Source organism: Parasphingorhabdus sp. (assembly GCF_036568145.1).
In the GTDB taxonomy this organism is placed as follows: Bacteria; Pseudomonadota; Alphaproteobacteria; order Sphingomonadales; family Sphingomonadaceae; genus Parasphingorhabdus.
Map to the genome: position 1 here is coordinate 1 of NZ_DATCTC010000022.1, position 57,671 is coordinate 57,671.

The 57,671-nt window shown below is 52.9% G+C and carries 52 protein-coding genes and 3 pseudogenes (1 of these 55 running past the window's edge); 21 read left to right on the forward strand and 34 right to left on the reverse strand.

From position 1 onward, the window contains the following. Positions 1–80 precede the first annotated feature (80 nt). Positions 81–3,008, forward strand: a complete 2,928-nt coding sequence (mobF, locus tag VIN76_RS07530; RefSeq protein WP_332041224.1) for a MobF family relaxase — start codon at positions 81–83, stop codon at positions 3,006–3,008. A gap of 18 nt (positions 3,009–3,026) precedes the next feature. Here mobF and VIN76_RS07535 read toward each other — a convergent pair whose 3' ends face one another. After that, the gene (locus tag VIN76_RS07535; RefSeq protein WP_332041225.1) at positions 3,027–3,662 is read right to left on the reverse strand and encodes a S24 family peptidase; all 636 of its coding nucleotides are present in this window, start codon (positions 3,660–3,662) and stop codon (positions 3,027–3,029) included. A gap of 623 nt (positions 3,663–4,285) precedes the next feature. Between VIN76_RS07535 and VIN76_RS07540 the strand changes: the two genes are divergently transcribed. The 5 genes from VIN76_RS07540 (at position 4,286) to VIN76_RS07560 (ending at position 9,753) form a co-directional block, all read left to right on the forward strand. Beyond that, positions 4,286–4,864 (forward strand): hypothetical protein, encoded by a 579-nt coding sequence (locus VIN76_RS07540; RefSeq protein WP_332041226.1) that lies wholly within the window; start codon positions 4,286–4,288, stop codon positions 4,862–4,864. 14 nt (positions 4,865–4,878) lie between these two features. Then, entirely contained in the window at positions 4,879–5,817 is a 939-nt protein-coding gene (locus tag VIN76_RS07545; RefSeq protein WP_332041227.1) for a nucleotidyl transferase AbiEii/AbiGii toxin family protein, read from the forward strand. Between the two features lie 56 nt (positions 5,818–5,873). Further along, the gene (locus VIN76_RS07550; RefSeq protein WP_332041228.1) at positions 5,874–7,808 is read left to right on the forward strand and encodes a TIR domain-containing protein; all 1,935 of its coding nucleotides are present in this window, start codon (positions 5,874–5,876) and stop codon (positions 7,806–7,808) included. Beyond that, complete coding sequence (locus tag VIN76_RS07555; protein WP_332041229.1) at positions 7,805–9,361, forward strand: hypothetical protein; 1,557 nt, start codon at positions 7,805–7,807, stop codon at positions 9,359–9,361. Before VIN76_RS07550 ends, VIN76_RS07555 begins: the two co-directional genes overlap by 4 nt. A gap of 239 nt (positions 9,362–9,600) precedes the next feature. Then, positions 9,601–9,753, forward strand: coding sequence for a hypothetical protein (locus VIN76_RS07560; protein WP_332041230.1), 153 nt, complete (start codon positions 9,601–9,603; stop codon positions 9,751–9,753). Positions 9,754–9,818: 65 nt separating this feature from the next. Here VIN76_RS07560 and VIN76_RS07565 read toward each other — a convergent pair whose 3' ends face one another. Next, the gene (locus tag VIN76_RS07565; protein ID WP_332041231.1) at positions 9,819–10,499 is read right to left on the reverse strand and encodes an RES family NAD+ phosphorylase; all 681 of its coding nucleotides are present in this window, start codon (positions 10,497–10,499) and stop codon (positions 9,819–9,821) included. Positions 10,500–10,501: 2 nt separating this feature from the next. Next, on the reverse strand, positions 10,502–10,888 hold the full coding sequence (locus VIN76_RS07570) for an antitoxin Xre-like helix-turn-helix domain-containing protein (protein ID WP_332041232.1): 387 nt from the start codon (positions 10,886–10,888) through the stop codon (positions 10,502–10,504). Between the two features lie 558 nt (positions 10,889–11,446). Between VIN76_RS07570 and VIN76_RS07575 the strand changes: the two genes are divergently transcribed. Both VIN76_RS07575 and VIN76_RS07580 read left to right on the forward strand, forming a co-directional pair. Then, positions 11,447–11,770: a HipA N-terminal domain-containing protein gene (locus VIN76_RS07575; protein ID WP_332041233.1), complete on the forward strand. Its 324-nt coding sequence runs from the start codon at positions 11,447–11,449 to the stop codon at positions 11,768–11,770. Positions 11,771–11,967: 197 nt separating this feature from the next. Then, the gene (locus VIN76_RS07580; protein WP_332041234.1) at positions 11,968–12,183 is read left to right on the forward strand and encodes a hypothetical protein; all 216 of its coding nucleotides are present in this window, start codon (positions 11,968–11,970) and stop codon (positions 12,181–12,183) included. A gap of 2 nt (positions 12,184–12,185) precedes the next feature. On the opposite strand, the gene VIN76_RS07585 is transcribed toward VIN76_RS07580, so the two are convergent. The 16 genes and pseudogenes from VIN76_RS07585 to VIN76_RS07660 all read right to left on the reverse strand — a co-directional run bounded on the left by VIN76_RS07585 (position 12,186) and on the right by VIN76_RS07660 (position 26,984). Continuing rightward, complete coding sequence (locus VIN76_RS07585) at positions 12,186–14,888, reverse strand: conjugal transfer protein TraG N-terminal domain-containing protein (RefSeq protein WP_332041235.1); 2,703 nt, start codon at positions 14,886–14,888, stop codon at positions 12,186–12,188. Positions 14,889–14,905: 17 nt separating this feature from the next. Further along, a complete protein-coding gene (locus VIN76_RS07590; protein WP_332041236.1) occupies positions 14,906–16,348 on the reverse strand; it encodes a conjugal transfer protein TraH in 1,443 nt (480 codons plus the stop codon). Beyond that, a pseudogene (locus VIN76_RS07595) lies at positions 16,338–17,027 on the reverse strand (conjugal transfer protein TraF); the annotation flags it as partial. The pseudogene VIN76_RS07595 and the gene VIN76_RS07590, both read right to left, overlap by 11 nt. Then, positions 16,999–17,484: pseudogene (locus VIN76_RS07600) on the reverse strand (TraU family protein); the annotation flags it as partial. The pseudogenes VIN76_RS07595 and VIN76_RS07600, both read right to left, overlap by 29 nt. Before the next feature lie 38 nt (positions 17,485–17,522). Further along, a complete protein-coding gene (gene traW, locus VIN76_RS07605; protein WP_414696307.1) occupies positions 17,523–18,158 on the reverse strand; it encodes a type-F conjugative transfer system protein TraW in 636 nt (211 codons plus the stop codon). Further along, complete coding sequence (locus VIN76_RS07610; protein ID WP_332041237.1) at positions 18,155–18,664, reverse strand: S26 family signal peptidase; 510 nt, start codon at positions 18,662–18,664, stop codon at positions 18,155–18,157. Before VIN76_RS07610 ends, traW begins: the two co-directional genes overlap by 4 nt. Continuing rightward, entirely contained in the window at positions 18,661–19,056 is a 396-nt protein-coding gene (locus VIN76_RS07615) for a TrbI F-type domain-containing protein (RefSeq protein WP_332041238.1), read from the reverse strand. The genes VIN76_RS07610 and VIN76_RS07615 overlap by 4 nt, the downstream gene beginning before the upstream one ends. Next, positions 19,053–19,454, reverse strand: a complete 402-nt coding sequence (locus tag VIN76_RS07620) for a hypothetical protein (protein WP_332041239.1) — start codon at positions 19,452–19,454, stop codon at positions 19,053–19,055. Before VIN76_RS07620 ends, VIN76_RS07615 begins: the two co-directional genes overlap by 4 nt. Beyond that, entirely contained in the window at positions 19,447–22,017 is a 2,571-nt protein-coding gene (traC, locus tag VIN76_RS07625; RefSeq protein WP_332041240.1) for a type IV secretion system protein TraC, read from the reverse strand. Before traC ends, VIN76_RS07620 begins: the two co-directional genes overlap by 8 nt. After that, positions 22,014–22,748, reverse strand: coding sequence for a conjugal transfer protein TraV (locus tag VIN76_RS07630; protein WP_332041241.1), 735 nt, complete (start codon positions 22,746–22,748; stop codon positions 22,014–22,016). The genes traC and VIN76_RS07630 overlap by 4 nt, the downstream gene beginning before the upstream one ends. After that, positions 22,745–23,617, reverse strand: coding sequence for a DsbC family protein (locus VIN76_RS07635; protein ID WP_332041242.1), 873 nt, complete (start codon positions 23,615–23,617; stop codon positions 22,745–22,747). Before VIN76_RS07635 ends, VIN76_RS07630 begins: the two co-directional genes overlap by 4 nt. Beyond that, a complete protein-coding gene (locus tag VIN76_RS07640) occupies positions 23,614–24,927 on the reverse strand; it encodes a TrbI/VirB10 family protein (RefSeq protein WP_332041243.1) in 1,314 nt (437 codons plus the stop codon). Before VIN76_RS07640 ends, VIN76_RS07635 begins: the two co-directional genes overlap by 4 nt. Continuing rightward, complete coding sequence (locus tag VIN76_RS07645; RefSeq protein WP_332041244.1) at positions 24,924–25,748, reverse strand: type-F conjugative transfer system secretin TraK; 825 nt, start codon at positions 25,746–25,748, stop codon at positions 24,924–24,926. Before VIN76_RS07645 ends, VIN76_RS07640 begins: the two co-directional genes overlap by 4 nt. Next, complete coding sequence (locus tag VIN76_RS07650; RefSeq protein ID WP_332041245.1) at positions 25,745–26,344, reverse strand: type IV conjugative transfer system protein TraE; 600 nt, start codon at positions 26,342–26,344, stop codon at positions 25,745–25,747. Before VIN76_RS07650 ends, VIN76_RS07645 begins: the two co-directional genes overlap by 4 nt. An 11-nt stretch (positions 26,345–26,355) precedes the next feature. Further along, positions 26,356–26,643 carry a type IV conjugative transfer system protein TraL gene (gene traL / locus VIN76_RS07655; protein ID WP_332041246.1) on the reverse strand — a complete coding sequence of 96 codons (288 nt, stop codon included), beginning with the start codon at positions 26,641–26,643 and terminating at the stop codon, positions 26,356–26,358. Between the two features lie 29 nt (positions 26,644–26,672). Next, a complete protein-coding gene (locus VIN76_RS07660; RefSeq protein ID WP_332041247.1) occupies positions 26,673–26,984 on the reverse strand; it encodes a hypothetical protein in 312 nt (103 codons plus the stop codon). Between the two features lie 362 nt (positions 26,985–27,346). Here VIN76_RS07660 and VIN76_RS07665 point away from each other — a divergent pair, with 362 nt between their 5' ends. Both VIN76_RS07665 and VIN76_RS07670 read left to right on the forward strand, forming a co-directional pair. Beyond that, positions 27,347–27,838 carry a hypothetical protein gene (locus tag VIN76_RS07665; protein ID WP_332041248.1) on the forward strand — a complete coding sequence of 164 codons (492 nt, stop codon included), beginning with the start codon at positions 27,347–27,349 and terminating at the stop codon, positions 27,836–27,838. Beyond that, entirely contained in the window at positions 27,831–28,043 is a 213-nt protein-coding gene (locus VIN76_RS07670) for an AlpA family transcriptional regulator (RefSeq protein WP_332041249.1), read from the forward strand. The genes VIN76_RS07665 and VIN76_RS07670 overlap by 8 nt, the downstream gene beginning before the upstream one ends. A gap of 258 nt (positions 28,044–28,301) precedes the next feature. On the opposite strand, the gene VIN76_RS07675 is transcribed toward VIN76_RS07670, so the two are convergent. Further along, positions 28,302–28,706 (reverse strand): helix-turn-helix domain-containing protein, encoded by a 405-nt coding sequence (locus VIN76_RS07675; protein WP_332041292.1) that lies wholly within the window; start codon positions 28,704–28,706, stop codon positions 28,302–28,304. An 81-nt stretch (positions 28,707–28,787) separates the two neighbouring features. On the opposite strand from VIN76_RS07675, the gene VIN76_RS07680 reads away from it, so the two are divergent. The 11 genes and pseudogenes from VIN76_RS07680 to VIN76_RS07725 all read left to right on the forward strand — a co-directional run bounded on the left by VIN76_RS07680 (position 28,788) and on the right by VIN76_RS07725 (position 43,428). Next, entirely contained in the window at positions 28,788–29,441 is a 654-nt protein-coding gene (locus VIN76_RS07680) for a cation transporter (RefSeq protein ID WP_332041250.1), read from the forward strand. Next, a complete protein-coding gene (locus tag VIN76_RS07685; RefSeq protein ID WP_332041293.1) occupies positions 29,441–31,387 on the forward strand; it encodes an FTR1 family protein in 1,947 nt (648 codons plus the stop codon). The genes VIN76_RS07680 and VIN76_RS07685 overlap by 1 nt, the downstream gene beginning before the upstream one ends. Positions 31,388–31,429: 42 nt before the next feature. Beyond that, positions 31,430–32,995, forward strand: coding sequence for a multicopper oxidase family protein (locus VIN76_RS07690; protein WP_332041251.1), 1,566 nt, complete (start codon positions 31,430–31,432; stop codon positions 32,993–32,995). A gap of 203 nt (positions 32,996–33,198) precedes the next feature. Then, entirely contained in the window at positions 33,199–33,417 is a 219-nt protein-coding gene (locus VIN76_RS07695) for a hypothetical protein (protein ID WP_332041252.1), read from the forward strand. Positions 33,418–33,631: 214 nt separating this feature from the next. Continuing rightward, on the forward strand, positions 33,632–34,822 hold the full coding sequence (locus tag VIN76_RS07700; protein ID WP_332041294.1) for a TolC family protein: 1,191 nt from the start codon (positions 33,632–33,634) through the stop codon (positions 34,820–34,822). Between the two features lie 211 nt (positions 34,823–35,033). Further along, positions 35,034–36,185: an efflux RND transporter periplasmic adaptor subunit gene (locus VIN76_RS07705; protein WP_332041253.1), complete on the forward strand. Its 1,152-nt coding sequence runs from the start codon at positions 35,034–35,036 to the stop codon at positions 36,183–36,185. Positions 36,186–36,213: 28 nt separating this feature from the next. Continuing rightward, positions 36,214–39,483 (forward strand): CusA/CzcA family heavy metal efflux RND transporter, encoded by a 3,270-nt coding sequence (locus tag VIN76_RS07710; protein ID WP_332041254.1) that lies wholly within the window; start codon positions 36,214–36,216, stop codon positions 39,481–39,483. Between the two features lie 67 nt (positions 39,484–39,550). Continuing rightward, positions 39,551–39,835, forward strand: a complete 285-nt coding sequence (locus VIN76_RS07715) for a DUF190 domain-containing protein (protein ID WP_414696310.1) — start codon at positions 39,551–39,553, stop codon at positions 39,833–39,835. After that, positions 39,781–41,835: pseudogene (locus VIN76_RS07720) on the forward strand (heavy metal translocating P-type ATPase); the annotation flags it as partial. The gene VIN76_RS07715 and the pseudogene VIN76_RS07720, both read left to right, overlap by 55 nt. Before the next feature lie 481 nt (positions 41,836–42,316). Then, complete coding sequence (locus VIN76_RS16250) at positions 42,317–42,574, forward strand: phosphatase PAP2 family protein (RefSeq protein WP_414696308.1); 258 nt, start codon at positions 42,317–42,319, stop codon at positions 42,572–42,574. Positions 42,575–42,618: 44 nt separating this feature from the next. Continuing rightward, on the forward strand, positions 42,619–43,428 hold the full coding sequence (locus VIN76_RS07725; RefSeq protein WP_332041257.1) for a universal stress protein: 810 nt from the start codon (positions 42,619–42,621) through the stop codon (positions 43,426–43,428). Between the two features lie 104 nt (positions 43,429–43,532). Here VIN76_RS07725 and VIN76_RS07730 read toward each other — a convergent pair whose 3' ends face one another. From VIN76_RS07730 to VIN76_RS07790, 14 genes are all read right to left on the reverse strand, one after another. Next, on the reverse strand, positions 43,533–45,155 hold the full coding sequence (locus tag VIN76_RS07730; protein ID WP_332041258.1) for an acyl-CoA dehydrogenase family protein: 1,623 nt from the start codon (positions 45,153–45,155) through the stop codon (positions 43,533–43,535). A gap of 7 nt (positions 45,156–45,162) precedes the next feature. Continuing rightward, a complete protein-coding gene (locus VIN76_RS07735; protein ID WP_332041259.1) occupies positions 45,163–45,384 on the reverse strand; it encodes a hypothetical protein in 222 nt (73 codons plus the stop codon). After that, the gene (locus VIN76_RS07740; RefSeq protein ID WP_332041260.1) at positions 45,374–46,453 is read right to left on the reverse strand and encodes a type II glyceraldehyde-3-phosphate dehydrogenase; all 1,080 of its coding nucleotides are present in this window, start codon (positions 46,451–46,453) and stop codon (positions 45,374–45,376) included. The genes VIN76_RS07735 and VIN76_RS07740 overlap by 11 nt, the downstream gene beginning before the upstream one ends. A gap of 48 nt (positions 46,454–46,501) precedes the next feature. Next, a complete protein-coding gene (locus VIN76_RS07745; RefSeq protein ID WP_332041261.1) occupies positions 46,502–47,359 on the reverse strand; it encodes a ribose-phosphate pyrophosphokinase in 858 nt (285 codons plus the stop codon). A gap of 2 nt (positions 47,360–47,361) precedes the next feature. Further along, a complete protein-coding gene (locus tag VIN76_RS07750) occupies positions 47,362–48,885 on the reverse strand; it encodes a thymidine phosphorylase family protein (RefSeq protein WP_332041262.1) in 1,524 nt (507 codons plus the stop codon). Positions 48,886–48,890: 5 nt separating this feature from the next. Beyond that, a complete protein-coding gene (locus VIN76_RS07755; RefSeq protein WP_332041263.1) occupies positions 48,891–50,258 on the reverse strand; it encodes an MBL fold metallo-hydrolase in 1,368 nt (455 codons plus the stop codon). Next, positions 50,255–52,657: a xylulose 5-phosphate 3-epimerase gene (locus VIN76_RS07760; protein WP_332041264.1), complete on the reverse strand. Its 2,403-nt coding sequence runs from the start codon at positions 52,655–52,657 to the stop codon at positions 50,255–50,257. The genes VIN76_RS07755 and VIN76_RS07760 overlap by 4 nt, the downstream gene beginning before the upstream one ends. A 12-nt stretch (positions 52,658–52,669) precedes the next feature. Further along, positions 52,670–53,518 (reverse strand): slipin family protein, encoded by an 849-nt coding sequence (locus VIN76_RS07765; protein WP_332041265.1) that lies wholly within the window; start codon positions 53,516–53,518, stop codon positions 52,670–52,672. A 295-nt stretch (positions 53,519–53,813) separates the two neighbouring features. Next, the gene (locus tag VIN76_RS16255) at positions 53,814–53,993 is read right to left on the reverse strand and encodes a YHS domain-containing protein (RefSeq protein WP_414696309.1); all 180 of its coding nucleotides are present in this window, start codon (positions 53,991–53,993) and stop codon (positions 53,814–53,816) included. Between the two features lie 52 nt (positions 53,994–54,045). Further along, positions 54,046–55,314: an acetate/propionate family kinase gene (locus tag VIN76_RS07770; RefSeq protein WP_332041266.1), complete on the reverse strand. Its 1,269-nt coding sequence runs from the start codon at positions 55,312–55,314 to the stop codon at positions 54,046–54,048. Between the two features lie 529 nt (positions 55,315–55,843). Beyond that, positions 55,844–56,320, reverse strand: coding sequence for a hypothetical protein (locus VIN76_RS07775; RefSeq protein ID WP_332041267.1), 477 nt, complete (start codon positions 56,318–56,320; stop codon positions 55,844–55,846). 196 nt (positions 56,321–56,516) lie between these two features. After that, positions 56,517–56,774: a DUF5676 family membrane protein gene (locus VIN76_RS07780; protein WP_332041268.1), complete on the reverse strand. Its 258-nt coding sequence runs from the start codon at positions 56,772–56,774 to the stop codon at positions 56,517–56,519. 160 nt (positions 56,775–56,934) lie between these two features. Then, complete coding sequence (locus tag VIN76_RS07785; RefSeq protein ID WP_332041269.1) at positions 56,935–57,168, reverse strand: hypothetical protein; 234 nt, start codon at positions 57,166–57,168, stop codon at positions 56,935–56,937. 212 nt (positions 57,169–57,380) lie between these two features. Beyond that, a protein-coding gene (locus VIN76_RS07790) for an NADH-quinone oxidoreductase subunit N (RefSeq protein ID WP_332041270.1) crosses the window boundary here: on the reverse strand, positions 57,381–57,671 show its 3' end. 1,083 nt of this gene lie beyond the right edge of the window; only the last 291 of its 1,374 coding nucleotides appear in the window; the start codon falls outside the window, past its right edge; it ends in the stop codon at positions 57,381–57,383.

Genomic DNA, 57,671 nt, shown 5'->3' on the forward strand with positions numbered 1-57,671 from the left:
GAACCAGACCGCGATATCGGCGAATATGACATGTGAAACCTGCGCGGCGGAGGGCACGCGCAATAGAATAGGAATTGACTATGCTCTCCGCGTCAAATGTCCGATCTGCGGGCGGCGCTGCCACCTATTTCGCGGCGGATAACTATTATACCAAATCGGATGCGGACCGGTCCGGTCAGTGGATCGGAGAGGGTGCGCAGCGATTAGGACTCACGCGCCAGGTCGACGCACCAGCATTTGAAGCTTTGCTGCGCGGCGAATTGCCAAATGGGGAGCGCGTCGGGAGCGACGGTCAGTATCACCGCGCCGGAACCGATCTTACTTTCTCGCTACCCAAAAGCTGGTCGCTGCTTGCTTTGGTGGGCGGTGATAAAAGGATCATTGATGCTTACCGGACAGCGGTGAGCGAGACGCTGTACTGGGCCGAGAAAAATGCTGCTGAGACAAGGATTGTTTCTCGGGGCAAGATCAAGGTGGTTGGTACCAGCAATCTGGCGATCGGCCTGTTTCAGCATGATACCAATCGCAATCAGGAGCCCAATGTTCATTTTCACGCCGTTGTCGCCAATGTGACGCAGGGGCCGGACGGCAAATGGCGCGCGCTTCATAACGACAAGCTGTGGTCGCTCAATACTCTGCTGAACAGCATGACGATGGCGCGTTTTCGTCTTGAAATTGAAAAACTGGGCTATGAACCCGCCCGTCAGGGTAAGCATGGCAATTTTGAAGCTGCAGGCATATCACGCGAAGCGGTCATGGCCTTCTCTACGCGCAGGCAAGAAGTTCTTGATGCGCGCCGGGGACCGGGACTGGAAGCAGGTAAGGTCGCGGCCCTTGTTACCCGTGCGCCCAAAGAAGGGGCCAAGGACAGAGACGCACTGGCCGCAACCTGGCGGGAAACTGCAAAGTCAATGGAGCTGGACCTTGGCGGACTGATTGACAAAGCGAATATCCGCGCGGCAGGCCTTGAGATCGACGGAAATCCGAATCTATCACTGGCGCAAAAAGGGATGGTCTTCCTGCATGCGTTCGCCGAAAAACTTTCCGGACTTGGGGCAAAGTCTTTCACCGATCCTTTGGTGCCAGAGCATATACTAACCAAATCCCGGGAAGAGATTGCCGCTGCACAGGCGACCGCTTCTGCCATCCGTCATCTGGGACAGCGCGAAGCAGCATTTCAGATCCATGATGTCTATAAAGCCGCTCTCGATTTTGGCCTTCCCACAACCATTGTCCATGTTGAACGCCGCGTAAGGGCGCTTATCAGAGAAGGTGAACTCGTCCGGGGAAAAGGCCGCGACCGCAATTTTGTAACTACCCGTGATGCTTTGCAGATGGAGCAGCGCATCCTTGGGCAAATTGAGATTGGCCGAGGCGAGACCGAGCCGTTCCTGGCATCGGGCGCTGCAGGAGATCAATTGCAGGCTGTGGCGGGCCTCAATTTTGGGATGACGCTCAATAAGGGTCAGGAAGCGGCAGGGCGGTTGATATTATCTTCAAGCAACCGCATTATCGCAGTTCAGGGTATTGCCGGAGCAGGTAAGAGCAGTCTTCTCAAACCCGTCTCGCAGCTGCTTGGGGAAAACGGCAAGACGGTTTTAGGGCTCGCCGTCCAGAATACGCTGGTGCAGATGCTCGAGCGTGATACCGGAATTGCGTCGATGACTTTGGCGCGATTCATCGGGAAACATAAAAAGCTCCTGGATGAAGGTGCTGATAAAAGGGCTTTGAGGGAAGCCAAAGCGGCCATGAAAAACCATGTGCTGGTTCTCGATGAGGCCTCAATGGTTTCCAATGCCGAAAAGGAAAAACTGGTCCGGCTCGCAAACCTGCTCGAAGTGGACCGTCTGGTCATGATCGGGGACAAGAAGCAGCTTGGCGCTGTCGATGCCGGCAAACCTTTTGCGATGATACAGGCAGCAGGCATTGAGACCGCCAAGATGATTACGAACCTGCGCGCCCGCGACAAGATATTACGCCGCGCACAATATTCAGCGCAGGCCGGCAATATTGGCGAAGCCCTATCCTGTTTGAAGGACCATATCGTCGAAACCGGGGAAAACGGTGCGCTTGTTGCTGCCGAACGCTGGCTTGCGCTGTCGCCCCAGAATCGGCAATCTACCGCAATCTATGCATCCGGACGGGCGCTACGCACAGCTGTCAACGAGGCGGTCCAGATCGGACTTAAGGAAAACCATGAGCTCGGGAAACGCGGGCTGAAATTGCAAACTTTTTCCCGCATTAATAGCACCCGCGAGGAACTGCGCTATGTCCACAGCTACAAACCCGGCATGATGATCGAGTTTAAAAAAGCTTGTCGCAGCCAGCACCTTGGCAAAGGTCAATATGACGTGATTTCGGTCGATGAACGTGTAAAGGAGCTTGTCCTGAAGGATCGCAAAGGCAGGGAGCGAAGCTTTCAGGTGAGCAAACTGCGCGCCAATGCATCTGAAGACCAGATCGCCTTATATGAAAAGAAGCAGCTCGATATTTATGCCGGTGATAAAATCCGCTGGACCGACAGTGATCATAAACGCGGCCTGTTCAATGCTGATTCTTCGAAGATCATGGATATTGACGCCCAATATGTGACCTTGCGAACATCTGCTGGAATGGAGCATCGTCTGATTCATGGCGACCCGATGCTCAAGCGTATCGACCTTGCTTACGCGCTCAATGCCCATATGGCGCAGGGGCTAACTTCTGATCGCGGGATCGCCGTCATGGATAGCCGCGAGCGCAATCTCTCAAACAAACAGACATTTCTGGTCACGATTACCAGATTGCGAGACGGTTTGACGCTCATCGTTGACAACCGCGAGAAACTGGAAGCAGCAGTCGAGAAAAATGACGGCGCAAAAACATCAGCGCTGGAAGTGACCGCGCGTCTTGGCAAAGCCGCCGCTGCCGGTCTCGCGAAAGGCAATGAAATTGCGCCAAAAGGCGCGCAAAAACACCAGCGGGAGCTTACCAAAGAGCATAGCAAGCCGTTGGACATGGGTATTTAGCTTATGATCAATTTCTGGTCAAAGCGACCGGCCGAACCAGAGAACGCGGCCAGCGATATGGATGGTGCTGCGATCAACGTCATCCCAGGTTGGATATGCCGGATTATCACTGGCAATGGTAATGAACGGACTATCGGGTCGCAGCGCAATGCGTTTGACCACAAGCGTGTCATCAACGCGAATAACATAGATACCGTCGCGCAGCCGCGAGCCATGGTCAGAAGCATCGACCAGCACGTCATCGCCGTCAGACAGGGTGGGTTCCATAGAATCGCCCATGACGCGAACAACCGAAAGGCTGGCATCTCTGGCCGGAGTAAGTTTGCGCAGCCAGTTTTCATCAAATGAAAAGCGGGTTTTTCGGTCTTCACTTGTCGCTAACGCTCCGTGCCCTGCAGAAACATTGACATCGAGCACGGGCACTTCGACCATTCCATCCCTGCCGGTTGGCGGCGGGCCGCCCAAAACTGCTTCGTCAATGCCGTAAAAGCTTGCCAGTTTGCGCCTGTCTTCGGGGTCCAGCTTGCGCGGCGTTCCGCGTTTAATGAACTGCTGGATATAGGCAGCATTACGGCCAAGCATTTTTGAGAGACCGGAATAATCATCTCTGTTTTCGCGGATCAGCCGGTCCAGAGTTTCTCGTACATCATCCATATGTCGTGCCTTCTAACCCGCAAATAGGATTTATCCTAGACAATATGCAATCCTCCTAATAAGAACATAGCAAGAACGCAAGTGATTTATGAGTCGAGGAGGCCTCATGTGAAACTGTTGGATCGTATCGAAAAATATCTCAAGCAGACACATATGTCGCCGACGCGCTTTGGCAGGCGAGCGGTGGGTGATCCGCGGTTTGTGCTGGATTTGCGGGCAGGGAGGCGGCCTAGGGCTCAGACGTTGAGGAAGGTTGAGGATTACTTGCAGAAACAAAAAGCGTCTTAAATTGATACCGCCACTTATTTTACTTATACGGAGGAATTGTCAAAACACCCGAAGATATGGCCCGAGCGATCTCGATTACTGATTGTTTGATCTGGCGGAAGGCGCCAGGATTTCGTCTCACAAGTGAGTCGAATTGTTCAAAAATTATCTGAATCGATACGGGATTACGAAAAAGACGTTTGGACGTCAGAGAGGTAATATTATTACTATTTCTCAATGTGATAATTTCCAAAAGCAAGTGCTTATTTGCATTGATTGATCACAGGTTTTGCATGAATATTAAATGAAATTCATTGCATATTAATATATTTGCGTTTATCTAACGATAACAAAAAATGACAGCTTTGAGTAATCTTAAACGCCGCCTGCGCCCAGGTCAGGCCTATCGCCGCAAGGATCTTGCCAAATGGTCCAATGCGGTCGACAGGCATGTGCGCCAACTCATGGAGGAAGGGCGGCTCGAAAAGGTCTCGCCAGGGCTCTATATGACCCCGCGCAAAACCAAATTTGGGGCCGCGGCTGCGAAGCCGGAAAAACTTGTCGAAGCCTTCCTGGGCGATGATCGTTACCTGATGGTCTCGCCGAATGCCTATAATGGTCTCGGTGTAGGCACGACGCAGCTTTACAATGAGCCTGTGGTCTACAATCGCAAGCGCCACGGTCGTTTCAAGCTGGGCGGACGCACGTATGATTTTCGTTTGCGTCCTTCGGTGCCCAAGCATCTGTCCGAAGAGGTGCTGCTCGTCGATTTGCTGCACAATCTTGAGCGCTTGCCGGAAGACGAAGCCGCTGTTCTTCCTAGCGCCCTCAAGACAGCAGAGCGGATGGATCGCCGCCGCCTGTCCCGCGCCGTGGAGGATTTTGGTTCCGCTCGTGCTGAACGCCTTTTGGCACCGGTTCTAGAGCCAGCATAGGCTGGGACACACCAATGTTGCTGCACGAAAGCGAGGATTTTGGCGATCTCATCGATGTCTGTTCTCGCGACCTTGCGATTGATCCGGGCCTGATCGAGAAAGACTATTGGATCATGCATTCGCTATGGGGCCTGCAGCAGCTTGGCTTCCATTTCGAACTCAAAGGCGGTACCTCGCTTTCCAAAGGTTTTGGTGTCATTCACCGTTTTTCAGAAGATATCGATATCCTCATCCATCCGCGCGATGGCGATGTGCTTTGGGGAAAGAACCACAACAAGCCCAAGCATGTCGAAGCTCGCCGAGGCTTTTTCGACGCATTGCCGGACGAGCTAGCGATCCCCGGCATCACATCAGCAGAACGGGACGAACTGTTTGACGATCACAATATGCGCAGCGCCGGGATCCGGTTGTACTACGTGCCGCACAATGATCTTCCTGACGGGGTAAAAAGCGGCATCCTTCTGGAAGCAGGCTTTGACCAGGTGTCGCCCAACCGTCCCTGCTCAATAAGTTCATGGGCCTACGATAAGGCTGTTGCGGCAGGGCTTGAGGATTTGACTGATAACCGTGCAATGGATGTCGCGTGTTATGAACCAGGCTATACGTTCGTCGAAAAGCTGCAAACCATCTCGACAAAGTTCAGGCGTCACCTGGAAGACGGAAGCATGCCCAACAATTTCCTGCGCCATTATTACGATTTGTATTGCCTGCTGGACTGCGCTGAAGTGCAGGCGTTTATCGGAACGGATGAATATTTCGCGCACAAGAAAGATCGTTTCCCGCAAGCCGACGAAATAGACATACGAAAGAACCCGGCATTTGCACTGAGCGATGAGGATATTCGCGCCAAATTCGAAACGGCCTATGCGAATACAGCTGCACTATATTACCGCGAACAGCCGGTTTTGACGGATATCATCGCCCGCGTTCAGAAAGAAGCCGCGAGACTCTAACACGACCAAAGAATCAACTACTTGACTGTTTGTGCGATAGTCTTCCATCTACCGCCATGAATTATGATTTTGCATCGCTGTCGCCAACTGAGTTCGAGGAACTGGCGCGCGAATTGGTGGGTGCTGAACTCGAAATCCGTTTTGAAGCTTTTGCTGAAGGTCCGGATGACGGGATGGATGGCCGCCATTGTGCAGGCGGCACCTCTACCATTTTGCAAGCCAAACACTATCACCGATCCGGTTTCTCGAAATTGAAATCGGCGATGGCCGCCGAACGGGCCGCGATCGACCGGCTGGCCGCCGACAGATATATTCTGGTCACCTCCGCTCCGCTGACCCCTAAAAACAAATCCGATCTGAAAGAGGTTATAGGGCCAAGCCTGCAGACCACCGGCGACATTTTTGGGCCCGACGATCTCAACGCCCTGCTACGAAAACATCCTGAAATTGAGGAAGCTCATTCAAAGCTGTGGTTGTCCTCTACTGGGATATTAAAAAGGGTGGTCGCCGAGGCTTTCACCGAAGCCAATGTTACGAAGGATGCAATTCCCGAAGTTTTCGGGCGCATTTTTCAGCCGAAATCCAGCGATGCCAGCGCCACTGAGAGCGACACTCTCGAGGTCGAGCGGGATATGGTCTTCCTGATCAAGACCACGCCGGGAGACAATGAGTTTGCCCTTTGGCTCGCACCCAAGCTGGAGGCGGCAGGGTATTGCGTTTATGCAGATATCTTGACGCTGGAGCCGGGCGATCGATGGCGCAGGGTCGAGGATTTGATATTGCAACACCGCACTGCCAAGGCGCTACTTTTAGTGACCGATACTGCGCATAATGATCGCCAGGTGCAGGACAATATCGATATTGCTCTCGAAGTTGGAAAAGATCTGGGCGATGACCGTTTCATCATACCGTTGCGTCTTGAAGCGGGCCGGAAAATCAAGGGTATCGGCGACGCCCTCGCAGTCGATTTTGTCCGCGGATGGGGGGAGGGCCTGACAGCGCTGCTCGATTCCTTGCAGCGTCAAAAGGTACCCAAGCAAGCAAGCGACATATCGATCGATCCGAACTGGGATTTATTCCGGCGGCGCGGGAGCATTGCACTGGTCAATGAGCCAGAGCGTCTCACCTCCAACTGGCTGCGTGTGCTAGAAGCGCCAGATTCAATCCATTATTTTGAAAATGTCGGCGCAGGGGGTGAGGATCGGGCAAAGCGTGCGGCGCGGGCATTGCCATTTCCTGCTGTTCCCCATGGTCGAGGTCTGATCACATTTGCAGAGCAATGCGATATCGATGAGTGGCTTGCTGATATTGGCCGATTTGCGCTCGAAGAAGAGCTGGACACATTTGAATTTGCCGAAAACGGCTGGTCGGCTCTCGATCTGGAACGGCAACCAGCGTCGAACATGATCGTCCGCATGATCAGAGAGGCCTGGGAAACCTTCTGCAAAGATAAAGGCTTTGCGCCGCATGCCTATTCAAATGCCATAGGCTTTCATCCCCCTCCTGATCTGGCCCCGAAAGGCAAGCGGATTCCTTGGGGGCGGCAAGGATCGCAGCGCTCTTCCATGCTTCGCAACTCAGCGCGCGGCCATATCTGGCAATATGGCGTGACAGGAATGCCGTTCCTGTGGCCGTTCTGGCATTTCAAACTCAAATCGCGGGTGTTGTTCGCCGTCGATAACGGCACCGAAGACGGGGAGGCCATCGATGATCATAGAAAGATGCACCGTTTGCGCAGATCGAACTGCAAGGGATGGCGCAACAAGCAGTGGCATGGCCGAATGCTGGCCTATCTCGAACTGCTTTCCGGCGATTCCGCGTACCTGAAGCTGGCTGTATCAAGCATCAGCTCGATCATGCTGGATGCCACCCCGATCTTGTTCAATTCTCTGGTTAGCACCGAGCTGCCGGATGAACTGGACGCCGATGCCGAAGAGACCGATGCCAGCACTCTCGGTCGGCCGGAACTTGAGCTGGAGGAAGAGGCGTGAAGTTTCCGGAAACGTCGCTCAATGTCGAGCATATCGATGAGCCCGATCTCGAATTCGCTTTTGCTCAGCGCAGCGCGCATCCGAAAGACGGTCTTTTTCTGTACGGTCCCTATGCGAAAGGCAAAAAGACCCGCGAAATCAGGGTCGGCGTTGTAGGGACCGTCGATGGTATCGCTCATTTCCGGACCTGGGCCAGACGGATTTTAGACAAGGTGGAGGTTCCTCCACCTGGCAAGGGTGAAAAAGCAGATCGTCTTCACCTTGCCAATTTTCCGGGTCTTGAAGAGGCCTATGGCATCACCTTCGAGCCCGATGAGTGCGGCACATTATCCATTCCCTATGATGATATAGACAGAGCCACGCGCATTTTAAATTTACATGAAGCTGTCGACAAAGTCGCGCAGATCTACATCGACAGGGTGCGGAAATATCTCCGCAACGAAGAGTGCGCGGTAGATGTGTGGATGCTGGTGCTTCCTGAAATCATCTATGAGCGTTGCCGCCCGGAATCCCGCAGAACGGGACTGAATTTGGAGAAGGGCGACTTTGGCAAGAAACAAAGGGTCAAGACTGAGATACCGCTGTTGTCGACTGCCGGGATCGTGGATCAAAGCGACGAGAAGATCTTCGAGGATGTGCCTGACTTCCATCGTCGTATCAAAGCAGAGTTTCTGCGTTTAGCGCCGACCCAGATGATCCGGGAGACCACTCTGGCGCCCGAGGCTTTCTTGAACAAAGCTGGCTATCCCGTGCGCAAAACGCAGGATGTGGCAACGACGGCATGGAATCTGGCAACAGGCCTCTATTACAAAACCCAGCCCAAACCGCCTTGGCGACTTGCCGAAGTACGGCCTGGCGTTTGCTATATCGGAATGGTCTTCAAGAGTTTACCGCATGACCCGGATGGGCATTCCTGCTGCGCAGCACAAATGTTCCTGAACGAAGGTGATGGCGTCGTTTTTCGCGGAGCAAACGGTCCCTGGAAAACCGGCGACTATGAATTCCATCTCAAGGCGCGAGCGGCTCGCGATCTCATCGCGCTCGTTCTGGAGACATATATCGAGACGCACGGAGAACCGCCAACCGAACTGTTCATTCACGGCCAGACGACATTTAATGATGAGGAATGGGCAGGTTTCGTTGCAGCAGCTCCAGAGGAAACCAATATTATCGGCGTTCGCATTCGCTCGACCGGCGGCGAGTCAAAGCTGTTCCGCGATGGCGATTATCCGGTACTGCGCGGGACAGCATTGCACCTGGATGATCAAACCGCTTATCTCTGGTCCACGGGATATGTTCCGCAACTCGACACGTATATTGGTCCCGAAACACCGAACCCGCTCCATATCACAGTGCTTCGTAGCAAGGATGAAAAACCGCGCATGTCGACGGTGCTTCGCGACATCATGGGCTTGACCAAAATCAACTACAATTCTTGCAATTTCAACGACGGACTGCCTGTAACCGTCCGGTTTGCAAAGATGGTGGGGGATGTGCTCACAATGGGATCGGCAAAGGGTGAAGAGAAGCAGCCATTCAAATTTTACGTCTAAGCGGCAGCCTCGCGAAGCACAATCTACATTCCGTAGACGAATTATACTGGCCATGCATTATACTTATTTCGCTTTGCGTTTCTATGTCAGAAACAACGCTAAATGACTCCACAATCTTAGACCATCACAATCTGGGACTGAACACCTAATTTCAAAATGACGACGAGTGACGTTTCCGCTATGGTGAGAGAGAAGAGGGGGCTTGGTTTCAGTTGAACTAGGAACTTGGAGAATGACAAATGACCGAGGATAAAAAACCTCAATCTAGCGATGAACAAAACTGGCCCGGATTGTCTGAGGTAGACAAAGCGCTCGCAGAAAATCGCCTGACCACCTATACATGGAAAAAGACGCAGGCGGATCCTTGGGGACGTTTCGGCTTAGTTCATTAGCGATTCAATTCCAGCCTGTGTTTGAAAACTCGAAGGCCGGTCGCCACCTGCAGAAATGGTCTGCTTCATTCGAAATTCTGTTTTTCGTATATATTTGAAATTCTTGCGCCGTTCCAGACATAACAAAGGTGACGTTCTTGTCTGCAGTTTGATAATAGTCTCGGACGAAATATGGCTGCACATTCTCCATTTTCGTAGCGCACGCTCTGATAAACGATGCCGTCCGAGCCGTCTTTTCTTAAACTGTCAGCCAATTCTTGCGCTACCGCGTAGTTATCTGGGTGATAGTACGCTGCGTGGCTTTCTCGCATATCACGAATATTATGCAGTTCAGCATCAAGTTCGACAGCATATACGCGCATATCAAGTTCCTGACGTGGTTCCTGTGTCGCCAGCATGAATTTCGTCCGATGATACCGGGTCTCTGCAATCGCGGTTTCAATGCTGTCGCCAGCGTAGAAGACGCCGTAACTGCCGTTCGTAAAGCGGTCGCCATCCGGGTTGAGATGCGTGAATGCGGCCATAATAGGCGAGGTCCCGGGGCCAGAAACCCGGTCGTCTTTCGGAACAAGGCTTAAATCCCCTGCCTCCTCACGCAAACGATCATTCGTCATCGCCTCGATCTGAAAAACAGCATCCAGATCATCCGGATCGGCGACTTCTTCGAATAGATTGATCGGTGGAAAGCGGCTGGGAACGATACGGTAACAGGGATGCCAGTTTACTGCGCTAATCGGGATGTCCACGACTATCCGCGCTGTGCATCGACATATTGGCGCACGACGAAAAGATCGGCAACATTGCCTGAGGTCAAGCGATCAAGGGCTGGGCGGCCAGCAAACAAGGGAGCGTCATTGGGTTTTCGGATCCATTCATCGGCCGTTTTGGGGAGAAGGATTTTCAGGCCCTTATAAATTCCCATAATATAAGATATCCGCTCGAGGGCATCTTTCGGAATGGATGAAACCGCACCGCGTTTCCATGACTGAAAAGTGGAGCGGCTGTCGAGACCGAGAAGGCGCATCTGCTCCTGCTCTTTCAGACCCCAGGCGTCCGCAATATTGAAAAACGTCCGCAAAGCCGGGCCGGTCAAGTCCTTGCGATTTCTTGCTTTGGCTGTTGATGCGATAGCCATGACGTGTCTCCTTGATCAATATATGTGCGTAATATAATCAAAAGTCAATATTTATCCATATTATGATCAGTCTTTGATCTTTGGAGATTATGCCCATCGTCGGTCTTCTTTTACGGCACGTATCTGATTTTTGGCCCAAACAAATACTCTCACAAGGAACGCCGTCGCCGTCCAAACGGCCTAGACCGCAGTTATTCAGATAATGATAGGCTTCAGTAATAGGGCGGCTGTCAGGTTATTGTATATACGCTTTATCGTATCAAAAGATTTTATACGATAAAGCGTATAAGTCGGCATGAAGGAACACGTTCATGCAGATTATCCGGACATCAAAGATTTTTGGCGCTGCGATAGCACGGCACCGTAAAAAAACAGGGTCTAACGCAGTCTGACCTGGCAGCCAAGGTAAAGCCCGCCAGGCTACAATTTCCGATCTTGAAAACGGTAAGGGTGGAACGCGCATCGAAATCATGTTTGGCATTCTGGCTGTACTCAATCTGGACATCGTCCTGCAAAACTCTGACGTGCCGCAAAAATCGATATCGGATATTTTTTAGGATGGCTCGTACATCCACTCATCCGCCGTTGAATGTCTTTTTAAACAATCGCCTGGTTGGACAATTGCGCCGCGAGAAATCAGGCGTAATCGATTTTCGGTATGATGAGAGCTGGCTGACATGGGAATATGCCATGCCGGTTTCGCTCTCACTTCCCTTGCGCGAGGACAGGTATATTGGCACGCCTGTCATAGCCGTCTTTGACAATCTGCTCCCTGACAATATTGATATCCGAAAACGCGTTTCTGCCAGGATGCAGACAGGAGGAACCGATGCCTATATCCGAAAGAATGCAGAATCTGCTTTGGAAAAAAACAATTGCTGATCTTCTGTCAGGTTTCCCGGAAGAATTTGTCGAGCCGGTAGCAAAAGCATTTCAAAAGCGCTTGGCATTGACCGAAAATATCTAGAATGAAACAACTCAGTTTGGCAATTCAAAATGACTATACTCTCATTTTCGGCTATGATCGAGGAGAAGAGGGGGCTTGGTTCTTGTTGAACCAGGAACTTGGAGAATGACAAATGACCGAGGATAAAAAATCTCAATCTGGCGATGAACAAAACTGGTCCGGATTGTCTGAGGTAGACAAGGCGCTCGCAGAAAATCGCCTGACCGCTTATACATGGAAAAAGACGTGGGCGGATCCTTGGGGACGTTTCGGCTTAATTACCTTCTTTATAGCGTTCCTAGCATTCGCCCTTTTTGTAGCAATTTACGATGGCCTGATCCAGATTTAACATCACCATTTTTTCACATCATCGGCCGCTTTTGCGCTTGCGCCCCGTGATTTTCCTGTCTTCTTATCCATTGCATCTTTGACTGTCCCGATGCGCTTATTACCGCGCGCCTGCGCGCCCGCCACTTCATCCCCGATCCCGTTTATATCCGGTGCGCTATCCACGGAACCCGAGCTACTACTGCCGAGCGATACACTACCGCGAACGCCGGCGGAACCGCTCACATTGGGCCTTTGCACCGAAGAAAATTCCGGCATAGTTAACTTGTCTTCGATATCATCATGAAGTCTGTCGGCATAACCGGATACAAACCGGGTTTGCAGTTCCTGCCCTTCGGCGCTGAGCTGGAAGTTGATATCGTCAAAACGCTCATTGCCGTAATAGTCGCGGTTGCTTCCCATCTCCGCCATGCCCCATTCTCGGTAGGCCTGGCTTAGGTTGAGTGATCCCGCAGCATTGTTACTTTCATACCATGTCGCCTGATCTTCCAATCGGCTAGCCAGTTCTTCTGACCGCCTCGCTTCGACGGTGTAGCTTTGGGCCTCGGTTAAAGATGTTGTCAGTCCAGACGCGCTGCTTGAGATTTCGGAACTGCTGCTGGAGCTCACACTTCGCACAAACCCATCGCGGGTTTTGGACCAGTTCCGGTTTTCCGAAATCTGGTTCAGGCTTCCCATTATCCGATTGCGGTCCTCCGAAGCAATTCCGATATCACTATCGGTCCAACTGTGGTTTCGACCGCCTTTGAGTCCGAGATTAGAGTTCAACGCACCTTTTTCGCCCTTCACTCCAAGCGCAGCATCTCCATTGAGGAACCAGGACACAGTGATATCATCCGCTGCCCGGCGTGACAGTCCATATTGCTGCTGCAGGTTTCTCGACGCAGAATCTACTTCGCTGAATGCCTTGTGGACGCTGTTGCTTTCGTTTGTGCCGGCAGCTGTTTCCGAAGACTGACCCTGGCTGTATGCATTTCGGAGTTCATTGAACCGGGTTACTGCCGAACTGGTCGATTGCTGAGCAAGATTGGAGAAGGTCTCGCTTTGTGATCGACTGTTTGATGCCAGTGTGGAAAGCCTTGAGGTAAAATCCTGACCCAATGTTGGGGTGAACGGATAAGCAGAATTCGGAACCTGGTCGAAACTGTTGTCGGGAAAGCTCGTGGTTTGCGTCCCGCTTTCACTAAACCCGCGTGTCTGCGCGGCGCCATAGGAAATGTTCGGTGCTATGGACCCTTGCGCAAACTGCCGGGAGAAGACGCTCGAATTCTCGATATTACTATTGCCAAGCGATACATTGCCAGTGCTGGCTTCGCGCGCCGCTTCTTCTGCCGCATTTTGGGATGGGTTGAGATAGGATGTCGCCTGCCCTGAAATAGCAAGCGCCCCCCTCGCAATACCGCCCGCCAGAAATGGAATAGATGCCACAAGATATCCTGCGAGAATGCCGATATCATTATTCACATCAACCATGCCGGAGAAATTGGCGAGACTGAGCCCGGTACTGCCTGCTGCACCGCTGACATCAGACGCACCTTTGAACATCAGGATCATGTGCAAAATAACAAAGAGCGGCCCCCAGGCCGCGAGATAGAAAAATCCCGTGATATAACCCCTCAGCGCCAATGGCCCGGTTTTTGGCATCAGGAACAGCGGGAACAGCACCGGAAACAGCGCATAGAATACGACCGTCAGCACAACATTGAGGATCGGCACCCATTTCATGGCATTTTGGGCAATAGAACTGTAGGTGCGCTCGGTCTGAATGTCGGCGCGTGTTTGGGCAAAAACATCAACGCTTGATGTGCCGCTGGAAGCGGCCATCCCGTGTATCGCCTGTTTCATCGCATTGATCGTCAGCACTTGCCGGAAGATTTCGCTGGCATTTTGCGACACGCCGCTCAAATAGCTATAAGCGACGGGTAGATCAGCAAACAGCTTGGCTTTGGCCAGCGCAGCGGTTTGTTTGGGATAGAGCTGGCGGCCAAAGATGGTGCCCATTTCATCGATCATCGTCGTCCACTGAGAATTGAGATCATTATAGGTCTCGCGGCATGTGATGATATCGGCTGTCACACTATCATCAGGATGGCGCGTCAGAAATTTTTGTGCGCGTGCTGCGCTGCCCGGTGCAATAACGATCCAGATATCTTCGCTTGCCGACAGTTCCTTCATGGAATAGCGGCCCAGCAGCAAATCATAGAATACACATTGACGAAAATGCTCGTCGAGATTGGCGGCAAATTCAGGATCAGAAATACGCAAACTGCGCGTCGCATCAAAGAGCCGCGAGCCGTATATCATGCCGTTGCGCGAGTAATCGAGATCGGTGGGCAGCTCGAACACTGTTTCAGACGAGCGCACCAGATAGTCGCCAACCTGGCTGGTGAAACTTGCCATGAGCGCAAGGCCCAAAGGGACATCCGCGACTTGGGCGGGTGCCAGAGATGGGTTGATGCGGTCGGTGACATGAACATCAAGGCGCGGCACCATCAGGCACATGTAGATCAGCGTTGCGCCCAAAAACCAGTGGAGCCATGCGCGCCAGTCCTGATTGAAGGCGACCACTATGACAGATAGCGCAAGCCCCATGACCATCGCGACCTGGATCAGGCTTTTATAGCCGCCCGCACCGGTCCATGCCGCAACGGCATTGAGGACATTGACGATATATTCGCCGCCGCCAATTGTGAAAATTTCTACCATCTAGTCAAGTGCCCGGATCAAGGTGTGAGCGAGCGGTTCTGGACCGCGCGCGACCAGTCGAGAGCTGCTGCCATGGAGGGCGACATCGAAGCCGAAAGCATATTTTCGATCATCGCGGTTTTCTCGATAATCTGCATGATAGCGCTGACCTTGGCCTGACTGTTTGATTGCCTGTTCGCCAGTGCGCGGCGCACTTCGCTCATTTGCCCCTGCCACATGGCGAGCTTGGCCTCGTCCGCGCCGATGAAGGAAGACATGGAGCGACCTGCTTCACCGACAATCCGTTCCAGCACCGCAAAGAGCAGATCGACCGAGGCAATTTCAGCGAGTGTCTCGCGGTCATCGGTGGGCATGCCCCGGCCATAAGCGGCTTGTACTGTGAGAATTTTGTAAAGCGGCACGGAGGCCACCTGCAGCAGTTCCTTTTCGGCATTGCCGATCGCTGTATCAGTTCTTATGGCTTCCACCATGCTGGTGATGAGGGCTGCAACCCGGGGCCGGATGGCTTTGGAGGTGGCAAGGCTCATATTGCGAAATGTTGGTTCCAGACACTGATCCACCTCATCACAATCAAACACTTTGATTGTCTGTCCGGAGGTGCCGTCCAGAAGCGCGGTCACTAATGTCGAGGATGCATCGCCTGCGAAAGGCACAAATTTGCCGGGCGTGTTATCTTTTGGCGGAATGTATATAATCGTACCAATCAGTGTCATCGCATATTCGGCAAGTTCCCGGTCGAACGTTCCGCCCGGATTGAAAAAGGCCGATTTTTTGAGAATATACCATGTATAGTTGCGCGCGAGCGCCGGATGAACATCGGCATAATCGGCGCCCGCACCTTCATTGGTGGAAGCGCGCTGACCTTTGGTGCCGCACCCATGTTTGGCCGCTGCATAATCGGTAAAGATGCCTTGAGAATTGCCGATTGATTCGCAGATCGCCTTGTCGGCAAGATCACCTTTTGGCCATATGCCGCCCACCAGACCCTGGGCCATTTCGCAGCTGTTAATATTGAGATTGTTCATGAGCTGCGCTTTTTGCGAAAACTCCTGCATGATTTTCGAGCATTCCGGGCAGACCGTGTCGATGGCGAGGCTGAAGGCAAAACCCACCGCGTTATTGGCCACAGCTTTCAGCATCGCGACTATCTCGCTGGCGTTGATGAAGGAGAAAGAGCCTGCAAAAATATCAATGCCGCCGCAGCCTGCTTTGGCAGACGGTAATTGCAAATTGGCGATATTGGCCGTTTTCTGAGGGAAACGCGTCCAGACATTGCCCAAACTATAATAGCCTGCTGACTGGCCTTCGAAGGCGGTGGGGCCGGTAACATTGGCTGCGCCGCCCATGTCATCCATGAACCGGTCCATACTGTCGCCGACATTGGCTGATACGGGGGCTGACAGGGGCGCGGCGATCAGACTTACAGCGACCAGGGCCGCGATGGCTTTCTTAATAATCATGTCCGGCTTCCTTTGATGTAAGAAGATAGATGCGGTCCTGCAATTCATCAGCGGAGAGGATGCCGTAACCAATCGGGATTGCCCGGCGTTGTGCGCTGTCCCACAGAACAAGGGCAGGGGTAATCTTGGGTTTGAGCCCCATCCGTGCCCTCTGTCCGGCCTCCACCGTGTAGTTTTGGAAATGCCGTGAAGGACCACCATCGGTTGAGATGGCGCGAATGGTCAGTTTCCAGCGATTGGAGACCGATTTGACAATTGGTGACATAACCTCGCAGGCTCCGCAGCTTTGCGAGAAGAAATAAAACAGGCCGTAGCGTTTGCTGAGATTTGACATGACTGTATCACGTGAAGCATTTCTTGCATCTTGCCACTGCCTTTTGGCCAGCGTGGAAACCGGGCGCTCGAGCGTATAATCCAGATCGGGCTGCTGCCATATCGCGCGCTGCCAAACGTCCGAAAACAGCGACGCGCGATCAAGTTGTTCACGCTGGAAGCGTATGTATGCGATAACATTCTCGCGGGTTGGTTGGAGAATTGCTTTGGCTTTAAGCTCGCGCAATTCCTTCGTGACCGCATCGAGTTGCTCGCTTGCGCTGGCTTGTGGCTCTGGCGGCAGTTCTTCTGTTTCAGGCGGCTTTGGTTTGGTGCAATAGAACCAGTAGCCCAACCGAGCCTGCTTCAAGGCAGAGAAAATCAGCAACAATCTCCATCCAGTAGATCAGCGGATAGGCATACCAGTGGACATGCCAGCTGGAATAATATTGGCTCGCGCCGCCAATTGCCGATGGTCCCGAGATGGAACGATAGCCAATGTCAAATCCGGGATCGATCTTGAGCCCGCCCAGATTGACAAAGCACCAAGGCTTCATGCTGACATCGGCAAGCCGCACCGGCTCCCAGAACCCCATCGCAATGCCGGGACGCAAACCGCAAAGGCATACGGGCAGGGTTGGGTTTTTGGGATCAGGTCTGCTCGATGGCCAGATATCCAGCCCGCCAATTGAAAGCGGAAAGAGACAGGACCAGCAGATGTCGGTGATCGGATTGACAAATTTACCGGTGCAACGGCCAGGGCCGGCATCAGCGCGCGCCGGGGCTGAAACAAGCAAGCTAAATACCAGCAGACATAATAGCATTAAGGACTTCAACCTGAAGATATCTGAAAAGCCCTTTGTCATTGGCTTCGCCCCCGCTGTTGGAGCAGCGCAAATTCGCGGATACGCAGCATCCGGCCCTGTTGATCGACGATTGCCGGAAGTGCTTTGATGTCGAAATGCGCGGTCAGTTTTCCGCCCTGATCAAAATAGAAACGTCTTTGGCGCGATTTCATAAGTTGAAGCGGCGCGCCGTTTGTAAGAATGAGTTTTGCTGTCTTTGGTTTTTGCGCAAATGCCCATTCGAGCTGGGCTGGATCATCGCCGTCGAGGAATATGAGCGGCGCGCGTAGAGGAACCGTATCCAGTGGATTGACCCTGGTTCCTTTTGCCCAGATTTTCCGTTTATTGTGATCAAATATATCGGCCTGCAATGTGATGGTCGGATCGAACAAGCGCGTTTTGGCATTATCTGCTCTCACCAATCCGGCGACAGGCTTGGGGCGGTTTACTCGCGCTATGGTGCGGGCTTTGAGTTTCTGGTTGAGCCGGTCAATGTCACCATTTTTGTCCATGGTCTGAAGGCGCGACTGAATTTGCTCGAGTAAATCCGGTTCGATAATCGGGAAATGTGTGCCCTGCTGGCCATAGTCGCGCGCCAAGGATGGAGAAGACAGCAGGACTGTGACGAGCAGGGGCAAATAGCGAATGTTCACAATATTGCCCTCCCGGTGCCGATAATCCGGGGCGCGCAAATGAAGCCGATTTCGCCATAGCGGCTATCAAAGCCATGATTGTGGGACGTTCCAACATAATAGCAGCCGCCCGGAATGATGCCTTCGGGGCCCTTGGTTAGAACGGCGCCTTTACGCGTTTTGGGTTTCGTTCGCGCCACAAGTTCATTGTTGATGAAAACATTTTCGCCGACATGGCGAACCAGATCGCCTGGCATGCCCAATATACGTTTGCCGAAGATATGCGGCTTCTTGCCGAAATGGTTGGTGAGCAGTTCTGAGCGCGGCGGCTCGAAAAATATCAAGGTACCGCGGGAAGGTATAAAATTCTTGTCCAGCCAGAATGCCCAGTTGGGGAGGCTGGGGCTGGCGTTAATCAGCAGCGCATGGTTGTCGCTGAATTTGGCTATCGGTGCATAAAGAAACGGGATCGCGACCAGCATTGCCAGAACAAGCGGGCGTTTCAGGCGGGATCTAATACCGTTCATTGCGGCTTCTCCCGGCTATCGTTTTCCAGTTTTTGGGCGATTTTGGCTTTGAGTTGCGACGTGGCGTCGGGCGTATTTTTTGAAAGCACCGCTTCGGCAACCAAAATCACATGTCCGCTGCGGCTGAAATCATCGACGGCCGCTTCCGTTGCTTTGAGATACCGGGCAATGGCCTCGCGCGTCATTTCCGGATCAGCATTGCCCTTTGCTTCTGCGTCAACGAAATCGCGCATGATCTCGGACATGCGGACTTGCACAATTTGTTGTCCATTGGGCTCGATCAGACGCATGCTAACCCAGCTGATCCACAAAACTGCGGCTGAGAATAAAAGCACCATGATAACCGATCGCCCGCTGGGTAGATGCTCTGAGAAAATTGCAAATTTGCTCATGTCTTGCTCCTTTTGGAAAAGCTACCCGCTATCCGCGCAATAAATCTCGGTATCCGAAGCGCCGCGATCAGAGCAGTAGACCCAAAGAATATGATTTTGAGGTCACTGGAAAACGCCAATCTGCGCACCCCGTCCGCTTCGAGATAGCGGCTGCTTAAATTGTCGAGATGCGTGAACAGCCCGAGCAAATCCCAACCGGACAAGATAAGAAAAAAGCACAGCGGCAGGCCGAGCGCCATCAACACCGAGCTCATGGTGAACAACGATGCTTCCAGCATGATGTGGCAAGAGGTTTGAAAGAGCTTCCGCACGGGAAATGGCGCACGTTTGCAGCGCTGGTCCTTGCTTGTGCCAAGGAAAAGATAAGAATCAAACAGCGTATCGGTTTTGTCAGGCATTGTGCTTGCCTTTCCGATCATCGCTACCGACACCGGACACGCGGGCAATGGCCTGTGCCAGAGATGCTCCCGCTTCCTGCTCAGCTTCGATCGCGGCATAAACATCGGGCGAAGAAGAATAGATGCAGGCGGAATATGGATCGAGAACCAGGCGCCCAATGGCTTGCGTTTCCGGGCCTTTGATAAAGACCTCGCTATATTCCTCGCCCGAACGTTTTAAACTACGGATCAGCGTTTCGGTGCGATCATCCATGTCGAGGCGGTCGTTCTTGCGGAAATCAGCAATGGTTTCCGGTTTTTGCTGCAGCACCAGCATCCAGTCGCTGTTTTCCAGCGCTGCGGTTGCGCCGTCCGATTTATAATAATCATTGAGTGACTGCGTGGCGGTAGCCAGCGCGCCGCCATATTTGCGCGCCGTACGCGCATAGGTTTCAACAAACTCTCCCATCGAGCCGCCTTTGAGCAGCGACCATGCTTCATCGATCAGAAGCAGTTTCTTGGTGCTGCGCGGGCTTTGGGTCATCGCCTGGCTGGTCATGAACATGATAGCGCAAAGAATGACAGATCTCAGATCCTCGCGCGTCGCCAGATCAGACATTTCAAAAACGGTAAAATCATCATCGAGCGCGATACTGGCCTGACCTTCAAAAAAGCCGCCATAGCTTCCGCCGCTCATATAGGGTCCGATGGCAACGCCCAGATCATCGGCGACAGGATTGGAAATGCCCGCGAATGCTGCTGCCACTTCATTGATCGTGCCGCCGCTGCCAAGCGCTTCCCAAACTGTTGTAACCGCCTGATCGATCAGACTGCGCTCTGTATCGGTAAGCCGGTCGCTGTGCCGCGCCATTTGGCCTACAATCGCCTTGACCATCGCGATGCAGTCGAGTTTATAGTCATCGTCTTCTGCTGCGCGCGCGTCATTGATCATTGAAAAGGGATTGAGCGAGAAACCGGATTTGAGGGTAAACTCGACAAAGCGCCCGCCCTGCAATTTAACTGAATGCTCGAACGAGCGGCCATCGTCGATCACAACAACTTTCGCGCCCGCGCCGCGCAGGCTTGCGCACATTTCCTGGAGCAGCACCGATTTTCCGGAACCGGATTTTCCGCAAATCGCAACATTATGGTTTCCCGCGTCATTTTCAAATGGCGACCAGTAAAAAGGTTGCCCGCGCCTGCCGACAAGCAGCAGATGTGGCAGCGGCCCGCCCAGAAACTCGCCCTGCAAGGGTGCAATATGCGCCGCGCTGGTTGAAAGCATGGTTTTAAGCCGCTTTAACCGTTTAAGATCATGGGCAAGGCCATCCGCCAGTGTCATGGGCATGGCGGCGATCAGCCCGTGGAGCTGGAGAAACCGCTCGTCGGCCAAATCCCAACCGGCAGCCTTGTAGATAGCCTTGATCGAGCGTTCATGGGCATCGCCGAGGCCAAGCGGTGAATAGCTGGTAACGCCGTAAAAAAGTTGCACGAGGCGTTTCCCGGCCTGCAATTCTGCCTGGACATGGCTCCATTCCGAAGATTGCTGGGCGAGCTTGGGCAGGAACCGCGCGCTTTTGGACTGGCTGAGGCTGGTTGTGCGCATAAATTTGAAACCGGCTTTTGCAGACGCACCTTCGCGGTCTGGGTAGACCAGACAAAGCATTGTTGCCGCCGGGCAGGGGAAGCGCAATTTGTCGGTGAACATGTCTCCTATCAGCCGCGCGCATTCCCACGGAGCCCACCGTTCTGGCATTTGCCTGACCCCAAAGTGCCGGATGTCGAAGGCATCGGGATAAATAGCACCGATCTCTGGCGTGCCATCAGCGCTGCGCCCAATTTCCCGGAACCGCTCGGTGCGCAGGATCATCCGGTCATCTTCAACTTCGAGTTCAATATCACGGCGGATGGCCTGGCTGGCGATATCATCGAGCGGATTATATTCGGTGCGATCTTCTTGCGGCGCCGTCGTAGGAGAGGTCAGATCATCAACGAGCGCGATGAGTTCCTGCGGTTCCATTTCACCCGCATCAATGCCGAGCGAGGTCAGCACGCCGATCAGTCCCTCGCGGCACTGTGCAAGTTCATTATCACTCACATTTGCGGTGTCTGGAACGCCAAGAGAGATAACCAGATTATGGCAGCGGGCATGAAACGGCGCATGGGCAGACCCGCTTTCCCAGACCAGATCATAGAGACGTTTTGATCTATGGCGCGCCATTGCCTCATATACGCCGCCCTGTGCATAGCGTTTGGCAAACCAAGGGGCGACGACCCGGCCAATGCGCGGGCTGGCAAAATGTAATATCTGCAGACACGCGCCTTCGGGCATGCCTTCAGAAAAAAACTGTCCCAAGATTTCCCCGGTGCGCTCATCCGCGCCAATCAGCGGCGCAGCGGACAATATAAATCCTTTTGAGCGCGCGTTGCGATACAGCCGCGGTCCTGAATCAAATACCCGGTACGGCAGCCAGTCTGACAGCATGTCGAGCGCGATGCTTGGTCTTTGATGGTCAGCAGTCTGGGTATCACCAAACAGACCCGACAATAGTTTGGCGCGCGCGCCAGTTATGGAGAAGGTCATTGTCCTTTCTCCTCGCTAGGCCTTTTTTGAGCTCCGCGTATCTTGGCGGCTTCGATGGCCTCAATACTCGGTAGGCCATCCTTAGGTAGTGTTTTCAAAATAGGGTGAGGGGTTCGACTTGCTGGGGGAGGGAGCCTATCGAACCCCTCGATTGCCGGTATGTTTGCACCGGCAATTGCCTCTCGCACGGTCAAGGGGTACGAACCACGCGAGGGCAAATTGAATGAACTTTTGAGAAATGGGTCAGCGGCTTCAATCGATTCTGACGGCGTTTCGCTGGCGTTATCGTCTGCGCTAAGAGCGTCGCCGGAATGGTCTTTGGATGCTTGCTTGGCTTGATCTGCTATATCGCGCGCCATTTGCCGAGCGATATTTGTTTCTTGCCCAGTCAATGTGGCAGCCCAGTCGGGAGACCGCGCAACTACATGCACGCTGCGGGCTTCATGCAAATTGCCCGACGCATCGACAAATCCGGAAAAGACAATCTTGAGCACACGCTCGCCGGTCCGCGCGGTTTGCGCCGCTGATGTCAGGTCTCGCCTGCCACTTGATGGAGATTGATCGAGCATTGCAACGCTCGCCGCTGCATCAATTTGTGATGTTGGCGCGCAGCTACCACCTGGTGCCTTGCAATCGAAACTGCCGCTGATATTGCTGCCCAGACTAGCGCAAGACGATAGTGAGACGCATGAAAGCGCGAGCATCCCCAATGGATAGAGCGCGCGTGTCATTTTGCACCTTTTGCATTTGAGCCAAGGAACGCGCGGATTTCGGCTGCGCCGTGATATCCTTCGAGCACCGCGCCGTCACTTGCGCGCACCATGACCGGCGTTCCGGAAAAACCGTGGCTGCGTGCAAAGGCCTCATTGGCATCAAGACCTGAGGTGTTGCACGACTTTTGTTTCTTCGGTGTTTCGCCGGAATAGGCCTGGTGCAGCGCTTTTGCAGGATCCCGCGAACAGATCACGGCTTCAGCCAGCTTCCTGCTTTTTTCGCCAAAGATGGATATCGGCCGCTCTTCAACGCGCATGCGCGCCTTTTTGAGCTCCGCGGTCAGCCGCTTGCAATAGCTGCAATTGAAATCGGAAAAGACGATGAGCTTGGGACCGGATTTGGATCCCCAATGGATTGCTCCTGATGGCATCAAGTCCGCGACGGGAACTTTGGACGCGCGTTTATTGGCGGGCTGCTGTGCGGCAGTCGGTCCGCTGGAATTTGCGCCTGCTGCTCCTGCGACCAGCAGCTGTGGATTAAGCTCGAGCAGTTTTGCGGCCGTCAGATCCGCACGGCTTTCCATATCGTATAGACGCCCGACAAATAGATAACGCGCGCGTTCATCAATATAGAATAATGTCTTTTCCGATACGACCTCGCACAGACCGCCAAACCCCTTGCAGGTGAGGCTGGTAATGGGTGTTTTCGGGAGACGTAGCTGGATAGCCGTGCGCACATCTTGGAGTACGCCTGCGGCATTGGCTGGAGCAGAGATAAAGCTGGCAGCAACGAGGCCGGAAACCATCCCGCCGCTTGCAACAGCAAGCGCAATGGCTGCCGCCTTTGATTTTAGGTTCCTGCCTACTTTCTGATATTTGAAATTCACTTTTTTTCACTCCTTACATGGACGCCGTCGAGAAAGACGATCTCGATATCGATACCGGTCGGCATCTCGACGACAGGTTGATATTGTTCGGCTCGTTCGATGAGATATTTGGAGACGGTATCGGCGGCATCTCCTGCGCCCTGGCCAAGGCCGCCGGTCAATATGTCGGCGCCCGATAGGCTATCGCGTTTCCCGTCCGTGCCAATCTGACCGGAAAAAATGCCGTTGGCATTGGCCGAAAACCCGCGCCCAAACCCGCCGACAATCCCGGCAAGCAAAGCCTGGCTGACAAGATTGCCTTCGCGGCTGACAACGCGGCCGCGCACGCCGGATTTACCGGCAAAGCTGATAAATCCTTTGACCTCGCTGACGGCGACACGCCCGCCGGGCTGATCGCAGGTCATACGCGCCAGCTTCACATAGACTTTCTCTGACGACAGATCGCCGCGCGCCGCGCCGTTGACAATGCAACCGGTGATATTTGTCGTAAGCAATTTGCCGTTTTTGACCACCGAACGGGCAGGGCCAGTGATGCGCAATACCACCGGAAGCGGATCGCTTTGGCTGGCCACCCCGACCGAGGCATCAACGCCAACAATGACTTTTGCCGGTGCATAGCTGTTGGGCGGTAGATATTCCGGACTGTCTTCAACCAGCAGCGGTGATATTTCCGATGTGCGTTTCTTCGGTGATTTCGATCCCTGCCCTGCGCTGCCGAAGTTGAGAATTCTTACTGCGCCGGATGGAGAACCATCGGGTGAAATTTCTGTGCGATTTGGTGAGCCAAGCGACGCAGATTGACGGTTAAAATCTCCGCCTTGCGGACCATAGGCCGGTGGGATTGCCGGCGCTGCGGCTTTCTCTTCGAGCTGTGATTTGAGTCCCGCGTTTTCCGCTGAAATCGCATCGATGGCGGCTTGCCCATTGGTTCGCATTTCGCTGTTTTCAAGCCGAAGAGCTTCGATTTGGTCTTCAATTTTGTCAGTTGGGAGCTGTGCTTCTTTGAGCGCCTTTTGATCTTGCGTGAGTTTATTAAGCCGGTTTTCATAAGCCGCGACAAACTCGCGCTGGGAGAGATTGCGGTTAACCAGACTGCCAGCGTCAATTGTAACTATGCCGTTATCGTCTTGAGCTGCATCATCACCGTCACCGGCAAATAGAAACCAGGCGCCTGCGATAAGCGCGAGACTGCCAATGCTGGCAAGCAGCAAATTTTGCCGCCGCGCGATCTGTTTGTTGAGACCAGCGCGCGCTTTACCTTGCTCTGCATCCGCATCTTTAACGGGTGCTATAGTTTTGCTCTCGCTCATTGGTCGGTCCCCCGCGTCGCGGTGACAACAAAGGCGGACGTGCTCGTTCCGGCTTTCAGTGTGTTTTGGGCAAAGGAAATTGCGCGCGCGGATTTGGGTGCGAGCTCGGTCTCATTGAGCTCGACTGCGGTTTTACCGCGATTGGTGAGAATGAATTGCTGCGCGTTGTAATTGGCGCCGCGATATTCTGCGATGAGCTGGGCTTCGATGGATCCGGTTCGGACCGGGCGCATCATACGCTGGTGCACGCTATAACCGGGAGGCGCTGCTCCCTCCGCCACCGCTTTGACCAAAGCGATGATGGTCTGCTCTTCGCTTCTTTCGTTCTCCCAAGTCTCCGCCTCCGGTTTTGCAAGGTCGGGATTGGTTATAAAAAGTTGATGCGCTTCAACCGCTGCCGTGCGGCAGGCAAATTTATAGACAAAACCCTGTTTGCTGGTGGCGAAGAAACTAACGCTGTCGCTGGCGAAGCTAGGCGGCACGGAAATATAGATATCACCGCGCACCGGCTCGTGCGTTACCCCGAAATCATTATAGGGATAGCCCGAGGCGATTTTTGAAACGCTGGAAAATTCGTCGCCAACCAAAGCAATACGGGTCAGCTCATCGCGCGATAATGTGCAGTCAATTTTAGCATTGTCGGCCGCCTCGACAAACTGGTCCGCCAAAGCGGGTGATGCGCTGACCGAAAGTGCGGTAATAAGTAATGCCGCACCAAGAGTTTTAAAACCGGTATCGGGAAGCCGCGTAACACCCACGCTGATGCTCGCCATGCCGCTGCCCAGCAGACAGGCGGGCAGGGATGTTAATATGCTGCTCATGACGAGGCATCCTTTTCAATTGACTTTTGCTGAATCTGTTGTTCGCGCTCGGTTGGGACCTGGGCAAAGCCGGTCAATGCAAGCCGAAGACCGGAGTAGGTCCAGCTGAATTCAAATTTACGCTCTTCGCTGGCAATTACCTGCGCGCCCACAAAGGTTTTGAGCGTTCCGGTTACCTCAGACTTGAGTTCTTTCGGATCGATGACAAGCGAACGGATGACAAAAGCCTGGGCAATATCGGAGCCGCGTTGTTCGGAAACGATTTTGACCAATTCTGATTTGAGACGGCCATGGGCACTGGGATCGGCTAGCTTGAGAATCTGCCCCATCCAGTAATCAAGCCCTTCAGGGCTGCGGTTGAGCAGCATGAGAGCGGTATCGCGGGTGACGAGCTCTAAATATTCATGGGATACGCCTGCGCTCGACAAAGTGAGAGATTGCCCGGTCACTGGTACCAGCACGACTTCACGCGACTGCATTGATCCAGCTGTAATGGCGACCAGACTGGTCACTGCTAGCCCCGCAGCTAAGAGGGCCAGCCAGTTGCGTTGACGCAGCAGGCGCTGCGCTGATTGATGTGCTATTTGAGCTTCCATCTTCTCCTCCTTCAACCGGCCAGAAGTCGGCAACAGGAGGGCGGCGTGGCTTTCAATCCCAGAAACGATCCGGGCAGATACCAGTAGACAGCATGGAGGAGCTGCGCGCTTGCACCGCCGGACTTTGCTTTTCGAAGGGCAAACCAGGCGACAAATGCTAAAGCGATTCCTACAAAAATATGCTGCGCTAATATGCCCCAGGCGAACGGAATGATAAGCCCAAGAAACTCGTCGATCGTCCAAAAACCGATGAGTTCAGGATCATCAAGTCGCCGGGGTAGAAGATATCTGTCAGCCATGATGCCGCCCTCCTTGCCGGTCGCAGCCGTTAAATGACTGCCGTGACAACGGAGGTGACGATGGGAACGCCGGTCCCGACGCCGATGCCGACGCCTACGGGAACAGCAATTTGTCCCAATGAAAAGCGTCCCGAAGCAAGGCCGATCAGGCCAGCAGCGAGACTAAGGACGGTGATGATCTTGCCGCCTGAGCCTTCAAGGAAGTCGGTAAATTTTGCAAGCGCGGGATCAAATGTGTTATCTGCACCGGCATAGGCAGCGCCCGCACAGGCCAGCGCAATCGCGGCAGGGAGGATATAATCGGTAAGGCGGGTGCGTTTTGTCTGAGTCGTTGAGGTCATGAAAAATCACTTTCGCTTGAGAAACATGAAACAGCATGTGTTCGCTGTATGTTCTTTGTGCATCGGTGATCCGCCTGTAGGAAAACAGGAAATGGAAAATTAGGTGCCTTCCAAGCAAAAAGCGATATTCTGGAGGTGAGTTGGGTAGTGTTGACCAGCCGATGCGCTCGTTCGCGCAGGAACTGTTCAGGCCAGCGCAGGAGTTGTTCTCGTTTGAACAGAAGCTGTTTTCAACAGAACAGGAAACCCGGATTCGGTGATTCGCAATTTCCTATTTGTTCTTTTTATGTTCTTTTCATTTTCCTACAGGTGATTGTTCAAGATATCAGGTGATTCGTTCTCTTAATGACAGGATGAATGACATGACTGAACCCGATGGAATTTCCGAGGCGCAAATTAAGGCCGGTGTATCGAAGCTACTTCATGAGGCTGCTTCTACGTCAGGCCGCTCTCAAGTGTGCATTGCACGCGATGCCGAAATCGATCGGGGCACAATGCGGCGCATCCTTGCGGGGAAGCGCGAAGCCACCGTGAGTGAGGCCTTGCGTATATTATATGGTACGGGCGCCTCGCCGCATGCCCATTTGCTTCTTTATCTGGTTGCCGATCAGGACAGAGCCTCGCTGTGGATGCAAACCGACCTTGCTTTGTTTTTTGAACAACTGGTCCGTCATTTACCCGATGCCTTGGAAGCCCAGTTCGGTGATCACCTCCATGATGTCAAACCACGTTGGGCGAAGGGAACTGCCAAACGTGTAGCGCGATTGCTCGCTGAGCATATCGACTATCTTGCTCAAAAGGACGCTCTCTTGGGTGATGGCTTTGATCGGAAAAATGGAGTTGGAGATGCTTGATGCCGGATTGAATAAAGTTTCGAGGCAGCCGGTTATGCGGCTCATCCGGCTTAAAGAAGTGCAGCACCGCGTTGGGCTCGGGCGTTCCACCATCTATCGTTGGATGGATGAAGGAAAGTTTCCAAGGCCGCATACGCTTGGTGGGTATGTTGTTGCTTGGTTGGAGGCCGATATTGATTCATGGATCAGTTCAAAACTCGATTGAATCTGTCTGTTTGATGTTATTATGAGTATGCGAACATTTGTCGTTGGCTGGACAGATTTTCATGCTGCGCACTTCTCTTAACGATAGCTGTTGAAAAAACGATTATTCTTATGGTCATATTCCTTATGCGCAGCATATGATTTGGCGGTGAGATTCAAGGAAGTCGGCCAAAGCGCTATGCGGTCGCCGCTGCGGAGAAACAGTTGGGGCATAGTCTTGCATTTAAGTGGATCGATAAAACGCACCTTCGCCTGCCATCTAACCGACCGGCGGGTTCAAGCGATTTAGCGCACCTATGATTTCACAATGCTCGGCAGAACCTCCCGAGCATGAGGTTGCAAACAACTTAAGAGCATCCCGTAGCGATGTCAGTTGAACTATTTGGGTATCAATCTTTTCCAAATGCTCTTGCGCAATTTTTGCGGCCGCTTCGCAGTCTTGTTTTGGGCTATCTGATATTTCCAGAAGTGATCGTATTTCATCAATAGAAAACCCAAATCCGCGACTGTGACGGACGAATGACAATCTCCGAACATCGCTTTCCGCATATGTCCGCCTACCCGATGCCGTTCGTGCAGGTTCGGGTAACAGTCCTATATCTTCGTAATAGCGTACTGTGTTTACCTTGGTGCTGGTTTTTTGCGCTAGGTCACCGATCATCATATTGGTCAAATCATTTTCCTTATACGGCCTATTTAAATTAATGCTTGCTTCTACAGTAACTGGAGGTTGTAAGGCAAGCTCATGAGCATGGAAGAAACAGATGAATGCGGCTGCACAGGCGATCCAAAAAGAGCACAGGATGACCCGGCATATCGGCGGGCATTATGGATTGTCATTATCCTCAATATCGGCTTCGGCCTGTTCGAGATTGTCGGGGGATTTATCGCTGACAGCCAAGCTCTGAAGGCCGATGCGCTTGATTTTCTAGGCGATGGGTCGATTACCCTTGTTGGATTGTTTGCCCTTGGCTGGACTGCGGTAATACGGTCACGCGTGGCATTGATTCAAGGAATTTTTCTTGCCCTTTTGGGTGTCGGCGTCATCGGTTTTGCCATCTTGCGAGCGATAGACCCGGGGGTTCCCGAGGCCGGAATTATGGGAGCGTTGGGGTTTTTAGCGCTTGGCATAAATGTGGTGTCCGCCTTTGTTCTTTCGCGCTTTCGCGAGGGCGATGCGAATGTCCAGGCAGTCTGGCTTTTCAGCCGAAATGACGCGATTGCAAATGTCGCAGTGATCTGTGCGGCGGCTCTTGTGGCGTGGACTGGAAAATCGTGGCCTGATATTGCAGTGGCCGGGATCATCGCGGTCGTTTTCCTCCATTCCGCTTATCAGATTTTGAAAAATGCATTAATTGAGCTCCAAGAACATAAGACGTCGGCGGACCATCCGGCGTGATGTATCTTTTCAATCTTCGAATCGCTACTTTGTCCTTGCTGTTTCTATTTGCTGCCTGCCTGCCAGCTTCTGCCCAAGCCAAAGCGGGAGATGTCCAAACCATATGGCGCCTGTTGGACTATATCGCCGTTGATTATCCCGGCGCAGTCGAAGATGGAAAGGTGATTAGTGAGGCGGAATATGCCGAGATGATCGAGTTCTCAGAATCGGCTGCCAAGCGTATTGCGGAGTTACCAGCGGCAAGCGATCGTGCTGCGTTGATCGCACAAGCCAATGACATGAAAATTGCCATTGCCGACAAGGCACCAGCGACCAAGGTTGCGCAAGATGCCCGCTTGCTGGCGAATAATTTGTTACGCGGCTATCCCGTTCCGCTGGCACCTCACAATGCCCCTGACTTGCAGAATGGTGCACGATTATACGCCCAAAACTGCGCCAGCTGTCATGGACTGTCGGGCAACGGGCAAGGACCTGATGCGCAGGGCCTTGATCCAGCACCAATTGATTTCACGGATGCAGAACGCGCGCGTCAGCGCAGTCTATTTGGTTTGTATCAGGTGATCGGACAGGGCCTCGATGGAACAGCAATGCAAAGCTTTTCCGATCTGCCCGCGCAGGACCGTTGGGACCTGGCGGCATATACTGGCAGCTTTGCGTTCGGGGATATCGCGCGAGGAGAAAAGCTCTGGGAAAGCGATGCCTCCCTTCGCGCGCAATTTCCTGATTTAACAGCATGGTCGAGCATGACTCCTGCTACGCTTGCGCGCAAGATCGGGCCGGACAAGGCCGACGCTGTTTTCGCATTCTTGCGCAGCCATCCCGAGGCGATTGCAAAGGCTTTCGGTGGATCGCTGGACCTTGCTCGCACAAAATTGAACGAAAGCCTTGCCGCTTACCGCGCTGGAAAAAAGGAAGCGGCGAACGATTTGGCTCTTTCTGCCTATTTGGATGGGTTCGAGCCATTTGAGGCCTTACTCGGCACGCGCGATGCAGACTTGCTGAGCAGTATAGAACGATCAATGGCCCAGCTTCGCAATGCCATCGATAAAAACCGGCCCGTGTCCGACGTCGAAAATCAGATCAAAACCCTTAAAGTGCAATTTACACAGGCGGAGGCTATCCTTGTTCCTGACAATGCAAGCGGAGTATCGGCCTTTGTCGGGGCATTCACCATCTTGCTGCGTGAGGGACTGGAAGCGATCCTCATCATTGTCGCCATGATAGCATTTCTTCGCAAGGCCGAACGCCCAGAAGTCATGCACTATGTTCACGGGGGGTGGATCACGGCCCTCATTGCTGGCGGAATAACCTGGTTTGCCGCAACCTACGTCATCGGGATAAGCGGAGCCAGCAGAGAGCTCACCGAAGGTTTTGGATCGCTTTTTGCTGCTGCCATCCTTCTGTTCGTCGGGCTCTGGATGCACGGCAAATCGCGAGTTGATGAATGGCAGCGCTATATCCGCGAAACGATGAACAAGGCTCTGTCTCGAGGCTCGGCCTGGTTCCTATTTGGTCTTGCATTTCTGGTTGTCTACCGCGAAGTCTTTGAAACAATCCTGTTTTTCGCGGCGCTTTGGAGCGATGACACTGGTGTACCAATTATTGCCGGTTCGGGAGCAGCCGTACTGCTGCTTGCTGCTATCGCCTGGGCCATGCTGCGCTACAGTCGCAAACTGCAGATTAGAAAATTCTTCGCTTATAGCTCGGCTCTGATGATTGTGCTAACCGTGGTGTTGACCGGAAAAGGCGTCGGAGCTTTGCAGGAAGCCGGTATGCTTGATGTTACGCCGCTTAAGGATTTTCCGCGAATATCGATGCTTGGCATCTATCCAGCACTCCAGCCCATTTTGGCTCAGGTTTTGGTTGTCGCTGTTATTGGTCTGGGATTCTGGTTGATCGGCAAGGGACATGATGGTGAGCGGCCAAAGGATAGGCATACGGTATGAATGCCCTTCAAGCCGATAACATTATTATTAGGAATGTTTAACATGGTGAATAGACGGTCTGTGATTGGTGCCGCTGTGCTTGGCGGTGGAGTTATTGCAATTGGAGGCATGGCGACCCGCCAATTCATCGGAGGCCAGGGGGCCGCATCTGTGCGAGCGACTTCAGGTCGCTCTTTACTTATACCGCCGCTTTACTCGGGAGAACGGGAAAATGGCATCCGCGTATTCGATCTGAAACTGCAACGCGGTGTTTCTCAGTTTCTCGAAGGTGTGCAAACTCCGACGATAGGCATCAACCAATCCTATCTCGGCCCAACACTTGAAATGTATGCCGGGGAAACCGTTCGCATGAACGTCAGTAGTGACCTTTCCGAAACGGCTACCGTGCATTGGCACGGCTTTCACTTGCCTGCCCGTGCCGATGGCGGGCCGCATCAACCGATAGCGCCCGGCAGCACATGGTCGCCAAGCTTCGTGGTGAAGCAGCGGGCATCAATGTTCTGGTATCATTCCCACGCGCACCGTCGGTCCGGTCCGCAGGTCTATCAGGGACTGGCCGGGGCCATCTATGTTCGCGATGACGAAAGCGAGCGGCTCGACCTGCCGAATGACTATGGCGTCGATGATATTCCACTGATCGTTCAGGACCGCGCCTTCAACCGCGATGGCAGTTTTGCTTATTCTACATCGATGCGCGATGTCATGATGGGGATGATGGGTGATACTCTGCTTGTGAACGGGATCGTCGATCCGGTTTTCGAAGCCCGCAGCGACTTGTTGCGGATACGCCTTCTCAATGGCTCGAACGCGCGGTTCTATCGCTTTGGATTTGATGATGGGCGTCCTTTCATGCAGATCGGAAGCGATGGCGGTCTCTTCGAACAGCCTTATCGTACAAACAATGTCGTCCTCGCCCCGGGTGAGCGAGCGCAAATTGTCGTCGATCTGAGCGATGGCAGGCCAACTATCCTCCGTGCAGATAGCCTTGAAACCATGGGAATGATGGGGATGATGGGCGGCGGTATGGGAAACCGCGGTATGCGCGATAGTGGCGACCGGATGGGAGGAAGCGGCGGGCGCCGGGAAGGCATGATGGATGAACGACGACGCTTCACCGTGCTTAACATTCGGCCTGCAGCTCAAAGACGGCAGGCCATCGTAATGCCAAGCCGACTGATTGCACTGGCACCGGTTGAACCGGAAACTGCCATCAAGACGCGACGATTTATGCTTCAAATGGGCATGGGTATGAACATGATGCGCGGTGGCGGCTTTACGATCAACGGCAAATCCATGGATATGCAGCGCATCGACGAGACGGTAAAAGTCAACACGACAGAAATCTGGCAGATAGAGAATGCTTCGATGATGGCGCATCCCTTTCACATTCATGATGTGCAGTTTCGTGTGCTGGACCGCGATGGTCGTCAACCAGGTCCGCAGGATCGAGGGCTGAAAGATACAGTGGTGGTTGCGCCGCGTGAAGTCGTTCGAGTACTATTGCGCTTTGAAGAATATACCGATTCAGAACTACCCTACATGTATCATTGTCATATTCTCGAACATGAAGATGCCGGAATGATGGGGCAATTTTTGGTTAAGGCGTGAACTTTCGTGCTCTAACACAAGGGCCGTTTCATTTCGGATTTTGGTATTTCACTCGGAATAGAACGATATGAATATGTTATACTATTACACGCAACCCTTTAGAATAGTGACAGATTTTTAAAATTGTCTTGCTTTGAACGAGATCATCTTACAGTAGAAGCGGCATGATTGCCCGGCGTCTATCTCTATCTAAAGGATCAGCAATGATTCGCGGCATGGCGTTAGCCTTCATGCTGCTTGTCATGGGGATGAACTTCGCGGATGCAGCTGAGTGCGCACCCGATGCTTCGGAAAGCGAAGTTACCGAGATGGCAAATGGAACCCAAACATCCGATAATATTCCTGCTCCAGAAGAGCAGAGCAAACACGGCGTTTGTCCGCATGGCCATGCCACAACGGCAGTGTCACCGCTGCCCGGGTAGTAAATTGCGATATGTCGGCTAGTTTGACAAATGCCCGTTTCCACGGTGAAACTGATCAATTTGCGCTGTCTGCGCATTCATCCCGTTTAAAACGACCACCTCGCGTCTGAACTAATTCTGACTTGCGCCAGACTTAAGGCGTTATTTCAATTAGTTAAGCGAGGATTTCTCAAAAATGTTGAAGAAAATGGCGCGTCTGCGCCTCTGTGCGGCAATGATATTTGCCGCGAGCCCTGCCACTGCCGCTCTGGCGGAGGGTCAGAGTGTTAGTTTAAATGAGGCCTTAGTGCGCGCTGGAACTGAATCGCCTGCCGTGCAAGTTTCCCAAGCAGAGATTGATATCGCGCGCGGGAACCAAAAACAAGCCAGCCTCGGACCAAATCCCGAGGTCTCGGTAGACGTTGAAAACGTCGCCGGGAGCGGCGTTTTCAATGGCCTGCGTTCAACCGAATATACAGTTTCTGTTGGGCAACGATTGGAGCTCGGCGGTAAACGCGGTGCCAGAACACGTGCGGCGCGAGCGCAGACAAGCCTCGCGGAAATAGAAGCTGCAATTTCTCAAGCGGAATTGGCCAGCTCCGTGCGTCTGGCATATACAGAAGCTGTCGCCGCTCAGAGCCGCCTTGACTTTGCAACGCGCGTGGTCAGTCGCAACCGGGAACTGGCAAGGATTGCCAGCATCCTCGTTGAAACTGGCCGTGACCCGCCGCTCAGAGCATTGCGCGCTGACGCTGCGCTTGGCGAAGCGGAAGCAGCACTGGAAGCCGCAAGGGCAGAGGAATATTCCGCCAGATTACTACTTGCATCGCTTTGGGGCTCGCAAACACCACCTCAGAAAGTTGAACCGGTCTGGCTTAGTGGCGGCGACGTAGAATTTGAGGCTGACCTGTCCCAATCGCTGCAGATCAAGGCCGTGGAAGCGAACCGGGACGCTGCCAGTGCCATTGTCACGCGCGAACGCGCAAATGCTGTTCCGGATTTAACGCTGAGCGGCGGCGCCAGACGTTTTGAAGAAAGCGGGGATACTGCGTTCATCGTAGGTGCTTCGATTGCCATACCGTTTGGAAATCGCAATCAGGGCAGCATTCAGGCGGCAGAAGCAAGCGTTCGCGGAGCTGAGGCACGGCGCGCGCTGCGTTTGGTAGAGATCAACCGGGAATATAATATTGCCAGCAATCAACTGGAGGCAACGCAAAGCCGGGTGGAAACTCTGGAAAGCCAGACACTGCCCCAGGCTGAGGAAGCATCAAGACTGGCCCAACTGGGATATCAATACGGGAAGTTTACCCTGCTGGATGTCCTGGACGCAGCGGCGGCAAGAGACACTGCCGAACTCGGCCTGTTGGAAGCCAAAGTCGCACGAGCGGAAGCAGTGATATCGCTGCTGAGATTGGCTGCCAAATAGATGAAAATACTGAAAACAGATCGCGCGATAATAGTAGCTGGAATTCTGGTCCTGCTGGTCGCTCTCGCTGGTTTATTCATGGTGACATCCATCTCAGCAGCGGTCTCTGACTGTGGTCCTACTGGATCCAGTATTCCAGGTGACAGCTCCTTTCCGAACAACAAGCATTTGACCCACCTTCGGTCACTAAATTTGAACAAGGATCTATAAAATGAACAACAAGAAATGGATCATAATCACTGGCCTGGCCATCGCGTTTGCGGTTGTGCTGGGAGTAATTTTCAATGGCTCAACCGGCGGTAGTTCTGAAAATCAGGGCGCTGCCAACACCGTAGAAGAAAATCATTCCGAAGAAGAAGGCGTTGTCGAAATGACAAAAGAACAGCTGCGCGCCTCTGAAATCGGAATATTCGATGTGGCTCCAAGCTCGCTTGATGCCGAGATTATTGCGCAGGGTAGCGTTGCACCGTCTCCTCAAGGGCAGGCCATATTGAGTGCGGGCGCTGAAGGCAGGGTCACGAGCATCAAAAAGAGGTTGGGAGATGCGGTTCGGCGCGGCGAGACAGTGGCTACCATAGAGAGCCGCGAAGCCGCCGCAATTAGTTCCGAAGTTACATCGGCAGCTTCGCGGGCCGCGCTTGCCCGGTCGCAGATGAACCGGGAGCAGCGCCTCTACGATGAGAAAATCACCGCACGGGCAGATCTTGAAACGGCGAGAGCAGAAAATCAACAGGCTGCCGCAGAAGCAAGAAGGGCAAGCCAGGCGGCCACTGCGTCAGGTGTCAGCGGACGATTTATTGCTGTGCGTTCACCGATTGGCGGCCGGATAACGTCAAGCCCGGCAATTCTGGGCTCCTACGTGACCGCTCAGGATGAGCTTTTCCGTATCGCCAATCCGAACCTTATTCAAATTGAGGCGGCAGTTCCTGCGGAAGATGCGCGCAAGATCAGCACTGGAGCAGCGGCCACGGTCGAAACGCCCGAGGGTGAAATCTCCGCTCGGGTATTGGCGGTTACGCCAGCTGCCGATCCGGAAAACAGAGCGGCCATTGTCGTGCTTGCCCCTGCTTCAGGCGCCAGACTCGTCCCCGGAGAATATGTGCGAGTGCGGATACTTCAGCAGGCGACAAGCGCTCAGTCTACGGCATTGATTGTTCCCGCAGAGGCTGTCCAATCCGTCGAAGGACGCAACGTCGTGTTTGTAAAGACCAAATCTGGTTTCCGTGCACGGCCCGTTACGACCGGAGCGAAGAGCGGCGGTAGAATCGAGATTGTCGACGGTCTCAAGGCCGGTGAACAAATCGCCGGTAAAAATGCCTTTCTCCTGAAATCTGAACTTGGCCGCGGCGAAGCAGAACATTGATTAAAATATTCCAATTGGAGCAACGGCTATGATTGCACGTCTCGTCGAAATGTCCGTCCGCAACCGGTATCTTACCGTTTTGTTTCTTGCTGCGGTCGCGGCATTCGGAATCTATAATCTGGTAAATCTGCCAATTGATGCTGTCCCTGACATCACCAATAATCAGGTCCAGATCAACACTGTCGATCCCACCCTGTCGCCGCTCGATATTGAACGCCTAGTGACTTATCCGGTTGAAACATCGCTCTCGGGCATTCCAGGACTGCAGACGACCCGTTCTATCTCCCGCAACGGCTTTTCGCAGGTTACGGCAATATTCGACGATAGCGCCGACGTCTACTTTGCCCGCCAACAGGTCGCGGAAAGACTGACCACTGTTCGCAACAGCCTGCCAGCCACGGCCGAGCCGGCAATGGGACCGGTATCGACGGGTCTTGGCGAGGTTTTGATGTGGACGGTCAGCTATGAGCCGTTCCAAAAAAGAAAGACTTCGGGCGGTCCTGGCTGGCAATCTGATGGCTCTTATCTGACCCCTGAAGGTGAACGCTTGAACGATGAAGTCTCGAAGGCGGCGTATCTGCGCACGCTCCAGGACTGGGTAATCGGACCACAATTGCGCAATGTTCAAGGAATTGCCGGTGTCGACTCGATTGGCGGTTATGCCAAACAATTTGTTGTTACCCCCTCGGCGGCTCGGCTTTCTTCCTACGGTATCGGTTTTGACGATCTTTCCGAAGCGCTGGGAAGGGTCAATCTTTCTGTTGGCGCAAACTTTGTTGAACGCGGCGGTGAAGCGTTTCTGGTGCGGGCAGACGCACGACTCAAATCACTGGAAGAAATTGAAAATTCGATCATCGCGAGACGTGAAGGTATTCCCGTTCGCGTCCGTGACGTTGCATCTGTAAGCAATGGCGGCGATTTGCGAACCGGCGCGGCAACCGAGAACGGCGAAGAAGTCGTTGTCGGAACCGCATTGATGTTGCTTGGCGAAAATAGCCGTGCAGTTGCCGCTGCAACCGGTGATCGGCTTGCAGAAATCGTCAACACAATGCCCCCCAACATAAAATTGGAAGTCGTTCTGGACCGTTCGAAACTGGTCAATGCGACTATCAGCACGGTTGAAAAAAACCTGACCGAAGGAGCTTTGTTGGTTATCGTCGCGCTATTTCTGCTCTTGGGCAATTTCAGAGCAGCCCTGATTACCGCGCTCGTCATTCCCGTTTCCTTTGTGATGATGGCAATCGGAATGAATCGATTTGGCGTTTCGGGAAATCTCATGAGCCTGGGCGCTCTTGATTTCGGCTTGATCGTTGATGGCAGCGTTATCATCGTGGAAAATTTTCTGCGCCGGATGGCAGGCCGGCAACATGACGAAGGACGACTTCTGTCTCTAGGCGAACGACTGGAAGAAGTGATCGCATCAACAAGAGAAATGATCAGGCCTTCGCTATTTGGCCAGGCGATAATTTTGCTGGTTTTCGTGCCTTTGCTGACTTTTCAGGGTGTTGAAGGAAAAACCTTCTCGCCGATGGCCATCACCGTAATGCTTGCGCTTATATCGGCGTTTATTCTCTCACTGACCTTGGTCCCGGCATTATTGGCTCTGCTGATAAGCGGCCGCGTTTCTGAAAAAGAGGTTCGGATGGTGAGCTGGAGCAAAAGCAAATACGAACCGGCATTACGAAAAGCACTGAAATGGCCCGGACGGGCAACCTTGGCAGGGCTCGCCGTATTTGGACTGTCTATCGGCATATTCGGCTTTCTCGGTAGCGAGTTCATGCCGCAGCTGGACGAACAGGATCTGTCCCTTCAATCGATCCGAATACCGTCCACGTCGCTGGATCAGTCCGTTTCAATGCAAAAACAGATCGAGCGGGAGATTTCCAAATTTCCACAAGTCCGCTTCATGTATTCAAAAACCGGAACAGCTGAAGTGGCCAGCGATCCCATGCCGGTCAATATTTCCGATGCATTTATCATTTTGCGTCCGAAAGATGAATGGCCCGACCCGGCGCTTTCAAAGACAGAGTTGGTGGAACAAATGGAAGCGAAATTAGCCAATCTCATTGGCCAGAACTACGAGTTCAGTCAGCCTATTGAGATGCGCTTCAATGAGTTGATAGCCGGTGTGCGAGGTGATGTTGCCGTCAAGGTATTTGGCGACGATCTCGAACAGCTGTCGGCCACTGCCAATCAGCTTGCGACTGTTTTTTCGGGTATTGAAGGTTCTGCGGATGTCCGCGTCGAGCAAACCGAGGGCTTCCCGACATTGGACGTGCAGTTCGATAATTCGGCAATTGCAGCCCATGGTCTCACCGTTGATGAAGTCGCCGCAACCGTCAGCGCCGCATTGGGCGGCGCGGAAAGCGGGCTCGTATTTCAAGGCGACCGCCGGTTTGATATTGTAGTGCGGCTACCCGGCGAAGTGCGAAATGATATCGACGCTATCGGAGCGCTTCCGGTTATTTTGCCAGACAATGGTTTCGGCAAAACGTCGTCAGTTCCCCTGAGATCGCTAGCTACACTGCAAGAAACCGAAGGCCTAAATCAGATAAGCCGGGAAAACGGACAGCGGCGCGTAGTTGTGCAGCTCAACGTTCGAGGCCGCGATGTTGGCTCGTTTGTGAACGAAGCGAAGTCCCAAATCGATCGCGATGTTGCTCTACCATCGGGGGTATTCCTCGAATGGGGCGGACAATTTGAGAACCTTCAGGCCGCTCAAGCTAGAATCAATCTTGTTGTTCCCATTGTCGCGCTATTGATTTTCGGTCTGCTGGTGATGGCGCTGGGTAATTTCCGAATGGCTGTGGCCGTTTTCGTGACGGTCCCTCTCGGAATTGCCGGCGGAATATTCTCGCTAGCTGTAACGGGGTTGCCCTTCTCTATCTCGGTCGCTGTCGGCTTCATTGTTTTGGCCGGCGTGGCGGTGCTCAATGGACTTGTAATGATGACCGCAATCCAGGGGCGTCTTGAATCTGGCGTGGAACTTGTCGAGGCCATCTACTCCGGTGCAGTTGAACGCTACAGGTCCGTTCTAATGACAGCCATCGTGCCGTCCTTGGGTTTCGTTCCGATGGCTATTGCGACTGGCACTGGTGCAGAAGTGCAAAAGCCGTTGGCGATTGTGGTTATCGGCGGTTTGATCACCGCAACGATATTGACGCTTTTCGTGTTGCCCGCCGTGACACGGTTGATGCTTGAGCGCGAATTTCCCGATTTGAGGCCGCATATCAAGCGATTCACGCCCTCTTTGGACAAGTTTCCAATCCTGCAACGTTTCCGTCCAAAGCCAGAATGAGAAGGAGTGCATAATGCCAAAGCCGCAACAAATATCTCTCATGCGGATTTATACCGATGAAGCCGCAATGCATGGGGACGAGACGGTTGTTACCACCATTATTGCTCGGGCCAGGACTTATGGCCTTCGCGGAGGCACCGTCCTGAAAGGGATATTGGGGTTCTCTTCGTCTTCCATAATTCATGAACGTCATGCGTTCGGAATCGGCGATAACCCGCCATTAGTGATCGAATTAATCGATGCCAGGGCTCGACTGGAAGATTTCTACACTCAGCTAGACGATCTGCGAGGGATCGGGCTTGTCAGCCTCGAACAGGTCGATGTTCTCACCCGAGCGGCAGAACAGAAATGACCGATGAGCACCGCAAGCATTCAGAAAATTCGGATCACTCGCACGGAGGGCTAATCGACAGGCTGCTTGGTGGCCGTGCAGAAATGGTATTTGCAGGCCTTTGCGGTGCAACCCTTCTTGCCGGATGGCTGGGACCCAAAATCAATCTTCTGCCGGCGAGTATTGGGTTCTGGTTTTTGGTGGCGGCCTATTATTTCGGCGGCTATTTTACGATATTGGAAGCCTTCGAAAAGATCAGGCGTCGAAAATTTGAAATTGATTTTCTCATGCTTGTTGCCGCCGGCGGGGCGGCGTGGCTCGGGGCATGGGCAGAGGGAGCCTTTCTATTATTCCTGTTCAGCATCGGCCATGCACTTGAAAATTATGCAATGGCCCGCGCGCGCAATGCCATATCCGCACTGTCTGACCTTGCTCCCGAGGAGGCGGTGGTCCGCAGGGATGGAGAGGAATTGCGATTGCCCGTGGCCGAGTTGGTAATCGGCGATATTGTAATCATCCGCTCCAACGAGCGACTTCCAGCAGACGGTTTTGTTGTCAAAGGGGCGAGCAGCGTCAACCAGGCACCTATAACCGGTGAGAGCGTCCCGGTCGACAAGCGTCCGGTCGACAATGCTGTAGCGGCGGCCAAAGCGGCCGATAAAGTCAAATCCGAACATAGGGTTTTCGCCGGATCCATAAACGGAAGCGGTAGTCTCGAAGTGCAAGTCACCCGATTGGCGTCGGAAACCACTTTGGCACGGGTTGTCGAAATGGTGAACGATGCGGAGACGCGTCAATCGCCAACGCAGAGCTTCACCAATAAGTTTGAGCGGATTTTTGTGCCGGTTGTCATTCTGCTTGCAATCGTAACTGGGTTTTCCTGGTTGGTGATAGACGAGCCAGTCTCCGATAGCATTTATAGGGCGATGGCAGTCCTCGTTGCTGCCAGCCCCTGTGCGCTGGCTATTGCAACACCCAGCGCTGTTTTAAGCGGGATTGCCCGTGCAGCGCGGGGCGGCGTTCTCATAAAGGGCGGCGCGCCTCTCGAGATGCTGGGTAAGCTAGATTCAATCGCTTTTGACAAAACCGGAACCCTTACGATTGGCGAACCGGAGTTGGTCGAGACGGTGCCCTTCGGAGAAATTGGAGCAGACGAACTCATCGCAATTTCTGCCGCGGTCGAAGTGCATAGTGATCACCCTCTGGCGCAAGCTATTGTGCGTGCTGCAGCAAAACGCCTCGGAACATCGGATCTGATCGCTACAGATTTTCAGAGCATAACGGGTAAAGGTGTTTCTGCCAAAATCAATGGCGAAAACGTCTTTATAGGGAAAGCGGGGCTTTTTCTCAAAGATGATCAGGATGCGCTTCCTGAAGGTCTCGCTCAAAAAGTTACCGAAATGTCTTCACGCGGTCGCAGCACCATGATTGTCAGGCGTGGCGGCGAATTTCTTGGTGTTCTTGGCCTTATGGACACGCCACGCGCTTCGGCGTCTGAAGTGATAAACAAGCTCCGCTCGATCGGCATCACGCGGATGATGATGATTTCGGGCGACAATCAGAAAGTCGCGGACGCAATCGCTCTGGAAGTGGGTCTTGACGAAGCCTTCGGTGACTTGATGCCGGATGACAAGGTCGAGAAAATTGCTCAACTGAGCGATCATGGCGGAGTGGCCATGGTTGGTGATGGTGTGAACGATGCTCCAGCGATGGCCAATGCAAGCGTCGGAATAGCCATGGGAGCCGCCGGTTCAGACGTCGCGCTTGAAACGGCAGATATCGCGTTAATGGCAGATGATCTGGCAACATTGCCTTTTGCCGTTGGGCTCAGCAGATCAACAAGTGGCATTATCCGTCAAAATCTCTGGATCAGTCTAGGCGTGGTCGCCGTATTGATACCGGCAACACTCTTCGGCCTGGGGATCGGCCCCGCTGTCGTGATGCATGAAGGATCGACGCTTGTCGTGGTAGTCAACGCACTTCGGCTTCTTGGTTATAACGATATAAATCAGGCTGGATGAGTAGCGCCCATGTTCAGTCTTAGCGAAAATTCAGCCATCTCCCGCCAGGGGTCAAAATGCGAATAGCTCGAATTTTGGTTCCCCGAGCCATCGCGGCTCAAAGAATTGCGTTTTTGATCGGCGGCGTTTCGATTCTAGCTATGCTCTTTTTTGGCTCTGGTCGGAAGTCGCGGCAGGTCATTTAGCGAAAATAGACAACAGCATTTTGCTCGCGTTTCGCTCTTCGTCAAACCCTCACATATTGTCTGGTCCTGACTGGCTTCCAGATATTCTTCGAGCTATTACAATTTTGGGAGACTCCAAATTGCTGATCGTTCTTGTCATTTTGGTTGCTGCATATCTGGTTGTAAGAAGAACCTACTATTTTGCCTTGGCGCTATTGGCGCCGACTGTCGGTGGAATGGTGATCGTGTCGCTTCTAAAAGACCATTTTAGCAGATCGCGTCCCGAGGTTGTTGAGCACCTTACAACCTAATATTCCATGAGTTTCCCCAGTGGGCATGCGGCCAATTCCGCAATTGTATATCTAACGATGGCCATGCTGTTTACCCAGATCCGACCCGAACGGCATGCAGGGATTTACTTGGTGTCAGCGGCTTTGCTGTTGACTGCAACTATCGGAATTTCGCGAGTGGCTTTAGGTGTACATTGGCCAAGTGATGTTGTTGCGGGGTGGATGTTTGGATTGAGTTGGGGATATTTTTGGGTGCTGCTTACAACAAGCTTTAGGAAAAAATGATATCCTAAAGCAAATTATGTGGTTGGTTGGAAGGAATAAATATTATGCAGTCCGTGCTATGGTACATTGATGATCAAGGGCCAGATCCGTCAGCCCAAGCGGCGCTTGATGTAACCCGCGCAATCGAGGGCCATTTGAGTTGCCTCCATGTTTCATCACTCGGTTCATTTAATATGCTCGATGCTTATGGGGGCGTGGCGGCCAAGCACCGTTTCATTGTTGAGGCTCAAAAGCACGGAGAAAAGATCCGCATGCAGACAAAAGAGCGGTTAGACAAAGAGAATGTAAGATGGGATTTCAATCATATTGAAGGGGATCCAGTTACGGCTATAATACGTGAGAGTTCTTTGCGGGACTTAGCGATTCTGGGTCGGCCGCAAGGAAATTCTGATAAAAACCGACCAACAGCATTTTTTGGAGAGCTACTAAGTCACGTCCGGACGCCAATATTGTTTCAACCTTATGATTTGATTGGAATAAACCTTGCGCATCCGGCTATCATCTGTTGGAATGGGAGTATCGAAGCTGCCAATGCATTACGCTCATCGCTTCCCTTGATCAAAATTGCGAGTGAGGTCCATATCGTATCAATTGATGAAGATAAGCCAACCGAACTTCCGCGAGATGCGGCTTGCAAATATCTCGCTAATCATGGTGTGGATTCGCACTTGCAACTATTGTCATCGCGGAATTCTCATCCTTCGGATATTCTCATATCTACGGCACAAAATCTGCAGGCCGGTGTTATGGTCGCCGGGGCTTTCGGGCGGAGCCGAACCCATGAATATCTGTTCGGCGGTGTTACCCGAAATTTGCTTCTAAATTGTCCACTCCCGTTGTTATTGGTCTCTTAGCTTGATCTGATCGCTCTTGGAAGCAGGGTTTTACCTTGTTGGATGGGTAACAACCAAAGACTATAGTGTTAAAAAACCTTCGATAACCGCTCATTGCTGGTTCACTACTCTAAAATTGACGGCATGGCTCTTTCAATGATGGACCGCGTGTCAATGACAGCGCCGGAAGCACCAAAAAGATAGCTGGGTCGATCAAATCTTAACTTGCAAAAAGCTTCAGCAACGGGATTGTCCGCATTTATGAGCACTGCTGCCTGAGCGGTTATTGCAAGACGTCCGACGATGTTTCGGGCATCATGCTCCACCAGGCTACCAAATTCCAGAGTTTTCAGGTGATCGTCATAGGAAGGATAGCGTTCGCGCGCAGAAAACAGAAAATCCCGCAGACCTTCGAGCGCTTGCGGTTCACGTTCCATTGCGCGCAAGACATCCAGCGCGATGACATTTCCTGAACCTTCCCAGATCGCGTTTAGAGGGGACTGACGGAAAAGGCGCGGCATCGGACCAGTTTCGACATAGCCTGTTCCGCCCAGACATTCCATTGCTTCATACACCATCGCGGGCGCACGCTTGCATACCCAATATTTTGCAATAGGCGTAAGCAGACGGGATAGCGGGTCCGCCATATCAAATGTTGCAGCGACCTGGAAGGCGAGAGCGGTGGCGGCTTCGCTTTCTACAGCGAGATCGGCCAGAACGGACATCATTGCCGGTTGCTCGATTAACTGGCGCTGCATGACGGTGCGATGAGCGGTATGCCACAGCGCTTCGGCAAGTGCGGCCCGCATCGTGGAGGCTGAACCCACGATACAGTCAAAGCGGGTGTGCTGAACCATCTGAATAATGGTTTTGACGCCTTGACCCTCTTCGCCAAGCCGCTGCGCATATGCATTATGATATTCGATCTCGGAAGATGCATTAGAGCGATCACCAAGCTTGTCCTTGAGCCGGATTACGCGAAACCCTGCGTTACGCTGGCCATCAGGCGTCCAGCGCGGAACGATAAAGCAGGTCAGACCATTATCTGTGTAGGCTAGCGTCAGGAATGCGTCGCACATCGGCGCAGAGCAGAACCATTTATGACCCGTAAGATGATACGCACCATCTGCATATTCAGCACGCGTCGTATTCGCCCGGACGTCCGATCCCCCCTGTTTTTCGGTCATCGCCATTCCGATTGTGACACCCTTTTTTTCAGGTGCTGGTCGGACAACGGGATCGTAAAGTGACGATGTGATCCGCCCGATCCACTCATTTCCGACATCTGGGTCACGTTTCAAGGCGGCGACGGCGGCGTAGGTCATGGTCATGGGACACCCGGTGCCAGCATCAACTTGCCCGAGCAGGAAACTCAACGCTGCGTGAAGAACATGGCCTGCTTCGGTTCCATTCCAACCGGCGGCGGCCACGCCTTCGCCGAGGCCAAGCGTCATCAGTTGATGGTAGGATGGGTGGAATTGCACTTCATCGATCCGTCTTCCTTGACGGTCATGGGTGTCAAGCACGGGCGGGTTTCGGTTGGCCGCTTCTCCCCAGCCAATGACTTCGCTGGAACCAGTGCGTATGCCAAAGCTGGTAAGTCGTTGCTTGTGAACTTCGCCTCCCGCCATTTTGACTGCATCGACCAGCGCCTGATCTGAGCCAAACCGGTCAAATGCTTCTAGCGTGGGCGGTTGGTTTGTAACCTCATGGCTTTCAAGACTGTCTATGGGGCGTAGAGAGGTCATGACGATATCATTTCTTTGCAGGTTTTTTGCTGGTTTCGCGGCGACCTGGGTTTCTTTGCACATCATCTCCTTGGTCAATGCCGAGCGTCCATGCCGGCGGGTCGCTGGCAGGGAAGCTTTCACGCAGCGCTTCATCAACCATATCGCTCTTTTTTTGTAACGCTATTTTCCGTCGACTATTTACCACTTTCAGCTCCTCAGATGAGATCATACCGATGTCAGCCATCATGGCCCAAGCTTTTTTGTACGGCCCATTGGGGTATAACAAGATCGCCAACCCCCAGAGATTCGTTCGTTTTGGCGATTGATACGGCAGGGTCCTGCTCATTGCCCGCAAGTGCGCGTATAGCATCAATAGTCTCCGGGATCACGATGGCTTGGTTATCAACCATATAGCTAAAATATAGATCGGTTCCGTCAACTGTCAGCAGATCACGCCATATCGCCACTTCATAGAGATTGGCGTGGCGACGTCCATTTTCAGCCATCCACTCCTTCACCACATTTATTGCCGATAGTCCCGTGCGGCTGTCGATTAGCAGTATCCGCGATGATTGGGATAGCGCGTCAAGAACAGCCGCTTTTGTGGCCGCTCTCGCCATTTCGACGTACCAGGTGTGAAGATGAGCGAGCGTTTCGGGCACCCGGACTGCGATCGTTGTGACATCGAGATCCGGATCAACAAGTCTGGCATCAGGCCCCTGATGGCTCGGGACTTCGGGCTCGGGAACAAGCGTATTCATGATGCCGCCAAGATGGCTTTCCCATGGGTCGGTTGCGCGGCGCATCAGTGTTCCGCGCGCTTTCTTCAAGAGGCCCGCGTTCTTGAGGGTTTTCAATGTGCGAACGATAGACGTTGTATTGCAGCTAACCACGCGCGTTGCGCTGCGTCCGATCGTACTGGAATAGCTTGATTCTGCTACAAAGGAATGGCCGGTTACATCATGTTTTTCACCGCCTTGAACGATGAAGGGCCGCTTAAGTTTGCGATATAATTCGGCATTCTCAGCGCCTCGGTGCTTGGGCGTACAATCGACAATGATGTCGCTTGATTCCACAAGATCGGTCAATAGTCCGTTAGTGGGTAAGCCTGCCGCCTCCATAGCTGCGCTGGCTTCTGCTGTGGCCGCGAAAAGCGGGATGCCCTGGCTTATAATCTGGGCAATGCGCCAATCTGTCGCGACATCAGCCACGCCCGATAGTATCATGTCGGACTGTAGTCTTATTGCGGTGGCCGTGCGGCTACCGATCACGCCATATCCGACAATTGCGACTTTGATCTTATGATCGTCTGCCATTTCTCTATCTCTTTCCAATCCAGTTAAAAATGTTGCCCATGCCTTGAGCTACAAGAGCAGTTCTGCAATCCCGATCCGGGATGTTTCGTGCGGAACGGCGTCTGTCGAGATGATATCTTTGGCAAGTTGGTTTAGCTGCCAATAGGTGCTGCCGGTAAACAGGGCATGCACAGTCAATATATAGGGTCTAGGGAAACCCCGCGCGATCAGGGCTTCGGCGGTTTCGATCATCGTTCGCCCTGATGAAATAATATCATCGACAAGCACCGGAGCCAGGCCTGCATAATCGCTCAAGTCCGGCACCAATATCTCGACCTCGTGATCACCGAGGCGGTTTTTATTGAGAACGAGGCGCTGTGCGCCTGCTCGTTCTGCAACAGCCTCAACCCATTGCTGGCTTTCGGAATCAGGGCCCACCACGAGAGCATTCTCGACATTGTCCCTGATCCAGTCGGCTAAAAGGGGCGCAGCATGTTTGACCTTGGTTGGTATGGTGAATATTTCTCCCAGATCCGCTATTCGGTGCAGATGAGGGTCAATCGTGATCAAACTGTCGAAGCAATCTGATAGCAGCTTGGCAAAATGCGTGGAGGATATGGATTCCCCCTCCTGAAATCTCTTGTCTTGCCGCATATAGGCCAGATAGGGCGCAATGAGGCGCACGGTTTTTGCGCCCAGTTCACGCGCGGTTTTCGCCGCAAAAATAAGCTGCAGTATCTGATCATCGGGGCGAGCGAGGGTGCAAACAAAATCCACATCTTTCCCCGTCACATCATCGGTCAAACGAATATAAGATTCCCCGTCAGGGAAGTGACGGGTTTCCAATGTACCCAGCGCGGAGGAGGATAGTCTGGCAAGATCGGCCGCCAAGGTTTCATTGCCCGGCAAGGGGATAAAAATGCGCATGGTTACTCCTCTATTTTCAATATATCTGGATTGGCAGCAGCATATTCCAGCGCATAATCCAGGGCGCCCTTGGCTTCGGCATGGACCGTGAATAGTGGCTGACCGTTTGTAACATGATCGCCCAGGCGGAAATGCATCGCAAGACCAGCAGCCTTTTGGCGCGGGGCTCCGGCCAATTTTGCTAATCGCGATAATTTACGATTGTCGATGGAGGATATCTTGCCGCTGCTCTGCGCCAACAGGGGGCAGGTCAATGGAGCGACCGGGGGCGTGCGCATGCCGCCTTGCGCCTCGCAAATCGCCTGAAATTTGTTCCATGCCCGGCCATCAACCAAGGCGGCCTCCGCCGCAGCAAGCCCGCCACCATCGTCCACGTGATTTGCCAGCTCCAGAGCCTGTGCGGCAATTAATATTGCCCGCTTCCTCAGGTCTTGCGGTGCATCCGGATTGTTTTGCAGGACAGATAAAATGTCATGCGCCTCAAGGGCAGGGCCAATGCCGCGTCCCACAGGTTGAGAGCCGTCTGTAAAAACACATCGTGTCTCCAACCCAAAATTGGCCGCGACAGCGGAAAGATGCTCACCCAATATTTTGGCCTTGTCCAGCGAACGGACTTTGGCAGTCAGACCAACCGGTAAGTCAAGGACGACATGGGTGGCACCGGCAGCAATTTTTTTAGATAAAACAGATGCGATCAACTGTCCTTCTGTATCAATATCAAGAGCCCGCTCGATGCGGATCAAAATATCATCTGCCGGGCTGAGATTGACGGCGCCGCCCCAGGCAATACAGGCGCCTTGCTCTTCCACCACGCGGCGCATTTGATCGATATCCAGATCAACCGGGGCGAGCGTTTCCATCGTATCGGCAGTACCTGCAGGAGATGTAATGGCGCGCGATGACGTTTTTGGCATTGTGAAGCCCAGACTGGCAACTATCGCCACGACAATCGGTGTGGTGCGGTTGCCCGGCAATCCGCCGACACAATGTTTGTCCAGGATCATCGGAGCGTCCCAGGACAACTGTTCTCCTGCGCCCACCATTGCCTTGGTCAAATGACATATTTCTTCGATGTCGAGCGGGAGAGCCGAGCAAGTCGCTATGAACGTTGCCAGATGTATATCTGCATAGCGTCCAGCGGCAATATCGCCAATAATGCCCTGAAAGGCCGGTTCGTCCAGGCGCCCTCCATAAATTCTGCGTCTGATATCTGCCAATGATCCTATAGTCGGCGCATGGCTAACTGCAATATCCGTCCCATCTTCAACCCCAAGTTTCGTCCAGGCGGCCTCTGATAATCCAGCTTCCCCTGTCGTTAGCCAGTCATTTTCGACCTGGTAGAGTGTTGCGAGAATTTCACGTCCCGAGACAGACGTTAAACGTACGCGCGACCGGGAAGTCAGGCCTTCCGATATGCAAACCGGACAATCGGTGCGCATAAGCACGATCACCTCATCCTGGGTGTAGAGACTGAGACGCTTTGATTTCAGCAAATTATGGGCTTCAATGTGGTTGCCGGTCGACATGACATTTAACCTTCCAAAAAATAACGATCAGTCGAATCAACGACGGTGCTGTTCCAGCCCAACTCTTCTCCAATCCGCATCCGCAAAGCATCTGAGGCCTTAGGTTCTCCGTGCACCACAAAAGTTCGGGCAGGAGCGTGCTTGAATCCGGACAGCCATTTCAGGATTTCGTCTGAATCTGCGTGGGCCGATAAAGCCGGAAGGCTTGCAATTTCAGCGCGTATCGGAAACCATTGGCCGAACATCTTGACGCTTTCCGCCCCGTTCTGCAGTTTTTCGCCGCGCGTTCCCCCCGCCTGATAGCCTGAAAACAGGATTGTGTTTCTTCTGTCCTGGCCAAAGGCCTTGAGATGATGGAGAACGCGCCCGCCGGTCAGCATGCCGCTCGCCGCGATCACGACCTTGGGCGTGGTATCACGCGTTATGCGTTTGGAATCATCGACTTCACGCAAATAAGTTGCGATGTCGCAAGACTGCTTGCAAACGTCTGGCGAGAGGCGATGATCATCCAGATGGCGGCACAGCAAATCTGTTGCGTTAATCGCCATGGGACTATCGAGGAAAATCGGAACGATTTTTATTCTTCCGGCCTGTTTTAGTTTCCACAGATAATACATGATCAATTGGGCGCGCCCGACTGCAAACGCGGGAATAACCACCGTTCCGCCCCTTCGGACCGTTTTTTCGATGACGTCTCCAAGAGCTTCCATTGGGTCATTTTTGGGGTGGGTTCTGTCTCCATAGGTCGATTCCACAAGCACATAATCGGCCGCCGCGACGGGCTCGGGATCGAGCATGAAGGGATCACCGTAGCGCCCAATGTCCCCCGAAAAGACGATTGTCTTACCGCCCCAATGAAGCTCGGCATTGGCCGCTCCCAAAATATGCCCGGCTCGGCGCAGCTTGACCTGTCCGCCACCCGGAAGTTCAATTTCCTTGTGGAACGGGATGGGCCGCAACTGTTTCAGGGCAGCTTCGGCATCTTTGATGGTGTACAGCGGCAGCGCGGGCGCATGTTTGGTATATTTGTGCTTGTTCGCCAGAAAAGCGTCTTTCTCCGCGATGAAAGCGCTGTCTTTTAAAAGTATTTCGCAAAGATCAGCGCTTGCTGATGAACAGAAGATTGGGCCTTCAAACCCCTCGCGGACTAATTTCGGAAGATAGCCGCTATGATCGAGATGCGCGTGGGTGAGAATAATGGCATCGATGCTTTTTGGAGAAACCGGAAACGGTTTCCAGTTGCGCTCGCGTAAGGGTTTATATCCCTGGAAAAGTCCGCAATCGACCATGATCCGGCGTCCGTCATTTTCGATAAGATGGCGAGATCCGGTTACCGTCCCGGCTCCGCCAAGACTATGCAATGTGAGCGTCATACGATTTTCTCCTCATTTTTTGAGCCCGATGAGTCTCGCCGCAATATCTGCGGGTCACCCTGCTCGTCGACGGCATCCAATTCTTCCTGTGATAGGAGGGAACCCCGATCGATTTTGAGCAAACCTGCAGCGGAGGCGACCGCATGCGCCCAAGTGCAACGATTGGCGAACAACATGCCAAAAACATCCAATGTGCCGCCTCTGGACAAATATCCCAACGCTTTGGTTTGGCTCGGCCCGCCATCAAGCCGCCTCAATAGACCCAACATTGGCTCCGGTCTCGTGTGCGAGATTATTATCCGCGGAAGATTTGTGGGAAACAGCACATGCAAATCTTTGTCTAAAACAGCATATTTCCATTCGATCTCGTCGCGCGCCTCCCGAAACCGCCCCGGTTCCAAAATGACCGTAATTGAGCAGTTTATCCCGCGTTGCTCGAGCCGTTCGCGCGCCTGTCTTGCTTGTTGCAATTGATAAGCGCCGATGGCGACCAGTTGTACCTGCGCGTTTGTAGCATCGCCCTCAAATTGTATTGCGCCCTTCGCCATCGCAAATTCAGCCTGTTCACCTGAAAAGAGGATTGGCACATCGCGCTTGGCGGTTACCAGGCACGCAATTTGGCCATGCGTTCGGTAGACCGAGCGCAGCGCTGCAACCGCGCTATTGAAATCAACAGGGAATATAACGCGAGATATATCTGACATTTCCCCCAGCAATGCTTCGGGCAATGTCGGGTCTTGATGCGACTGCTCATTTTTTGCGTTTTCCCAAGTGTGGGAGGTTGCAATGAGTGGAACGCTGATCCAGCCTGGTGGCTGGAGCAGTTCGTGCTGGCGGCGCGAGAAAATTATTTCCTGTCGCAATGCGCCAAGCATTTTCATCGCAAAAGCTTCGTAGCTCACAGCGATATTGATCCCGCCTTTGTTACCCAAGGCCGCACTGATAACCGCTTCTTCGTTGAGTGCCGTTATGACGGCTCCATCAACCGCCTCCGGAGTCCCAGATTCAGGCAAGTTCACGCGGTGGTGCAGAAGCTCAAGCGCGCGCGGCATGTGGTTGCTTCTTAGCTCGTCTGGATTGCCAATACGTGGTCGTAGCTTCGGGTTGGCGCGGACAATATCGACAAAATATTCATCGATCGCATCCATCGCGCAGCGTTCGCGCTGACTATTGACATCGGTCCAATTTGGCACGGGTAGGCTGGGCAGTTCGACGATCCGGCGTGCTAGTGGATTCTGACTTTCTCTTGGCCGAGACTGCTGGTCATGGACCGCCAAAGCATTAACGGCTGTTTCCAGCGTGTCAGCCGGGACAAACAGCTTTCTAGCGCCTTCGTGAAATTCAGCTCGTGCGGCTGCATTTTCGGACGGGTTTCCCGAAAGTGGCAGGTTATGGGATCTGTTGGTTCCAGCTCCCGGAAAGCCAAATCCTTTTGTGCAGCGTGCGATAATATAGGGAAGGGGAGCTGGATAGGCTTGCTTCAATCTAATAAATCGCGTGAGCCTTTCTTCCGCTTCCAATATCGCCATCGCATAGGCGAGAGGGTCATGACCGTCGATCAGTATTGGATCATATCCTGCGAGGCGAAGATGAGCTTCAAGCCATTCAGCCCCGCCTTCCTGGCCGATTTCGGTTCTCTGCTCAATCCGCCGGCCATTGAGGACCATGATCGGCACCGCCAAACCGCTATCTTCGGCTCGCCACCAGCGCGGAGACCAGTCGGACCCGCGCTGTTCTTCAAATGCGCCGTCACTCAAAAAGGCAACAAGGCGCTCTCCCGGCAGCGGCATATGGACATATTGGAGTTCGGAAAAGCCCAAATAGCCGCCTTCTGAAACACCGCCGGCAGTGTTTGGGCCGACATGGCTCCCCAGCGGTACCGCGGGTCTTCCATCAGCGCTCATCGCATAGCTGTAAAAGTCTGAAACGAGACGGGAAAGCCCGGTCTCGCTGCGCTCATAACGACCGATTTGTGCAGGGGACAAGTCCCCGGTCAGCGTGTTGATTGCCTCTATTGCAGCAACACAGTGACCCTGACCAAGCGTCCAGGCACGCGTGTGTCCAGACAGGGCGTTGGCAAGTAAATAGCCAACAAACCCGATGGCAACATTGAGGGCGCCGCCAGTATGACCTTCAGGGTTTCGTTTAAATGCGTCTGCCGGCAAATCGGTACCGCTCATATCAACCCGGGAGGCATAGGTCATATGGGCGGTGAGCCACATCGCGGCGTTGGCCAATCGGTCGGCCGCTACAATCAATGTCTCTGCTTGGGCGGAATCCGTAAATCCTTGCCAGTACTGACGTTTTGCGAAAAATTCATCTGTACGCGCAATTGTTGCAGCGCTGTGCTCGATGACGCCAAATCCTGTGCGCCAGTCGTTTGATATGTTTTTTGTCAATGAAAACCCTCCTCAAACGTCACGGTTGCCGTATGCGAACAGCCTAAATGGAACAGCATTGTGAATGTTTATCTGGAATCGAGAAGGTGCAAAAATGGCGTCGCCACCACAGTTAAAAGTGGAGCGACCGCGCTGGGTTGGAGGAGGAGCCCGGCCACCCCTGAAGAGTCGGTTTTCGAAACTGCTAATAAACAGCGCGCCAAGATAACGCAGTTGCATCGCTTCAGGGTGACCGGATAGCGTTTCTGCAGCTTCCAAAAGCTTTTGCGCTGCCTGCTGTTCTCCTTCAGCATTTATCACTCTTGCCCGGCGCTCACGTTCGGCTTCAGCCTGTTTCGCCATCGCGCGAACCATGGATTCATCTATATCGACATGCTTGATTTCAACATTGGCAACTTTGATGCCCCATGAGGTTGTTTGGGTGTCGATTATCTCTTGGATATCCTTGTTGAGTTTGTCTCGCTCCGTGAGCATCTCATCAAGCTCATGTTTTCCAAGAACCGAGCGTAAGGTGGTTTGTGCGAGCTGGCTGGTTGCGTCGATAAATTGCTCCACCTGAATTATCGCGCGTTCAGGATCGACAACCTTAAAATATATGACAGCATTGACATGAACCGACACATTATCGCGTGAAATAAGATCTTGCGTTGGTACATCAAGGACGATGGTTCTTAAATCCACGCGGGATAGAGTCTGAACAAAGGGCATAATAAAAATCAGACCGGGGCCTTTGACTCCTGTGAAGCGGCCTAGCGTGAAGACGACCACGCGCTCATATTCGACCACAATGCGGATAGCGCTAGCGCCAACTGCAAGCAGGATGAACAGCAAAGCGGAAAACGTAATAAGATTGTCTGTCATGGTTTTCTCCTGGTCTTCTTTGGAGTAATCAGCGCCGGGTGATGATCGATATCAACCGGTTTATTGTTAAGGACGCACTGCGGCGCTTAATGTTACAGTTGATCAGAACTCGCCAGACGGTTTGAAGCCAAAAAAGGCTACTACGACGCAGCTGGGCTTTGAGGAGTGGGGCGACCGCTGGGGAAGGCAGTGCGCGATCGCCCCTAAAGATCGGTTGTCGGAATTGTTGGCCAACATCCCGCCAACCGATCTTTATATTTGAGCCAATGCCGTTATTATCCGCTCATCTCGCCAGTTAAGGATCTGGATATAGCGGGGCTGGGCCGTTGGCAAAAGTTGTGGGAGAGCCATTGAATATATTCTGACATTCTGTGCTGCAGAAGAAATAGGTCCAGCCCTTATATTCTTCAGCCGCTACCGCTTTTTCCAAAGCAAATTTGCGATTGCATACCGGGTCTTCTGCGGTGATATCCATCAGCTGGCCTTTTGAAGGAGCGTAGCGGTAATGCGGTGCGGGAAAAAAGGCATCATGCTACAGCCTCACCATTTTGGCGGGTACCATCAAGTTCTGCGACATGACGCGCAATCATTAATTCTTCATCCGCAGAACTGATCTCCACAGTAACTGAGCCATGTTTTGGAGATAGCAGTGGCTTATTGGCTTTATTTTTTTTCGGATCGATTATGGTTCCAAAGCATTGCTCCAATGGTTTGCAGATCTGGTACCGTATTTCTGGAGAATGTTCACCAATTCCGCCGGTAAAAATCAAACGATCAATGCCGCCCATGGCGGCTACCAATGCGCCGAAGTGACGGCGGGCTTGATAGCAAAAAAAAGCTATCGCTTCTTCGGCAGATTTACCGGCATTGGTTGTAACAAGAATTTGGGCATCACCGCTTGTTCCTGATTGTCCAAGCAAACCCGATCTGTTGTTTAGAAGATCGGCCAATTCATCGGACGTCCAGCCCTCTTCCTTTAAGAGATAAAGGATAAGTCCAGGGTCAATATCGCCGCTTCTGGTGGCCATTGGAAGACCTGACAACGGGCTAAAGCCCATGGATGTATCTATCGTCCGCCGGCCATGCACTGCCGCCATACTGGCGCCCGCACCAAGATGGGCGACCACAATACGGTCCTTCAGAGCTGCTGCTCCTTCTCGCCGCTCTAGTTGGTAGAGCGTAGATTCATAGGAAAGGCCATGGAAGCCGTACCGGCGAATAACACCGTCGTCCATATTTAGCGGCAGACCAGTTCGTGCTGCATTTTCCGGCATGTTGGAGTGAAAAGCAGTATCAAAGCACGCAAATTGTTCTGCGCGGGGTAGCCGTGTTCGAACCGCTGCAATAGCAGCAAGATTTGCAGGTAGATGCAGAGGAGCTAGCGGTATTAGGCGCTCCAGTTCAGCTTCGATAACTGAATCCAATGCGAGAGGCGAAACAAAATCTGGACCGCCATGTACTATTCGATGACCAACAAGCGATATTTTCCAAAGTTCTGCGTAATTTTCCAGCTGATTGAGAATATTTTCAATGGCTGAGCCATGGTTTTTGCACGAACTTTTTGCATTCCAAAGGGATGTGCTGTCGGCCAATCGCGCGGATGAATGGCCCTGTGCCTTTCCAATTTCCGTGACCTTCCCGCGCAATACCGGTTCGATGTTATTACCCAAACGAAAGACTGCAAATTTGACGCTTGATGAACCACAATTGATCGTCAACAGATGCGGCAGGGGGCTAGGCCGGGTTTGTTGTTGTCCTTCCGCGTAGGGCGCTTTTTTGCGAATAGTTTTTATCATCTTTCCCTTTGCTCCTGCACGACCCGCTAATCGCAAGGTCTTCCCGGGAGATTGGCGATCTCCGGAAATTATAGGTGTGACAGGTTTGTGGCGCGCGATATCTGCCGGAAAGCGCTATACGCTTCGGACCAGAGATGCCGGCCACGCTTGGATCACAAGACCCTTCAACCGGCGATTAGCTCTTAGAACAGCACGATTTTGAACTTACCTCGGGCTTATCTTCCATAACTTGTTCCTTACCGGAACAGCAGCACCCTTTGCTCTGGGGTTCGACCGGATCGGTAGGTTTAATAATGGGTTTGAGTATTTTTCTCGGCGCGAAGGTTTTGGGATCAGTTGTTATATTGTTCATGGCTTTTCTCCTTTGCAAGTCTTTCAAACAGTTTGATTTGTTCGGGCAGCGCCAGAAAAAATAGGTGCTGCCAGTAGTTAGGACGCAAATGGAGCCTTCGCGTTACACAACCGAGGAAGAAGTCAGGCCGTTTCCAAGCTCGGCTTCTTCCCCTTTAATGTGCCAAAGTCGTTGCTGCTATTTTTCAGGGTCCATCATAAGTTCCTGCTGTAGCATCAGTCGCTCCATCATTTGATACATCATGCCCATATGCTGCTTCATCTTCTGCATATGTGCCGGGTCCATAGCCATAGGTCCTTTGCCCTGCGCCATCATGCCGCCTTCGGCCATCTTGGCCTTCATTTTCTTCATATCGGCCGGGTCCATCTTCATCGGCTTTTTCCCCTGTGACATCATACCGCCGTCGGCCATCTTGGCCTTCATAGAGGCCATATCTGCCTTCATCATGGCCATATTCTCTGTCATGAGCTTTTCTCGCTCTGCAGGCGTCTTGGCGTTCTGGGCTCTTTCCATCATCTGCTGATGTGCTGAATTATCGGTCATAGGCGTGGCCTGACTCTGCATGGCAGCTTTTGGTTCCGGTTGTGTTGCATTGGCCGAAAATCCTGTCAGCATGGTGAAAGCAGCGACTGTGATAAGACTGGAGTTTTTCATATCTAGTTTCCTTTTTTGCAATTGTCCTCAAGAAGAACGGGATTGGCAGTACAGCATTACAACTTCACCAGTAAGTGGCTGGGTCAGAGGAAATATTTGCTCGGTCTTCCGTTGGTCAAATAGTGCGTTTGATCAATTTTTTAGGGTTCTGGTTGCAAGCACCATCTCGCATCAATGGCACCTCGGTCCGTCGCCCCTACGCAAGCAATCGATTATAAGTGGCGGCAATCGCCCAGACGATTAGCCCGGAGAAGAAACTCGATATAACAAGCCCCACTAAAAGACCCGTCCAATGCAATGACCAGCCCATACCGGCGAAATTTGAGTGGGCCATATTACCGCTCATTTGCATCATACGGCCAGAGGCCATGGTTACAAAAAGACTGCATATTATCCACGTGAATCCGAAAATAATTGCCGTCGCCAAACCAAGTTTAATTGCATTGAGCTTCATTTCGCGCTCCTGAATGAAAACCAGCCGCTCCGACAATCAGAGACAGCGTTTAACCAGTTTCCAACTGATAATATCAGACCATCCATTCAGCGCTCATAGGTAATGTTACTGAGGCAGCGCTTTGTGGGGGATGGTTCGTTGGCCAATGATAAAGTCGGCTTCACGCACAGCAACCCTGACAATCCCGTCGTCTTTGGACAGGATCATCGATAGATAGCCATCGATCCGCGCCAGAATTGTCGTCTGCGCATAAGCCGTCTTCGTGTTTGCCCAGTCCTGAACCGCCGTTGGCAGCGATCGGCTTGGTCTTTCTGGTCACCATGCTCGACCGCTGGTTCAACCGTGCATCACCCAATCCGCAACCTGCGGTCACTCCATCAACCCAAGTTTTCATGTCTGCATCGGCTAGATTTTTTGTGCCGGGCAAAGAATCAGAGCCAATTTGCCCTGATTGATGAAACAGTGACGACGATTGCGACTTGTGGCTCACTGAAAGCTATGCCGGATGGCTATGCAAAATGTGGGTCGGACGTGTTCGTAACGCTGCGATTCCTTGCTGCCAGAGCAAGAATATTGGCCTGCATCGGTGCTTGGAACTCTCGATTTTTAGTACCAACCCGGCAGCAAACCTGCCAAAACCCCCATGCCGAGCGTCACAACCGCAGTCACGCTAATGACTCCTGTGAGCGCGGGGTGAGTGAGCGATTTATCGAAACTCTCCCCTGCGTCCGGCGCAGACTGATACATCGGCACCACGATCCGCAGATAAATACCGAGTGCCAGTACCGAGTTGAGGATTCCGATCACTGCAAGCCACAGATAACCTGCGTCTATGGCCGCACCGAACAGATAGACTTTACCGACGAAGCCGAAAAGCGGAGGTATGCCGGCCAACGA

Coding starts and splice junctions, on each gene's coding strand:
- mobF (WP_332041224.1), top strand. CDS start 81: ATGCTCTCCGCGTCAAATGTCCGATCTGCGGGCGGCGCTGCCACCTAT.
- VIN76_RS07670 (WP_332041249.1), top strand. CDS start 27,831: ATGCTTGATGCCGGATTGAATAAAGTTTCGAGGCAGCCGGTTATGCGG.
- VIN76_RS16255 (WP_414696309.1), bottom strand. CDS start 53,993: ATGGATATCACCGCAGAAGACCCGGTATGCAATCGCAAATTTGCTTTG.
- VIN76_RS07610 (WP_332041237.1), bottom strand. CDS start 18,664: ATGAACGGTATTAGATCCCGCCTGAAACGCCCGCTTGTTCTGGCAATG.
- VIN76_RS07745 (WP_332041261.1), bottom strand. CDS start 47,359: ATGCGCATTTTTATCCCCTTGCCGGGCAATGAAACCTTGGCGGCCGAT.
- VIN76_RS07650 (WP_332041245.1), bottom strand. CDS start 26,344: ATGGAAGCTCAAATAGCACATCAATCAGCGCAGCGCCTGCTGCGTCAA.
- traL (WP_332041246.1), bottom strand. CDS start 26,643: ATGGCTGACAGATATCTTCTACCCCGGCGACTTGATGATCCTGAACTC.
- VIN76_RS07675 (WP_332041292.1), bottom strand. CDS start 28,706: ATGATGATCGGTGACCTAGCGCAAAAAACCAGCACCAAGGTAAACACA.
- VIN76_RS07620 (WP_332041239.1), bottom strand. CDS start 19,454: ATGCCTGACAAAACCGATACGCTGTTTGATTCTTATCTTTTCCTTGGC.
- VIN76_RS07715 (WP_414696310.1), top strand. CDS start 39,551: ATGCATGGGGACGAGACGGTTGTTACCACCATTATTGCTCGGGCCAGG.
- VIN76_RS07740 (WP_332041260.1), bottom strand. CDS start 46,453: ATGGCAGACGATCATAAGATCAAAGTCGCAATTGTCGGATATGGCGTG.
- VIN76_RS07540 (WP_332041226.1), top strand. CDS start 4,286: ATGACAGCTTTGAGTAATCTTAAACGCCGCCTGCGCCCAGGTCAGGCC.
- VIN76_RS07750 (WP_332041262.1), bottom strand. CDS start 48,885: ATGTCGACCGGCAACCACATTGAAGCCCATAATTTGCTGAAATCAAAG.
- VIN76_RS07685 (WP_332041293.1), top strand. CDS start 29,441: ATGTATCTTTTCAATCTTCGAATCGCTACTTTGTCCTTGCTGTTTCTA.
- VIN76_RS07730 (WP_332041258.1), bottom strand. CDS start 45,155: ATGACCTCTCTACGCCCCATAGACAGTCTTGAAAGCCATGAGGTTACA.
- VIN76_RS07755 (WP_332041263.1), bottom strand. CDS start 50,258: ATGACGCTCACATTGCATAGTCTTGGCGGAGCCGGGACGGTAACCGGA.
- VIN76_RS07590 (WP_332041236.1), bottom strand. CDS start 16,348: ATGATTATTAAGAAAGCCATCGCGGCCCTGGTCGCTGTAAGTCTGATC.
- VIN76_RS07735 (WP_332041259.1), bottom strand. CDS start 45,384: ATGATGGCTGACATCGGTATGATCTCATCTGAGGAGCTGAAAGTGGTA.
- VIN76_RS07785 (WP_332041269.1), bottom strand. CDS start 57,168: ATGAAAACTTGGGTTGATGGAGTGACCGCAGGTTGCGGATTGGGTGAT.
- VIN76_RS07545 (WP_332041227.1), top strand. CDS start 4,879: ATGTTGCTGCACGAAAGCGAGGATTTTGGCGATCTCATCGATGTCTGT.
- VIN76_RS07765 (WP_332041265.1), bottom strand. CDS start 53,518: ATGACAGACAATCTTATTACGTTTTCCGCTTTGCTGTTCATCCTGCTT.
- VIN76_RS16250 (WP_414696308.1), top strand. CDS start 42,317: ATGAGTTTCCCCAGTGGGCATGCGGCCAATTCCGCAATTGTATATCTA.
- VIN76_RS07645 (WP_332041244.1), bottom strand. CDS start 25,748: ATGAGCAGCATATTAACATCCCTGCCCGCCTGTCTGCTGGGCAGCGGC.
- traC (WP_332041240.1), bottom strand. CDS start 22,017: ATGACCTTCTCCATAACTGGCGCGCGCGCCAAACTATTGTCGGGTCTG.
- VIN76_RS07680 (WP_332041250.1), top strand. CDS start 28,788: ATGAGCATGGAAGAAACAGATGAATGCGGCTGCACAGGCGATCCAAAA.
- VIN76_RS07780 (WP_332041268.1), bottom strand. CDS start 56,774: ATGAAGCTCAATGCAATTAAACTTGGTTTGGCGACGGCAATTATTTTC.
- VIN76_RS07560 (WP_332041230.1), top strand. CDS start 9,601: ATGACCGAGGATAAAAAACCTCAATCTAGCGATGAACAAAACTGGCCC.
- VIN76_RS07665 (WP_332041248.1), top strand. CDS start 27,347: ATGACTGAACCCGATGGAATTTCCGAGGCGCAAATTAAGGCCGGTGTA.
- VIN76_RS07630 (WP_332041241.1), bottom strand. CDS start 22,748: ATGACACGCGCGCTCTATCCATTGGGGATGCTCGCGCTTTCATGCGTC.
- VIN76_RS07575 (WP_332041233.1), top strand. CDS start 11,447: ATGGCTCGTACATCCACTCATCCGCCGTTGAATGTCTTTTTAAACAAT.
- VIN76_RS07725 (WP_332041257.1), top strand. CDS start 42,619: ATGCAGTCCGTGCTATGGTACATTGATGATCAAGGGCCAGATCCGTCA.
- VIN76_RS07710 (WP_332041254.1), top strand. CDS start 36,214: ATGATTGCACGTCTCGTCGAAATGTCCGTCCGCAACCGGTATCTTACC.
- VIN76_RS07705 (WP_332041253.1), top strand. CDS start 35,034: ATGAACAACAAGAAATGGATCATAATCACTGGCCTGGCCATCGCGTTT.
- VIN76_RS07570 (WP_332041232.1), bottom strand. CDS start 10,888: ATGGCTATCGCATCAACAGCCAAAGCAAGAAATCGCAAGGACTTGACC.
- VIN76_RS07770 (WP_332041266.1), bottom strand. CDS start 55,314: ATGATAAAAACTATTCGCAAAAAAGCGCCCTACGCGGAAGGACAACAA.
- VIN76_RS07660 (WP_332041247.1), bottom strand. CDS start 26,984: ATGACCTCAACGACTCAGACAAAACGCACCCGCCTTACCGATTATATC.
- VIN76_RS07690 (WP_332041251.1), top strand. CDS start 31,430: ATGGTGAATAGACGGTCTGTGATTGGTGCCGCTGTGCTTGGCGGTGGA.
- VIN76_RS07695 (WP_332041252.1), top strand. CDS start 33,199: ATGATTCGCGGCATGGCGTTAGCCTTCATGCTGCTTGTCATGGGGATG.
- VIN76_RS07700 (WP_332041294.1), top strand. CDS start 33,632: ATGATATTTGCCGCGAGCCCTGCCACTGCCGCTCTGGCGGAGGGTCAG.
- VIN76_RS07775 (WP_332041267.1), bottom strand. CDS start 56,320: ATGAAAAACTCCAGTCTTATCACAGTCGCTGCTTTCACCATGCTGACA.
- VIN76_RS07580 (WP_332041234.1), top strand. CDS start 11,968: ATGACCGAGGATAAAAAATCTCAATCTGGCGATGAACAAAACTGGTCC.
- VIN76_RS07585 (WP_332041235.1), bottom strand. CDS start 14,888: ATGGTAGAAATTTTCACAATTGGCGGCGGCGAATATATCGTCAATGTC.
- VIN76_RS07550 (WP_332041228.1), top strand. CDS start 5,874: ATGAATTATGATTTTGCATCGCTGTCGCCAACTGAGTTCGAGGAACTG.
- VIN76_RS07640 (WP_332041243.1), bottom strand. CDS start 24,927: ATGAGCGAGAGCAAAACTATAGCACCCGTTAAAGATGCGGATGCAGAG.
- VIN76_RS07535 (WP_332041225.1), bottom strand. CDS start 3,662: ATGGATGATGTACGAGAAACTCTGGACCGGCTGATCCGCGAAAACAGA.
- VIN76_RS07615 (WP_332041238.1), bottom strand. CDS start 19,056: ATGAGCAAATTTGCAATTTTCTCAGAGCATCTACCCAGCGGGCGATCG.